The organism is Halosolutus sp. DAT137 (assembly GCF_059736405.1).
The window spans coordinates 1-57671 of sequence record NZ_JCAQID010000002.1 but is presented as its reverse complement, the minus strand read 5'-3'; the positions used below and the strand labels follow the sequence as shown (position 1 = coordinate 57671).

50 protein-coding genes and 1 rRNA gene (1 of these 51 running past the window's edge) are annotated in these 57671 nt (G+C 63.6%); 21 read left to right on the top strand and 30 right to left on the bottom strand.

The window, feature by feature from the left end:
- Window positions 1–120, top strand: partial view of an ABC transporter permease gene (locus AC6I6L_RS06355; RefSeq protein WP_497916896.1) — the 3' portion only. The gene continues 840 nt to the left of window position 1, outside the view; the window shows 120 of its 960 coding nt (coding positions 841–960); the start codon falls outside the window, past its left edge; its stop codon occupies window positions 118–120.
- Between the two features lie 88 nt (window positions 121–208).
- Window positions 209–1237 (top strand): ArsA family ATPase, encoded by a 1029-nt coding sequence (locus AC6I6L_RS06350; RefSeq protein ID WP_497916895.1) that lies wholly within the window; start codon window positions 209–211, stop codon window positions 1235–1237.
- 410 nt (window positions 1238–1647) lie between these two features.
- Here AC6I6L_RS06350 and ligA read toward each other — a convergent pair whose 3' ends face one another.
- The 5 genes from ligA to AC6I6L_RS06325 all read right to left on the bottom strand — a co-directional run bounded on the left by ligA (window position 1648) and on the right by AC6I6L_RS06325 (window position 6723).
- On the bottom strand, window positions 1648–3750 hold the full coding sequence (gene ligA, locus AC6I6L_RS06345) for an NAD-dependent DNA ligase LigA (RefSeq protein ID WP_497916894.1): 2103 nt from the start codon (window positions 3748–3750) through the stop codon (window positions 1648–1650).
- 141 nt (window positions 3751–3891) lie between these two features.
- A complete protein-coding gene (locus tag AC6I6L_RS06340; protein WP_497916893.1) occupies window positions 3892–4221 on the bottom strand; it encodes a DUF5789 family protein in 330 nt (109 codons plus the stop codon).
- Window positions 4222–4322: 101 nt separating this feature from the next.
- Window positions 4323–4706: a 2Fe-2S iron-sulfur cluster-binding protein gene (locus tag AC6I6L_RS06335; protein WP_497917101.1), complete on the bottom strand. Its 384-nt coding sequence runs from the start codon at window positions 4704–4706 to the stop codon at window positions 4323–4325.
- Between the two features lie 8 nt (window positions 4707–4714).
- Complete coding sequence (locus tag AC6I6L_RS06330) at window positions 4715–6163, bottom strand: selenium-binding protein SBP56-related protein (RefSeq protein ID WP_497916892.1); 1449 nt, start codon at window positions 6161–6163, stop codon at window positions 4715–4717.
- Window positions 6164–6297: 134 nt separating this feature from the next.
- Window positions 6298–6723 carry a 2Fe-2S iron-sulfur cluster-binding protein gene (locus AC6I6L_RS06325; RefSeq protein ID WP_497916891.1) on the bottom strand — a complete coding sequence of 142 codons (426 nt, stop codon included), beginning with the start codon at window positions 6721–6723 and terminating at the stop codon, window positions 6298–6300.
- Window positions 6724–6932: 209 nt separating this feature from the next.
- Between AC6I6L_RS06325 and rio1 the strand changes: the two genes are divergently transcribed.
- A complete protein-coding gene (rio1, locus tag AC6I6L_RS06320; RefSeq protein WP_497916890.1) occupies window positions 6933–7802 on the top strand; it encodes a serine/threonine-protein kinase Rio1 in 870 nt (289 codons plus the stop codon).
- Window positions 7803–7936: 134 nt separating this feature from the next.
- On the opposite strand, the gene AC6I6L_RS06315 is transcribed toward rio1, so the two are convergent.
- Together AC6I6L_RS06315 and AC6I6L_RS06310 are read right to left on the bottom strand one after the other, a co-directional pair.
- The gene (locus AC6I6L_RS06315; RefSeq protein ID WP_497916889.1) at window positions 7937–9634 is read right to left on the bottom strand and encodes a sensor histidine kinase; all 1698 of its coding nucleotides are present in this window, start codon (window positions 9632–9634) and stop codon (window positions 7937–7939) included.
- A gap of 111 nt (window positions 9635–9745) precedes the next feature.
- On the bottom strand, window positions 9746–10246 hold the full coding sequence (locus AC6I6L_RS06310; RefSeq protein WP_497916888.1) for a YfcE family phosphodiesterase: 501 nt from the start codon (window positions 10244–10246) through the stop codon (window positions 9746–9748).
- Window positions 10247–10629: 383 nt separating this feature from the next.
- Between AC6I6L_RS06310 and AC6I6L_RS06305 the strand changes: the two genes are divergently transcribed.
- From AC6I6L_RS06305 to AC6I6L_RS06290, 4 genes are all read left to right on the top strand, one after another.
- Entirely contained in the window at window positions 10630–12393 is a 1764-nt protein-coding gene (locus AC6I6L_RS06305) for a hypothetical protein (RefSeq protein WP_497916887.1), read from the top strand.
- 155 nt (window positions 12394–12548) lie between these two features.
- Window positions 12549–13112 carry a KH domain-containing protein gene (locus AC6I6L_RS06300; RefSeq protein ID WP_497916886.1) on the top strand — a complete coding sequence of 188 codons (564 nt, stop codon included), beginning with the start codon at window positions 12549–12551 and terminating at the stop codon, window positions 13110–13112.
- A 294-nt stretch (window positions 13113–13406) separates the two neighbouring features.
- Window positions 13407–15068 carry a thermosome subunit alpha gene (thsA, locus tag AC6I6L_RS06295; protein WP_497917100.1) on the top strand — a complete coding sequence of 554 codons (1662 nt, stop codon included), beginning with the start codon at window positions 13407–13409 and terminating at the stop codon, window positions 15066–15068.
- 524 nt (window positions 15069–15592) lie between these two features.
- On the top strand, window positions 15593–16585 hold the full coding sequence (locus tag AC6I6L_RS06290) for an ornithine cyclodeaminase family protein (RefSeq protein ID WP_497916885.1): 993 nt from the start codon (window positions 15593–15595) through the stop codon (window positions 16583–16585).
- Window positions 16586–16813: 228 nt separating this feature from the next.
- Here the strand turns inward: AC6I6L_RS06290 and AC6I6L_RS06285 are convergent, their stop codons facing one another.
- From AC6I6L_RS06285 to AC6I6L_RS06270, 4 genes are all read right to left on the bottom strand, one after another.
- Window positions 16814–17626, bottom strand: coding sequence for a bacteriorhodopsin (locus tag AC6I6L_RS06285; protein WP_497916884.1), 813 nt, complete (start codon window positions 17624–17626; stop codon window positions 16814–16816).
- Window positions 17623–19866: a methyl-accepting chemotaxis protein gene (locus tag AC6I6L_RS06280; protein ID WP_497916883.1), complete on the bottom strand. Its 2244-nt coding sequence runs from the start codon at window positions 19864–19866 to the stop codon at window positions 17623–17625. The genes AC6I6L_RS06285 and AC6I6L_RS06280 overlap by 4 nt, the downstream gene beginning before the upstream one ends.
- A 287-nt stretch (window positions 19867–20153) precedes the next feature.
- Entirely contained in the window at window positions 20154–22811 is a 2658-nt protein-coding gene (gene leuS / locus AC6I6L_RS06275) for a leucine--tRNA ligase (RefSeq protein ID WP_497916882.1), read from the bottom strand.
- A gap of 41 nt (window positions 22812–22852) precedes the next feature.
- The gene (locus tag AC6I6L_RS06270) at window positions 22853–22987 is read right to left on the bottom strand and encodes a hypothetical protein (RefSeq protein WP_497916881.1); all 135 of its coding nucleotides are present in this window, start codon (window positions 22985–22987) and stop codon (window positions 22853–22855) included.
- On the opposite strand from AC6I6L_RS06270, the gene AC6I6L_RS06265 reads away from it, so the two are divergent.
- Window positions 22988–23413, top strand: coding sequence for a DUF7522 family protein (locus AC6I6L_RS06265; RefSeq protein ID WP_497916880.1), 426 nt, complete (start codon window positions 22988–22990; stop codon window positions 23411–23413).
- A 45-nt stretch (window positions 23414–23458) separates the two neighbouring features.
- Here AC6I6L_RS06265 and AC6I6L_RS06260 read toward each other — a convergent pair whose 3' ends face one another.
- The 8 genes from AC6I6L_RS06260 to AC6I6L_RS06225 all read right to left on the bottom strand — a co-directional run bounded on the left by AC6I6L_RS06260 (window position 23459) and on the right by AC6I6L_RS06225 (window position 29258).
- Window positions 23459–23878 (bottom strand): Hsp20/alpha crystallin family protein, encoded by a 420-nt coding sequence (locus tag AC6I6L_RS06260; RefSeq protein ID WP_497916879.1) that lies wholly within the window; start codon window positions 23876–23878, stop codon window positions 23459–23461.
- A 100-nt stretch (window positions 23879–23978) separates the two neighbouring features.
- On the bottom strand, window positions 23979–24434 hold the full coding sequence (locus tag AC6I6L_RS06255) for a peroxiredoxin (RefSeq protein ID WP_497916878.1): 456 nt from the start codon (window positions 24432–24434) through the stop codon (window positions 23979–23981).
- 105 nt (window positions 24435–24539) lie between these two features.
- On the bottom strand, window positions 24540–24809 hold the full coding sequence (locus tag AC6I6L_RS06250) for a DUF7571 family protein (RefSeq protein WP_497916877.1): 270 nt from the start codon (window positions 24807–24809) through the stop codon (window positions 24540–24542).
- Window positions 24810–24944: 135 nt separating this feature from the next.
- Complete coding sequence (locus AC6I6L_RS06245; protein WP_497916876.1) at window positions 24945–25580, bottom strand: helix-turn-helix domain-containing protein; 636 nt, start codon at window positions 25578–25580, stop codon at window positions 24945–24947.
- Window positions 25581–25743: 163 nt separating this feature from the next.
- Complete coding sequence (locus tag AC6I6L_RS06240) at window positions 25744–25968, bottom strand: hypothetical protein (RefSeq protein WP_497916875.1); 225 nt, start codon at window positions 25966–25968, stop codon at window positions 25744–25746.
- A 144-nt stretch (window positions 25969–26112) separates the two neighbouring features.
- Complete coding sequence (pheA, locus tag AC6I6L_RS06235) at window positions 26113–26931, bottom strand: prephenate dehydratase (protein WP_497916874.1); 819 nt, start codon at window positions 26929–26931, stop codon at window positions 26113–26115.
- Window positions 26932–26993: 62 nt separating this feature from the next.
- Window positions 26994–28331 (bottom strand): MFS transporter, encoded by a 1338-nt coding sequence (locus tag AC6I6L_RS06230; protein WP_497916873.1) that lies wholly within the window; start codon window positions 28329–28331, stop codon window positions 26994–26996.
- 618 nt (window positions 28332–28949) lie between these two features.
- Window positions 28950–29258: a non-histone chromosomal MC1 family protein gene (locus tag AC6I6L_RS06225; RefSeq protein WP_497916872.1), complete on the bottom strand. Its 309-nt coding sequence runs from the start codon at window positions 29256–29258 to the stop codon at window positions 28950–28952.
- 256 nt (window positions 29259–29514) lie between these two features.
- Between AC6I6L_RS06225 and AC6I6L_RS06220 the strand changes: the two genes are divergently transcribed.
- Complete coding sequence (locus AC6I6L_RS06220) at window positions 29515–29712, top strand: SymE family type I addiction module toxin (RefSeq protein ID WP_459887774.1); 198 nt, start codon at window positions 29515–29517, stop codon at window positions 29710–29712.
- Window positions 29713–29894: 182 nt separating this feature from the next.
- Here the strand turns inward: AC6I6L_RS06220 and pheT are convergent, their stop codons facing one another.
- The 3 genes from pheT to AC6I6L_RS06205 are packed head-to-tail and all read right to left on the bottom strand — an operon-like array spanning window position 29895 to window position 33341.
- Window positions 29895–31607, bottom strand: a complete 1713-nt coding sequence (gene pheT, locus AC6I6L_RS06215; RefSeq protein ID WP_497916871.1) for a phenylalanine--tRNA ligase subunit beta — start codon at window positions 31605–31607, stop codon at window positions 29895–29897.
- Window positions 31607–33133, bottom strand: coding sequence for a phenylalanine--tRNA ligase subunit alpha (gene pheS, locus AC6I6L_RS06210; RefSeq protein ID WP_497916870.1), 1527 nt, complete (start codon window positions 33131–33133; stop codon window positions 31607–31609). Before pheS ends, pheT begins: the two co-directional genes overlap by 1 nt.
- A gap of 31 nt (window positions 33134–33164) precedes the next feature.
- A complete protein-coding gene (locus tag AC6I6L_RS06205; protein WP_497916869.1) occupies window positions 33165–33341 on the bottom strand; it encodes a hypothetical protein in 177 nt (58 codons plus the stop codon).
- A gap of 485 nt (window positions 33342–33826) precedes the next feature.
- On the opposite strand from AC6I6L_RS06205, the gene AC6I6L_RS06200 reads away from it, so the two are divergent.
- On the top strand, window positions 33827–34624 hold the full coding sequence (locus AC6I6L_RS06200) for a UbiA family prenyltransferase (protein WP_497916868.1): 798 nt from the start codon (window positions 33827–33829) through the stop codon (window positions 34622–34624).
- 84 nt (window positions 34625–34708) lie between these two features.
- Complete coding sequence (locus AC6I6L_RS06195; protein WP_497916867.1) at window positions 34709–36394, top strand: sensor histidine kinase; 1686 nt, start codon at window positions 34709–34711, stop codon at window positions 36392–36394.
- A gap of 55 nt (window positions 36395–36449) precedes the next feature.
- On the opposite strand, the gene AC6I6L_RS06190 is transcribed toward AC6I6L_RS06195, so the two are convergent.
- From AC6I6L_RS06190 to AC6I6L_RS06175, 4 genes are all read right to left on the bottom strand, one after another.
- Window positions 36450–38090, bottom strand: a complete 1641-nt coding sequence (locus tag AC6I6L_RS06190) for a tryptophan--tRNA ligase (RefSeq protein ID WP_497916866.1) — start codon at window positions 38088–38090, stop codon at window positions 36450–36452.
- Window positions 38091–38213: 123 nt separating this feature from the next.
- Entirely contained in the window at window positions 38214–39761 is a 1548-nt protein-coding gene (locus AC6I6L_RS06185; RefSeq protein WP_497916865.1) for a sensor histidine kinase, read from the bottom strand.
- A gap of 81 nt (window positions 39762–39842) precedes the next feature.
- Window positions 39843–40952 (bottom strand): tRNA-intron lyase, encoded by a 1110-nt coding sequence (endA, locus tag AC6I6L_RS06180; RefSeq protein WP_497916864.1) that lies wholly within the window; start codon window positions 40950–40952, stop codon window positions 39843–39845.
- Window positions 40953–41045: 93 nt separating this feature from the next.
- Window positions 41046–41816, bottom strand: a complete 771-nt coding sequence (locus AC6I6L_RS06175; protein WP_497916863.1) for a DUF91 domain-containing protein — start codon at window positions 41814–41816, stop codon at window positions 41046–41048.
- Window positions 41817–41926: 110 nt separating this feature from the next.
- Between AC6I6L_RS06175 and AC6I6L_RS06170 the strand changes: the two genes are divergently transcribed.
- The 3 genes from AC6I6L_RS06170 to AC6I6L_RS06160 all read left to right on the top strand — a co-directional run bounded on the left by AC6I6L_RS06170 (window position 41927) and on the right by AC6I6L_RS06160 (window position 43900).
- On the top strand, window positions 41927–42523 hold the full coding sequence (locus tag AC6I6L_RS06170) for a DJ-1/PfpI family protein (RefSeq protein WP_497916862.1): 597 nt from the start codon (window positions 41927–41929) through the stop codon (window positions 42521–42523).
- Window positions 42524–42759: 236 nt separating this feature from the next.
- Window positions 42760–43122 (top strand): DUF6141 family protein, encoded by a 363-nt coding sequence (locus tag AC6I6L_RS06165; protein WP_497916861.1) that lies wholly within the window; start codon window positions 42760–42762, stop codon window positions 43120–43122.
- Window positions 43123–43249: 127 nt separating this feature from the next.
- On the top strand, window positions 43250–43900 hold the full coding sequence (locus AC6I6L_RS06160) for an HAD family hydrolase (protein ID WP_497916860.1): 651 nt from the start codon (window positions 43250–43252) through the stop codon (window positions 43898–43900).
- Window positions 43901–43943: 43 nt separating this feature from the next.
- On the opposite strand, the gene AC6I6L_RS06155 is transcribed toward AC6I6L_RS06160, so the two are convergent.
- Complete coding sequence (locus tag AC6I6L_RS06155) at window positions 43944–46820, bottom strand: DUF7978 family protein (RefSeq protein ID WP_497917099.1); 2877 nt, start codon at window positions 46818–46820, stop codon at window positions 43944–43946.
- A 66-nt stretch (window positions 46821–46886) separates the two neighbouring features.
- Window positions 46887–47408, bottom strand: coding sequence for a PH domain-containing protein (locus AC6I6L_RS06150; RefSeq protein ID WP_497916859.1), 522 nt, complete (start codon window positions 47406–47408; stop codon window positions 46887–46889).
- Window positions 47409–47563: 155 nt separating this feature from the next.
- Between AC6I6L_RS06150 and lipA the strand changes: the two genes are divergently transcribed.
- The 6 genes from lipA to AC6I6L_RS06120 all read left to right on the top strand — a co-directional run bounded on the left by lipA (window position 47564) and on the right by AC6I6L_RS06120 (window position 55697).
- A complete protein-coding gene (lipA, locus tag AC6I6L_RS06145) occupies window positions 47564–48523 on the top strand; it encodes a lipoyl synthase (RefSeq protein WP_497916857.1) in 960 nt (319 codons plus the stop codon).
- A 332-nt stretch (window positions 48524–48855) separates the two neighbouring features.
- Window positions 48856–49986, top strand: a complete 1131-nt coding sequence (gene pdhA, locus AC6I6L_RS06140) for a pyruvate dehydrogenase (acetyl-transferring) E1 component subunit alpha (protein WP_497916856.1) — start codon at window positions 48856–48858, stop codon at window positions 49984–49986.
- A gap of 1 nt (window position 49987) precedes the next feature.
- Entirely contained in the window at window positions 49988–50974 is a 987-nt protein-coding gene (locus AC6I6L_RS06135) for an alpha-ketoacid dehydrogenase subunit beta (protein ID WP_497916855.1), read from the top strand.
- Between the two features lies 1 nt (window position 50975).
- On the top strand, window positions 50976–52595 hold the full coding sequence (locus AC6I6L_RS06130; RefSeq protein ID WP_497916854.1) for a dihydrolipoamide acetyltransferase family protein: 1620 nt from the start codon (window positions 50976–50978) through the stop codon (window positions 52593–52595).
- Window positions 52596–52815: 220 nt separating this feature from the next.
- Window positions 52816–54282 carry a dihydrolipoyl dehydrogenase gene (gene lpdA / locus AC6I6L_RS06125; RefSeq protein WP_497916853.1) on the top strand — a complete coding sequence of 489 codons (1467 nt, stop codon included), beginning with the start codon at window positions 52816–52818 and terminating at the stop codon, window positions 54280–54282.
- Between the two features lie 260 nt (window positions 54283–54542).
- A complete protein-coding gene (locus tag AC6I6L_RS06120) occupies window positions 54543–55697 on the top strand; it encodes a multicopper oxidase domain-containing protein (protein ID WP_497916852.1) in 1155 nt (384 codons plus the stop codon).
- 10 nt (window positions 55698–55707) lie between these two features.
- Here AC6I6L_RS06120 and AC6I6L_RS06115 read toward each other — a convergent pair whose 3' ends face one another.
- Together AC6I6L_RS06115 and AC6I6L_RS06110 are read right to left on the bottom strand one after the other, a co-directional pair.
- On the bottom strand, window positions 55708–56004 hold the full coding sequence (locus tag AC6I6L_RS06115) for a DUF7521 family protein (protein ID WP_497916851.1): 297 nt from the start codon (window positions 56002–56004) through the stop codon (window positions 55708–55710).
- A complete protein-coding gene (locus tag AC6I6L_RS06110) occupies window positions 56001–56378 on the bottom strand; it encodes a helix-turn-helix domain-containing protein (RefSeq protein WP_497916850.1) in 378 nt (125 codons plus the stop codon). The genes AC6I6L_RS06115 and AC6I6L_RS06110 overlap by 4 nt, the downstream gene beginning before the upstream one ends.
- 1000 nt (window positions 56379–57378) lie before the next feature.
- Between AC6I6L_RS06110 and AC6I6L_RS06105 the strand changes: the two genes are divergently transcribed.
- Window positions 57379–57671, top strand: a 16S ribosomal RNA gene (locus AC6I6L_RS06105); the annotation flags it as partial.

The following is a 57671-nucleotide window of genomic DNA, read 5'->3' as shown; positions in this document are numbered from 1 at the left end:
ATGTTCGAAGGGGACGTTCCGTTCTTCCTCGAAGGCTGGTTCGGGTTCCTGATCCTCCTGTTCTGGATCGTCATGCCGCTCGCGATCGCGCTCTACCGGTTCGATCGCGTCGATCTCTAGGCCGCGATCGCCGTTGGCGATCCTGATGGCTGTCGATTTCTGTTACGTTTGGCGGGACGCTTAGGTAGCGGTCGCTGGTACTGGTGGTGTGACCGACTGCATCTTTTACGGCGGCAAAGGCGGCGTCGGCAAGACAACCTGTGCGGCGGCGACCGCTGTTCGACTCGCCCGCGACGGTCGGAAGACGCTGGTCGTCTCGACCGACCCCGCGCACTCGCTAGCTGATTCGTTCGGAGCCGCGATCGGTCCCGAGCCGACGCGACTCGACGACGTGGTGGACGGCGCTCGAACGGCCCGAGACGTCGCCGGGGTGGACGAGCCGGAAACGGGCGAGTCGCCGGCGGGAACTGGCGCGGCGGGCGAACTGTGGGCGGTCGAGATTGATCCCGACGTGCGAAAGGAGCGCTACGAGAAACTGGCGCAGGCGCTCGCCGCAGATCTCCGTAGCGCCGGCATCACCCTCAGCGACGCGGAGGTCGAACGGATCTTCGCCGCCGGGGCACCCGCCGGGAGCGACGAACTCGCCGCGCTCGACCTGCTCGTCGAGTACGTCGACGAGGGCGACTGGGACGTGGTCGTCTTCGACACCGCGCCGACGGGCCACACGCTCCGGCTGTTCGACATGCCCGAGGTGATGGGACTCGCCCTCGAGACGACCCGATCGCTGGCCGGCCAGGCGCGACGCATCGGCACCGCGGCCCGCAGCGCCGTCTTCGGGCCGATGTCGATGATGACCGGACGCGATCGCAGTGCGGACGACCTCGAGACGTTCCAGGCCAGACTCGAACGCGCTCGCGAACTCATCGTCGATCCCGATCGAACCGCCTTTCGGGTCGTCACCCACCCCGAGGGGATGGCCATCGCTGAGTCGGAGCGACTGGTCGATCGCCTGCGCGAGGCCGGCGTGTCGATCGATCGACTCGTCGTCAACCGGGTCTTCGAAGACCCAGAGGAAGGGTGTTCGCGCTGTCAGTCCCGTTTCGAGCGCCACGAACGCCGGGTCGCGGAGATCCGAGAGACGTTCCCCGACTTCGAGATCGTGACGTTGCCGGAACTCGAGGGCGAGGTGCAGGGCAGCGAGGCAGTCGCCGCGGTCGCGGATCAGGTGCCGGCGTAGTCACCACTCGGGAGGAGCAGGTGCCATAGAGGGGCGGCTTCGGACGATTTCGGAGACGCCCTCGCCACTGTCACTCGATCGAGAACGTATCACTGTAACGACTGTCTGTTTATCTAGACGTACCACGAAGCTTATACCGATTTCCTCGCTCTATCCCACCGTAGCTGGCACGCTACGCGATCGACGTGAAATCCATCGAGACGTACCTGGGACGGTTGTATCGACTTCGAGAACCCGCCGTATACGAGTGTGCAAACTGTGGGTGTACGGCCGACACGAACGACACCGGTTGTCCGGAGTGCTGGTGCGATCGACTGGTTCGAGTGAAATAGCTCGCGGTCAATTCCGTCGGGTTCTGCGGGCTCGCGTATCGATTCAGAGAGCCATCTGTCGATGTCGATCCCGTGCTCTCATTCGAGGTCGATTCCGTACTCCGCGAGCAGGTCCCGGAACTCGCTCTCGTCGACGATCGGCACGTCGCTATCGGCAGCGTCGTCGCGTTTGGTCTGGCCGGGATTGTCACCGACGACGAGGTAGTCCGTGTTCCCGGAGACGCTTCCCGTCGCGTTCGCGCCGTGGGCTTCGACGATCGCCTGGGCCTCGCTTCGGGTGACGCCCTCGAGCGAGCCGGTGAACACGAACGTCAGGCCATCGAGTTCGTCGCCGCCGGTTTCGATGTCCGCCTCCTGGGGCGAAACGTGATCGAGGATCGCCCTGACCGCGTCGGCGTTTGCCTCGCTCCGAAAGAACTCGTGAATCGTCTCGGCAACGGTTTCGCCGACGTCGTCGACGCCCTCGAGTCGCTCGGGTTCGTTCGCTGCGACCTCGCGAAACGCCTCGAACGTGCCGAACTCGCGGGCGAGTTCGCGGGCTGTGGCGGGTCCGACGTGGGGAATCCCCAGCGCGGAGAGGAAGTCCGAAAGCGGGGGGCTGCGACTCTCTTCCATCTCCGACAGCAGGTTCTCGGCGCTCGTCTTGCCCCACCCGTCGAGTTCGGTTAGCGACTCGCGATCGAGTTCGTAGAGGTCCGCGATCGAGCTGACGAGTCCCGCGTCGACCAGCTGGCTGACGCTCTTTTCGCCCAGCCCCTCCAGATCGAGGCCGTCGTCGCTCGCGTAGTACTCGATCGACCTCCGGAGCTGGGCGTCACAGGCCAACCCGCCCGTACAGAACGCCATCGGGCCGTCGCGTTCGATCGGGCTGTCACAGACGGGGCAGGTATCGGGGAGTTCGTAATGGCCCTCGCTCCCCTTTTCGACGACCTCCTCGACGTAGGGGATCACGTCGCCCGCGCGCTGGACGCGGACGGTGTCGCCGACGTTGACGTTCTTTACGGCGATCTCCTCGGGGTTGTGCAGGCTCGCCCGCGAGACCGTCACGCCGCCGACGTCGACCGGGTCGAGCAGGGCGACGGGCGTCACCCGGCCCGTGCGCCCGATCTGGACCGCCACGTCTGCGATCGTCGTCACCTCCGCGCGGGCGGGGAATTTGTAGGCGAACGCCCACCGATCGTGGCGGGCGGTTCGACCCAGGTGCTCGCGGGCCTCGCGGTCGTCGACCTTGATCACGACGCCGTCGATTTCGTAGGGAAGGTCGTCTCGCTCCTCGAGCAGACGGTCGCGGTAGTCGATTGCGCCGTCGATATCGCCAACCGTCTCGACGCGATCGTTTACCCGCAGGCCGTACGTGGGGAAGGATGCCAGTTCCTCGCGGTGGCTGTCCTCGAGGTCGCTGGCGTCGAGCACGTCGAAAAAGAAGACATCGAGGGGGCGCTCGGCCACGATCTGTGGATCGAGTTGGCGGATCGTCCCCGCAGTCGCGTTACGCGGGTTTGCAAACGGCTCCTCGCCGCGTTCGATGCGCTTGCGGTTGTGCGCCTGGAAGGCGTCTTTTGGCATGTAGGCCTCACCGCGGACGGCGAGGAAGTCGGGATAGTCGCCGTGGAGACGCTGGGGAACGGAGCCGATCGTCCGGGCGTTTCGCGTTACGTCGTCGCCCTCGCGGCCGTCGCCGCGCGTGACCGCCCGCTCGAGGCTGCCGTCTTCGTAGACGAACTCGATCGAGACGCCGTCGAATTTGGGTTCGCAGACGTATTCCACGTCCTCGTCGTGACCGCCGGTCCGCAACTCCCGACGTACGCGATCGTCGAACTCCCGTACGTCCGCGGCCTCGCCGCTCTGGTCGATCGAGAGCAGCGGGGCGACGTGCTCGACGGTCTCGAACTCCTCGATCGGTTCGCCGCCGACGCTCCGCGTGGGGCTGTCGGGGTGGCTCAGGTCGAAGGCGTCTTCGAGTTTTTGCAAGCGATCGAACAGTGCGTCGTAAGTCCGGTCGGCGATGATGGGGTCGTTCTCGACGTAGTAGCGTCGATCGTGTTCGTAGATTGCCTCGCGGAGGAACGCGACCTGTCGCTCGGCCTCGGATTCGGAAAGCGTCTCCACGGGATCGAAGTCGGTCTGTGGCTCGCGGAGATACGGATTCTCGTCGTCCGCGTTCTCGTCGGCGAGAGACATTGCTCATCCGAGTGTATCCCGTCGGTTCGGTTAACCGTACTGATCGAAATGGGTGCTGATGGCCGATCACACGAGTGACGTCCCATCTCCCGATGGGGACGAGATCAGCCCGGTCGCGGGTATCGTGGGTCGAATCGACGCTCAGAAGGATTCGTCCGGTTCTTCGCTTTGCTCGCCGGGTGCCGGCGGCGTTCGATCGCTGTATCCTTTTCGTCCGATCGCGCCTTCGGAGACGTTGCCGAAGATGGCCGAACGAGCATCGTCTGCCGAAGTGAACCGCTCGTCGCGAGCCGTCTGGAGCACCTCTTCGAGCGTCTGTTCGCCGTTCTGGAATTCGAGAACTGCGCCCCCGTAGGCGTCGACCAGTTCCGAACACGTCGCCGGATACTCGTGTTGGTCGAGTTGGTCGGCGAGGGAACCGAATTCGATTCCGAGGGCTCTGTCGTGGCTGCTGTTAGACGGGTCAGTCATTGCGACACATCCTACACTATCGATCGTCATAAACGGCGTTCGTGATTGTCCGACCTATCAGCGTCGGCGGGAATCACCGTTGAGTACCTGGAGCGTCCCCACTACTTCCAGGGGTTTTCGACCAGTTCGGTCTGCACCCGTGAGCCGACGGCGACCCGGCAGTTCGTCCGCGGCGAGGCGATACACAGGAGCACGTAGCCGTCCTCCCGGTGGCGTGGCTTCAGCGCCCTGGGTGCGCGGTGATAGGCGAACGCATCAGCGATGTCGATTTCGTCGTCGTCACCTGCCGCGCGGTGTTCGTCACTGTCGTTACCATCGACGTCGAGTACGCGCCCGACACAGGTGCCACAGGCACCGGTTCGACAGCCGAAGGGGAGCGCGACGCCGGCTCGCTCGGCCCCTTCGAGCACTGTTTCACCCTCCTCGATGGTGACGGTCCGGGTCGGGCCGCCCACTCGATCGAGAGTCACCTCGTAGCTGGGCATTTCGCGACTCACTGCCAGACGTCGCTGGTGCAGTCGCCGTCGGGCCACCGGATCTCGTGAGCGCGGGCCGGTCCTTCAGGCAACTCTCCCCAGTCGACGAGAAAGTCCTCGTCGAGTTCCATGGTTCCCTTCCGCGGGTCGACGTCGGCTTTCAGCATGACCGACCCGCGCTCGCCCTCCTCGGGGTAGAACTGGTCGTCCCACGAGGAAAACAGGGAGGTGGTCCAGTAGAGACGCTCCCCGTCGAGGGAAAGCTGGAGCATCTGCGGGCCGGCAGAAATGTCGCGCCCCTGGACTTCCTGAATCTCGCCAAAGTGGCCGCCAACGGATACCGAGTCGGCTCGCCGGGGGTTCGCGGGGTCCGAGATGTCGTACATCCAGAGTTCGCCGTGGAGCCAGTTCGAGCCGTACAGGTACCGATCGTCCATCGAGATGAGGATATCCGTCGGTAGCGCGGGCACTGGCATGTCCCAGTCGGGATGCTCGCGGGCTTCGAAGTCGATCACTTTCTCGGCGCGATACGGTTCGCTCTGGTCGCTGTCGCCTCCTTCGGCTCCGTCTTCACGCCAGAAGTGGAAGACGTTCGAGGAGAGCGCCGCCCCCACGAACCCGTGGGTCGATTCGGGCGTGTGGAGGAACCGAACTTCGAGGGGGATCAGCCCCTCCTCGCCAAGATCGATCGTCTGCTCGACGGTCCGATCCTCCCAGTTCCAGACGTGGAGTCGCTGGCCGTAGTTGCCCGCCTCGACGTCGTCGAGGTCGAATCCGGGGTAGTACGTCTTCGGTGCAGCCCACTCGCTCGAGACCATGACGTTCTGGCGCGGCTGGTACCAGTAGTCGTAGTTCATCTCGATCTCGCCCGGCGGTTCCCACCGGCCCTCGATCTCGAAGGCGTCGTTGATCTCGAGGAACCCGCCGGGTAACTCGCCGTCAGCATCCCCGAGCATACTGATCAGGATCTGGCCGTCGGGCACGCAGTGGACCGTATGCGGTGCCGAGAGGTCGTACTCGAAGACATCCTCGGGTTCGATTACCTCGACCAGTTCCGGGTTTCGCCGGTCTTTCGCGTCGATGACGTGAATTCGCGACGATCGCTGCCCCGGGACGATCAGGTGTCGCCGCTCGAGTCCCTCCACGTGACACGACGACGAGCAGGCGTTCCACCCGAAATGGTGGAGTTCGTCGCCGCGCTCGGGCATCTCGACGCGATCGACGATCTCGCAGTACGTCTCGGAGTCGGGATCGAGATCGACGACGGCGACGAAATCCGACGCGTCGACGTCGGTGCCGGTGTAGAGGCTCATGACGTAGGCGAGTTCTTCCCGGTCGCCCTCCTCGATCGCGGCCTGTGGCGTCGCGTAGCCGGGACCGTCGTGGTCGTAGTGATCATGGTCGCCGTGGTGATCGTGGTCGTGTGCCGGTCCCGTTTCTGGGCCGCCACTGTCAGCGTCACTCATGGGCCGGCCTACCACGATCGGGTACATAATACCGCACGGGGATGCGGGACGAGTCGACGGGGATGCCGGGCGAGTCGATGATGGCTGGACGGATCGTCGTTTCGCAACCGACGTCGGCGGCGACGGCGTACAGATTACGCCCAGGGACTGTCCCCGACTTCGGCGCGAATCATCGGCCCGACGGCGACCCGGCAGTCCGCCCGCGCCATAGCGACACACAGCAGGACGTACCCGTCCTCCCGCTCGCTCGGCGTAAGCGCTTCGGGCTGGCGTCGGTAGTCGAACGCGAGCGCGGCGTCGATCGACTCGTCGATCCCGTCCGTCCCGTTCACCTCGCCGGTCCCGTCCCTTTCGTCCGTCCCTTCGCGCTCGTCGATCGCGGAGCCGTCGTCGACGGATCGAAGCCGCCCAACGCAGGTTATACAGGTTCCCTTTCGACAGTCCGATGGGAGCCGTATCCCCTCTCGTAGCGCCGCGTCGAGTACCGTCTCCCGGGAGCCAACCGTCACCGTTTCGCGGCGACCGTTCGGCCACTCGAGCGTCACGTCGTGGTCCGTCATTTGAAGACCCCTTTCGAGTGGTGCGTGCTCGCTCTTCTCGTCGTCATACCGTCCCTATGATGGATGGCGAGAAAAGGCTGCCCGTGGCACTCGTCGGGGCTGTGCGAGCGGTTGGCCGACCGTTCGGCAGCCGTCGGGACTGCGCGAGCGACACTCGCGTGTGAACGATACCCAGTACTTTACCCGCCAGAGTTCCTACGACAGAACAGATGGGACAGGGAACGGAGTACGGACTGGTCGACGAGAGCGAGGTCGAGACCCCGGGCGACGAGTGGGAAGAGATCGACGTTTCGGAGACTGAAGCCGATCGCATCGCCCGCAAGCGCGATCGAAAGTTCGAGCAGTTCGAGGAGCGAATCAAGGACGCCGACCAGTTCAAAGTCGAGCAGTCGGTGTTCGACGACGCGACACTGGCGGCGCTGTACAAACTCGTCCAGGACGGCTACGTCGAGGCCTTCGGCGGCCCGCTCTCGACGGGCAAAGAGGCGAACGTCTACCACGCACAGGGTGACGGCCGCGAGGTCGCGGTGAAGGTCTACCGGATCAACGCCTCGAACTTTCGGCAGATGCGTGACTATCTCGAGGGCGACCCGCGCTTCGAGGGGTTAGGCGGCAAAAAGAAAGACGTCGTCCTCGCTTGGACCAAGAAGGAACTCGCGAACCTCGAACGCGCGCGGCAGGCCGGCGTTCGGGTGCCCGAACCGATCGCGACCGAGCGAAACGTCCTCGTCATGGAGTACATCGGCAACGAGGAGGGCCGTGCGAAACGCCTCGGTGAGGTTCACATCGAGAACCCCGAAACCGCCTACGGCGTCATGCGCGAGTACATGCGTCGGCTCTACTCAGCCGGGATTATCCACGGCGACCTGAGCGAGTACAACGTCGTCTTCCACGAAGGGCAACTCGTCATCATCGATGTCGGCCAGGCGGTTACCGTCCACCACCCAAACAGCCGAGGCTTCCTCGAACGCGACTGTCAAAACGTCGCGACGTTTTTCGGCCGGCAAGGCCTCGACACCGACGCCGACGAACTGCTGGAGTTCGTCACCGATCCGGAGCCGGACCCGTCGCGGCCGTAGGTCGCGCCGATCGACAGGCCGATTTTCTCCCAATTCCGTCGGTACTGACCGTCTCATACGGATTATTGTACCGTGTTACCGGTGATCGCACAACCGGGGCGGCGATCACCGGTACCGAATTACAACAGACCGTATCAGGACCGCGGAAGGTCGATCCGAACGCGAGCGCCGCCGAGCGTTTCGTCGGTGTCGATTCGCAGCGAGCCACGGGATTTCCGGACGATGAGATCGACCATCCAGAGGCCGATCCCCGACCCGTGTTGCAGATCGGTTTCTTCGCCGGCGTACAGCGTCTCGATCTCCTGCGGATCGATCTCCGACCCGTTGTCGGCCACGGTGAGCGAGACGCGGTCGTCCGTCACCGTCGATCGGATTTCGATTCGGACTGGACCCATCCCGTCGTGGTGGACGATCGCGTTCTGGACAAGTTCTTCGATCGCCCTGGCGAGGCTCGGGTGGCCGTTGACGGCTAGCTCCGACGGCACCTGAACGTCGATTGTAACGTCCGGGTCCCCGCTGGCGTAGGAGTCGGCGTACCGTCGAGCGACCGTTCCGACCTGTACCGGCGTGTCGGTCGTGTCGGCGTCGATGATCGCCTCGAGTTCTCGCGCCTTCTCGCTGTGTCTGAGGATGCGATCGCTGTGTTCGATGATTTCGTGTGCGTGGTCCTCGTGTCCGTCGTCCGATCGCTCCCGGATGAACGCGGCGTGTCCGCGGAGGACGGTCAGTTCGTTCCTGATGTTGTGCCGGAAGACGCGCGAGAGCACCTGTTTGAGCAAGTCGAGTTCCAGTTCTCGCTCCTTGAGTTCCGTAATGTCGCGCAATACGAGCAGTGAGCCGGTAACGGTCGACCCGTGCTCGACGGGGCGGACGTCCATCGAAAAGTGTCTGACAATACCGCCTGCCTCGACGCTCACTTCGGTTCCGGTCGATCGGTGCTGTTCGTATTCTGCGAGAATCGCCGGACGGTCCCGGCAGACGTCCGCGATGTCCTTGCCGATGCAGTCCCCACCGTCGTTGAAGAGGGTCTGTGCCGCCGGGTTCGCGTCGACGATCGTTCCCCGCGTATCGACGGAGAGTAACGGATCCGTCATCGTTTCGACGGCCTTCCGTCTGCTTACCGGGACGAGGGCAAACAGCTGGTACCTGAACAGGGCGAGCCCCCAGAGCACGGTCGTGACCAGAAACAGGATCGGTGTCAGATCGACGTAGGCGGGGATCGAATCGACGTTTCGGAACAGATGGGTGTTGAGTGCGCCGGGGAAGCCGATCGCCCACCCCCCGAGGAGGAGGAGTAGCTGCCTTCGGTGGTCTCCCACTGCGGAGCGCAAATCCTGTGCGAGTGCCCCTGCGGGAATAATCACGAGCGTCACGGCGAATCCGATGTGGACGAGATACCACGGTCCGAGGACGAACTCACTGATGCCCGACGGGTTGACCGGCGTCTCCGGGCCGAGTACGAGGTAGTGCCACGGGTTCGTCGCGGTGAGTACGACCGTGACCACGGGGACGGCCAGAAGCACAGCGAGGACCGATCGGCTCACGGCGATACGATCCCGTCGAACGTACTCCCAGACGAACAGCGGCCATCCGAAGATCACGAGGTACTGGAAAAAATGTCGAATCGTCGTATTGACGAACACCGGCAGTATCTGTGCGGGCCAGGTGAGTAGTGCGAGCTGTATCGACCAGCCGACCATTCCGATCGTACAGAGCAGGAATCCGCGGGCACCCGGCTTCTCCCGATTGCGATACGCGTACGCGGTAACACCGGCGATCGGAACAGTACAGATCAACAGGAGAAATGCCATCGACTGTTCCGCGCTACTCATTGTCTCTATTCATGTTCGCGTACATATGTATATATTGTATAGAATTATATGACTTTATGACAATACATTAAGGAGATGTGTTCGACCGTCGTAACGGGGCGCCGTCACCGACTATCCGATCTCGTGAAACCAAACGGATTCGGTTTCGGTGTCGAGAACCGCAACCGATCGATCGCGCTCGGAACTCGGCAGAACGTGGGCACCGGGGTTGATCACCGTCGTTCGACCTTCCTCGGAGTGTTCGCGTTCGTGATGGTGGCCGTAGCAGACGAAGTCGTACGTCTCGCCGGCCGCGATCGCTCGTACTTCATCGATCGACTCACCGTGGAGCGCTGCGATCGAGCAGCCGTCGAATTCGAGGCTCGCAAACCGGCCGTGGAGTTCGCTCTCGCCGCCCAGCGCGTCGAATGCTGCCTGAAGATTTCCCGCGTCGCCATCGTTGTTCCCGAGAACGCCGTGGAGTTCGAAGCCGTCGAAATACGGCACCATCAGGGGTGCGATGAAGTCGCCACAGTGAACGACGACCTCGACGCCTGTTTTCTCGAAGTGCGCCGTTGCCGCTTCGATCGCCGCGACGTTGTCGTGCGTGTCCGAAATGATCCCGATCTGCATCGGGTGTTTGGTTCGGTACCCACTCAAATAACGTGTGGGTACTCGGTTCCCGACGAGCGCGCGGTCGTGGTCGTACTGACGGGCGTTTCGCGCTGACGCGAAATCTGCGCTGACGTGCGTTCGCCGGATTCCGCGGCGCACTCTCCGCGTTCCGTGAGCGTGAGCGAGATTTCGCGAAACCCCCTCATTAACCGACGGAACGCCTTCCGGTCCGTGCGCCGGTCTTCCCCGCGTTTCGTCCGCAAACTTCGTTTCAAATACCAGTTTTCATGAGAGTCAGTAAAATCAGTATTTCTTTACAAGCATAACATAATAGCCAGATAAACTTGACCATCTTACAAAAAAGACTTATAGGACTCTGTTTCTTTCATGAGCCTGGACTAATGGCACGCGAACGAAAGTCCGACGCAGACGACAGTATATTGAACGAGAACACGCTCAGCCGTCGTAACTGGCTGAAAGCGACTGGTGCGGGGACCGCCGCGGCGCTCGGCGGCCTTGCACTCGGCACCAGTACCGTTACCGCCGCGGACGGTGACGGTCACAACGGTGCTGCACAGCCGAGTATGATCGATCGGTTCGTCTACGAAAGCGGCGGGACCTTCTACGTCGACGACGGCGAAGGCGGGAGTACCGTCGCGACCGAGAGCCGATTCGAGGACGCGGTCCGAACCGCAATCGACGGGATCAGTTCGGGCAACGTCGTCGTCGCCGACGGCGCCTACGTGATCAACGCGCCCAACGTGATTCACATGCGGGATAACGTGAATCTCTACGGTCGCGGTGGCGCGACGATCGAAGTGAACATGTCCGAAAGCGGCAGTTCGGATCACAACGCCGTCCTCATCGAGAACAGCAACGACTGGACCCTCGACGGATTCGAGTTCGTCGGCACGAGTAACCAGGTCTACTCGACGATGGTCGGCGATCCGCGGAATACTGGGGCGAAGTACAACATCACCGTCTCGAACTGCACGTTCCGCTACTCGACGTACGCGGCGATCAACTTCGACAACGTGATGGGCGGCGGCCGCATCGAAAACTGCGTCTTCGACAGCCCCACCTACTACAACGGGGCCGGCTGGAACGGCATGGCCGTCCGCCAGCACTCGTGTGAGGGCACCGTAATCCGCGACTGCGTCTTCGATTCGCGGAACGTCCCGAGCAGCGCGCCGCTGTTGTCGCTGTTGCTCATCGACGATCGCAACAACCGCCTCGAAAACAGCGAGTTCTACGTCAGCGGCACCGAAACCCACGGGGCGATCGAGTTCGCACCCGACGGCAGCTTCCAGATCTACGGGCAGGAGATCGACAACTGTCTGTTCGAAGGACCGGACGCCGGCCAGGGGATCGACGCTCACTCGAACACGACGACCGATACCAACACGATCAGCGACTGTACGTTCCGATCGCTGTCGGTCGGCTTCGACGACACAGCCAGCGGTGGCGGTCAGGTCGTTACCGGATGCCGATTCGAGGCCTGTTCGACGGACCTTCAGCTCCACTCCGGAAGCAGCGCCTCGAACAACACGAGTACGAACGAGATCTCCGACGACGGGAGTGACGATGGTGAGGAGCCTGAGGAGGAAGCCGAATCCGACGGGAACGACGAAACAGAAGACGACGGGGTCAGCGGCGAATACACCTACGAAGTCGAAAACACGAGCGATACCGACGTCGACTATTTCCTCCAGATCGAGGCGGGCCCCTTCGAGGCAATCGAGTACAACGGGTCGATCGTCGACGAGGACCTGATGTGGACAGAGGGGGACAAAGCGGCGGGCCGAGTCGAGCCTGGCGAGACCCACGCCTGGACCTTCGATCACCTCCTCCTCGACGTGACGATCGAGGACGAGGCCGACGCCGAGGCGCGCGTCGATGACTTCGAATCGAACCTCGACAGGTATCCCCTCGAGGGTGCGGACGGTGACGATTGGAAGGATATCGACGCGTTGCTCGGGCTAGACGAGGACGATGGAACCGACGACGGTGGAACGGACGATGGAACCGACGACGGTGGAACGGACGATGGAACCGACGACGAAACCGATACGGAGAGTGATGGCCCGGGAAATCGGTGGGCAAACGCTACGGCCGACGATGACTGGATAGTGGCTCTGCGACGGCGGATCTGGGGCGAGACGTAACCCCCCAAGAGGGGACGGCCGGCCCGATACCCCGTTGCTGTTTCATTTTTTCGACACCCTGCCTCCCTCGATGAGAGACCGAACGGCGTGTGAGCGATCCCAACTCGTTGCTCGCGGACCAAGCGCTTAACCTCGGGGAGTGACTACCGGGAGATATGCAACACGTGAAGATTCCGCAGGACCGTATCGGCGTTCTCATCGGTGAGGGCGGCGAGACGATGCGCGAAATCGAGTCCGAAGCGGAGGTCCGTCTCGACATCGACTCCGAGAACGGGTCCGTCGCTGTCGAGACGGTTGGCGATCCGGTTCGGGGGCTCAAAGCGCCCGATATCGTCCGCGCGATCGGGCGGGGATTTCCGCCCGAGGACGCGCTTCGGTTGCTCGACGACGACATGGTCTTGTTCGACATCGTCGATATCGACTCCGCCTCGCGCAACACGAACGACATGAAACGTAAGAAGGGCAGACTCATCGGCGAGGGCGGGCGCACCCGCGAACTCATGGAGGAACTCTCGGGCGCATCGGTCGTGATCTACGGCTCGACGCTCGGAATCATCGGCACTCCCCCACAGGTCGACGCCGTCCGCAGCGCCGCAGAGATGTTGCTCGACGGTGCACCCCACGGAGCCGTCTACTCGTTCCTCGAAGAGCGACACAACGAAATGAAACACCAGGGGATGGAGTACCACCGGTTCCCCGGCTCGTCCGGGTCGTCCTGACCGACTTGGAGACCTGCCAGTTGGTACGGCCACCGAGTCGGGAGCGAGCGGACAAAACGGACCGAGCGGACAAAACGACTCGGTCGCGTGCGAGCGGCGGTTGTCTGGATCTGTTCCCGTTTGGACGGGTCCACTCCCGTTCGGATTCGTGCGGATACATATGGATAAATACCCGTCGATCGATTTCAGCTGAAGCGACCGCCCCGGCCGATTCGGTCGCCCTGAGAGTAGTAATACCAAAGCTTTTATATAGAATAACAATCAATCCTTCAGCTGACTATGGCACAACAGCAGATGGGCAACCAGCCCCTTATCGTTCTCTCGGAGGACAGCCAGCGGACATCCGGCAAAGACGCACAGTCGATGAACGTACAGGCCGGCAAAGCCGTTGCCGAGTCCGTGCGCACCACGCTCGGACCGAAGGGGATGGACAAGATGCTCGTCGACTCGACGGGCAACGTCGTCGTCACGAACGACGGCGTCACGCTTCTTTCGGAGATGGAGATCGACCACCCGGCGGCCGACATGATCGTCGAAGTCGCAGAGACCCAGGAGGACGAGGTCGGTGACGGGACGACGAGTGCCGTCGTCATCGCCGGCGAACTCCTCAGCCAGGCCGAGGACCTCCTCGACCAGGACATCCACGCGACCACCCTCGCCCAGGGGTATCGCCAGGCCGCCGAGGAAGCGATCGACGCCCTCGACGAAATCGCGATCGACGTCGACGCGGACGACACCGAGGTTCTCGAACAGATCGCCGCGACCGCGATGACCGGCAAGGGCGCAGAGAGCTCCCGCGACCTGCTGGCCCGACTCGTCGTCGAGGCCGTGCGATCGGTCGCCGACGAGGACGGCGTCGACACGGACAACATCAAAGTCGAGAAGGTCGTCGGCGGCTCGATCGAGAACTCCGAACTCGTCGAAGGCGTCATCGTCGACAAGGAACGCGTCTCCGAGAACATGCCGTACTTCGCAGAGGACGCGAACGTGGCGATCGTCGATAGCGCTCTCGAGATCAAAGAGACCGAGATCGACGCCGAGGTCAACGTCACCGACCCCGATCAGCTCGAGCAGTTCCTCGAACAGGAAGAGCGCCAGCTTCGCGAGATGGTCGACGAACTCGTCGACGTCGGCGCGGACGTCGTCTTCGTCGACGGCGGCATCGACGACATGGCCCAGCACTACCTCGCTCAGGAGGGCATCATCGCTGTCCGCCGCGTCAAATCCAGCGATCAGGGCCAGCTCGCCCGCGCGACGGGCGCTCGCCCCGTCTCGAACGTCGAGGACCTGTCCGAGGACGACCTCGGCTTCGCCGGCAGCGTCGCCCAGAAGGAAATCGCCGGCGACCAGCGCATCTTCGTCGAGGACGTCGACGACGCGAAGGCCGTCACCCTCATCCTCCGCGGTGGCACCGAGCACGTCATCGACGAAGTCGATCGCGCGATCGAAGACAGCCTCGGCGTCGTCCGTACGACCATCGAAGACGGCAAGGTGCTCGCCGGCGGCGGCGCACCCGAAGTCAGCCTCTCGCTGTCCCTGCGCGACTACGCCGACTCCGTCGGTGGCCGCGAACAGCTGGCCGTCGAAGCGTTCGCGGACGCACTCGAAGTCATCCCGCGTACGCTCGCCGAGAACGCCGGGCTCGACCCCATCGACTCGCTGGTCGAACTCCGCGCCGACCACGACGGCGGCAACTCGGCCGCTGGTCTCGATGCCTACACCGGCGACACGATCGATATGGCCGCAGAAGGCGTCTACGAGCCGCTGCGCGTAAAGACGCAGGCGATCGAGTCCGCCACCGAAGCGGCCGTCATGCTGCTTCGCATCGACGACGTCATCGCCGCCGGTGACCTCGCGGTTGCCGACGACGACGATGACGAAGAGATGCCACCGGGCGGCGGTGGCATGGGCGGCGGCATGGGCGGCATGGGCGGTGGCATGGGCGGCATGATGTAAGACGAACTTTTGCTCTGCGTGCGGTCGCTTCGCGACCACACTCGGCAAAACTTCGATGAAAAGCCTCTTGCCTCCGTTCGCTTGAGCGCGACGGAGCCGCGCTCGCCGCTCACATCGGTCGTCGGCCCGCGAGCGACTCAGGGCGCTCGCGGTGAACGGCGTCGCTCGGGTTCTCCGAAGCTCACGGGCGCTCTGCGCCCGTTCGCATTCTCGCGGCGCGTGCCGCTGCGCACCGCTCGCTCGCCAGCACGAAATACAAGACTCGGTTCACCAGGTGACGGCGTCTCTGGCGGGGCATCGCTGCTGGAATCGTTCGCTAACGTCTTGAACCGGTTCATCTTCTCGTTCCGTTTCGTCGTCGCTTCCAACCCAATCTCACTTCCAGCGCCGCGTATCCGATCGATCGCCACCCCAACTTCGAAAGGTTATGTAATACAGTTAGATATTCGAAGCAAAAGCTCTGATGCGGCCCCGTCGACGACGACTCGCCACGTATTTAGTCCTCTCTCGCAATATTCGCCACTATGAACACGCTTCTATTGGACAGCGAGGCCGTCGACGAGCACGCACGACTGGCCGACGTCGTCCCCGCGATCGAGGAAGCCTTCGGAGCCTACGAGCGCGGGAACGCCCAGATGCCGGCCAAATCCTACATCGATCTCCCCCAGTACAACGGCGATTTCCGATCGATGCCCTCGTATCTGGATACCGGCGAGTGGGACGCTGCGGGCGTCAAGTGGGTCAACGTCCACCCGGACAACCCCGAGCAACACGATCTGCCGACCGTGCTGGGGACGATGATCTATTCGGACCCTGAAACGGCGTTTCCCCTCGCGATCATGGACGGGACGATGCTCACACTGAAACGAACCGGAGCCGCGGCCGCGGTCGCGACCGACTACCTCGCGGTCGAGGACGCCGCGAGCCTCGGGATCGTCGGTGCCGGCGTCCAGTCGTACTCCCAACTCGAGGCGATCGCAACCGTTCGCCCGATCGAGACGGTCGTCGTCGCGGACAAAGACGAAGAGCGGGTCCGGCGGTTCGTCGACGCCTTCGGTGACGAGTTCGACGTCCGCGCCGGAACCATCTCCGAAGCGGGCCACTGCGACATACTGTCGACGGTGACGCCGGTCCGAGAGCCGATCGTCGGTCCCGACGACGTGGGCGAGCGCACGCACATCAATGCGATCGGGGCCGACGCGGCGGGGAAACACGAACTCGCCAACGAGGTGTTGCTCGAGGCGACGATCGTGATCGACGACTACGAGCAGTGTACTCACTCCGGCGAGGTCAACGTCCCCTACGGCGAGGGCGTACTGACCGACGACGATATCTACGGCGAGATCGGCCAGTTCGTCGTCGGCGAGCTAGCGGTCCGGACCGACGAGACCGGCGTCACGGTGTTCGATTCGACTGGACTCGCGATCCAGGACGTCGCCGCCGCTCGTATCGCGTACGAAAACGCCCGCGAGCGCGATGCAGGCTACGGGTTCGAGCTGATCGACACCGATCGTTAGGACTGTCACGGTAAGCCACGCGTACCCGTCTGCGTTCGTTGGATGGTCATTTCGAACAGCCGTCGCTGAATCCCGTCGTACCGCGAGCGGCCGTATAACACACTACGGCGACTGTCGGGATTGTCGTCAAACCGGGAACGATCCGACACGATCGTCCGATAGCGCCGACACAGCCCGTTTTGCGGCGACGCGAATGCCGATGCTGTCACCGATGACGAACGACGGCGATCAGTTAGTCGGGTCGACACCGCCTGCGTCGTCACCGGGTGATGAGATGGTAACCTCCTCGGTGGCGTTGGCGACGGGCTCGGGCTCGTCGGTGCCCGTTCCGGCCCGTTCGCCCTCCGAACCGCCCGATTCGATCTGTGTGACGATCTGGTCGGTCGCGTTGGTCGCCCGGAGCAGTATCGCACCGAAGCCGATCCGGAACACGATATCGAGGTAGGACGCGATGGCGACGCCGGTAAACGCGTCCAGAAAGCCCAGCCCCTGTCGCGTAAAGATCGCGAGACAGAGAAAGACCCCCCACATCAACAGCAATACGTTCCGGAGTTTGCCATAGAGGAGGACGCGCTCGCCGGTCTGGGAGCCAGACTGGATCGTAATCGGCCAGACCAGCAGGTAGCTGATGACGAGCAACAACAGGATCGAGGAAGCGGTAAACGCCGTGTCGAGTGGTGGCGTCGTCAGATAGGTTCCGATGATGCCGCCCACCGCCAGAACGACCAGCGTCGCGAGCGCGAACAGTTGGCGTCTGCTCGCGCCGGCGACGATGCCGGCGATGACCGCCATGGCGGACCAGGCGATCATGTACTCGACGTGGCGAGTCAGCGGTGCGGCCGCACCGGTCGACGCCTCGAACCGGAGCAAGCCGATAGACATCCCGAAGTTCGCGAGGGCCAGGGTCCCACAGAGGATCGGAACCGGAAGCAGGTACCGTCGCTTCCCCGAGGGCAGTCGGGCAATCCACAGGAGAAAGAGCCCGGTCACCGCAGCCATCACGTAGAACGTGACCCGGTAGAACTGCAGTTCGGGGATCATCGCCGATCACCCCCGATCTCGGCGATCGGTCTCCCGTCACTGGCCTCGTCGGAGACAGTAAACTCGTCGACGGCGTCGGCGAGCGTATCGGCCCGCTGGTCGAGCCGCGTCGCCTCCTCCGAGACGTCTGCGACCGTCGCCGTCGTCTCCTCGGCGGCCGCCGTCACCCGTTCTGCCTGTGCGGTCGTCTCCGTCGAGACGCTGGCAACCTCCTGGACGATCGTCGCGAGTTCTTCGGCGGACGCTGCCTGTTCGTGAGTCGCCCGGTTGATCTCCTGGACGCCGACCGTCGTCTGGTCGATTCCCGTCGCGATCCGGTCGAGTTTGGTCGACAGCGAATCGACGCGATCGGTCGCCGCGGCGATCGTCGCGTCCGTCTCCTCGATCTCCGTCGCGCTCTCGGTCGCTCGCCGCTGGATCGACTCGATCATCGACTCGACGTCCTCGACCGCCGTCTGGGTCTGTGCCGCCAGTTCCTTGACCTCGTCTGCGACCGCCTGAAAGCCGCCGCCGTCGCCCGCGTTGCTCGCCGACCGAGACGACTCGATCGCCGCGTTCAGCGCGAGCATGTTCGTCTGGCTGGCGATGTCGTCGATCAGTTCGACGATCCGCTGGATCTGCGTGGCCTCCCGCTCGAGTTCGCGGATCGTCTCGACGACCGCCTCGGTTCGATCGCTGGCGTCGTGCATCTCTGCGGTCGTTTCGGCTGCGACCTGCTGACCCGTCGTGACGAGTTCGTCGACCTGTTCGGTCTGGTCTGCGATCGTGCTCGTCGTGGCCGCGACCTCTTCGACCGTCGCGGACAGTTCCTTGACCTCGGTCGTCGCAGTCTCCATATCTTCGGTCTGGGACGCCGAACCGTCGGAAATCTCCTGAATCGAACTGCTAACTTCCGCACTGGCCCGTCGAATCTCGTCGGAGCTGGTCTGCATCTCCGTACTCGCCTCGGCAACCTCGCTCGAGACCCGCTTGACCTGCGCGACGGTCGCTTCGAGGTCGGCGACCATCTCGTTGAACGCGTCGGCGATCTCGATCATCGCCTCGTGGTCACTTTCGGGTTCGAGCCGTCGGTCGAGGTTGCCCTCGGCACACGCGGCCATCACCGTCCTGAACCGCTCTGCTTCCGCCTCGAGTTCGCGGTTTCGACGCTCGGTTTTCGCTTTCGCCTGCCGGGCGCGCTCTCGTTCGACTTCTAGATCCGTCATCGTCTCGTCGAGGTCGTCTCCCATTGCAGCGAACGAATCGTAGAGGATGCCGACCTCGTCTTTCCGATCGGTCTCGAGATCTACGTCGAGGTCGCCCCGTCCCATCTGCTCTGCTTTCCCGGCCAGTCGGCGGAGTTTCAGCGAGATGTTGCCACCGAGGACGATCCCGACGAACCCGAGGTGGATCACGAAGACGAACAGCAGCGCCGTCATCCCCGCGATCGCCGTCTCCTGGGTACCGTACACCGACGTTGACTCACCGTACGTCGTCACTTCGAGCCCGTCACCGATCGTCGCCGTCGTCGCCGCGTACTCCCGGTCTGTGCCGTCGGGGACGCCCGTGACGACGCCCGAACCGTCCGTCGAGAGCGCTGCGAGGACAGCCTCGTCGCCAACGTCAGCCTCGTCGCCGACGGCCGCGATCGGCTCGTCGCCGTCGGTAACGATCGTTCGGTACTCCTCTTCCGTCTCCAGAAGCGTCGCGAACGCATCGAGCGGGACGGAGACGACGACGTACTGTCCGCCGGCCTCGCTGTGGTCGAGTTCGGAGACGAACGAGAGGACGTCCTCGCCGCTTCCGAGCGCCGCGTGTGGGGCGCTTGGCCCGTCGGTGTCGCCGTCGATCCCGGTTTCGTCGAAGAACTCTTCCTCCGTGGCGTCGTCTGCACTGCTCTCGAGAACGGTTCCGTCGCCGTCGAGGTAGTGAATCTCGGCGACCCTATCCGCCCGCTCTTCGCGGGCCTCACCGAGTCGTGTGTCGATCGCCGCCCGATCACCGTCTCTGATCGTCGCGTCCGTCGCGAGGCCGAGTGCCGTTTCGTCGCTCGTTTCGAGCCACGTCGCTGCGATAGCGCTTCGATCCGCCGTCCGGTCGTCGAACTCGTCTTCGGCCGCCGGCCCGAGTGCCCCTGATACGTGCGCGAAAAATACTGCGGAGACACCGATCGTTACGACGACGACCAGCAGAAAGATCACGCCAATCTTGACGCTATACACTTCTCGTAGCCGATCAGGAATGTAGTCCTCGGGTGACATGATATTCACGAACAGGCAGCCGACCCTGCGGTATGCCTTCTCGTGGCACTGCTCTCTCGCCCATGTTGAATATATCGGTTAGATTGACTATTCAGACCAGAAATGTAATTGGTGGAGCTGATTGGATTTAATAACTGAGTTCTGTCGAACAGGTCGCAGGGGGAATCCGAGACGTGTGGCGACTATCGCAGAGCGGCGTTCGACAGGCGACATCCGGATCGGGTGATCGATCCGCGAATCGCGCGTCTCTCGACAGTTGGTCCGTCCGCTTCGCTGCCTGCGGGCGATCAGTCCTCGATTTCGATCGCCGGGCGGCCGGGTTCGGCGTTTTTCAGCACGGAGTCGTCGGCCGCGTCGGCATGGCGGACCCGAACCGCTGCGTCGAACTCGCGTTCGAGCAGCCAGCCGGCGGCTTCGAGCGCCCCGTGCTCGTCCTCAGGTCCGAGGGTCATCGACAGCGCCTCGCGTTCGACCTGCAGGTCCTGGCCGTAGTCGGCCGCGGCATCGCCGTGCTCGCGAATGTGCGGTTCCTGCATGAGTTCGCTGATCAGATTGTCGGCGTCGCTTTCGATCGCGAGTTCGAGGGCGTCGTACTTCCACTCCGGGGCGACGATCACGTCGATCGCCTGTGGATCTTCGATACCGGCGACCTCGACGATGTCGCGGACGTCCTCGCGTGTGTTCTGGACCAGTCTACGGCGTTTTTCGACGTAGTCGCGATCGACCGTCGCGGTCGGCCAGGGGGCGTCGACGACGAACTCGTCGTGGCCGAGGCTCTCGTAGAGTTCCTCCGCGAGGTGTGGAGCGACGGGTGCCAAAAGCCGGACGACCGCCGAGAGGCCGCGCTCGTAGGTTTTCGCGTGGGGTTCCGTGTACTCTGCATACTGGCGCAAGGTTCGCACCAGATCCTGTGTCTCGCGAAGGGCCGTGTTGAACGTCAACTCGTCGTACTCGCCGCCGGCGATCGCGATCGTCGCGTCGATCTCGCTGTCGACGTAGCTGGCGATCGCGTCGTTCTCACCGGCTGGCTCCGTCGTAGCGTACTCCTCGACCATCTCCCGGAGCTGCGTGAGGAAGGCGTAGGTCGACCGGACGCCCTCCTCGCTCCAGTCGAAGTCGCGTTCGGGCTGGGCGGCCTGCATCATGAACAGCCGTGCCGTATCCGCGCCGTACTCCTCGACGATCCGCTGGGGCGAGACGACGTTCCCCTTCGACTTGGACATCTTTTCGCCGTCGAGTTGGACCATCCCCTGGGCGAGCAGGTTCGTGAAGGGTTCGCGGTGATCGAGACCCTCGTGATCGGCCAGCACCTTGGTGAAAAATCGCGAATACAGCAGGTGCATCACGGCGTGTTCGATGCCGCCGACGTACTGGTCGACGGGCATCCAGTCGTTGGCTCGATCGCGATCGAACGGAGCCTCGGTGAGATCTGGTGAGACGTACCGCAGGAAGTACCACGAGGAGTCGACGAAGGTATCCATCGTGTCGGTCTCTCGGGTCGCCTCGCCGCCACAGTCGGGACACGTCGTCGCCTTCCACTCCTCGGCGGCGTCGAGCGGATTCCCGGTCGTGTTGATGAACTCGGGCAGTTCGACCGGCAGGTCGTCCTCGGGGACCGTGACGGGACCACAGTCCTCGCAGTGAACAACCGGAATCGGCGTTCCCCAGTAGCGCTGACGGGAGATTCCCCAGTCGCGAAGCTGGTACTGGGTGGCCTCCTCGGCACCGTCGATCGCTTCGGTAAGTCGCTCGCGAGCCGTCTCGCTGTCCAGTCCCGAGTACTCCCCCGAATTCACGAGGACGCCGTCGTCGGTGAACGCTTCCTCGCTCACGTCGGGCGCGTCGGGGACCGTCTCGCCGTCCCAGTCGTCGGGTTCGGGAGCGATGACGGGAACGATCTCTTCGCCCATCTTTGTCGCGAAGGCGTGGTCGCGATCGTCGTGGCCCGGAACCGCCATCAGCGCGCCGGTCCCGACGTCCGAGAGGACGAAGTCGGCGATGTAGACCGGAATCTCCTCGCCCGTGACGGGGTTTGTCGCGGTGAGATCGGTCTCTACGCCGTTCGGTTCGTCGCCGTCGGGATCGGCTTCGTGGTGGACGAACTCGTGGACCTCGTCGTCCTCGGCGGCCAGTTCCTCGCTGATCGGGTGATCCGGCGCGAGCGCAAAAAAGGTCGCGCCGTGGATGGTGTCGACGCGGGTGGTGAAGGCTCGAACGTCGCCGTGGCCGTCGATACGGAACTCGAGTTCCGTCCCGTACTGTCGTCCGATCCAGTTGCGCTGCATCTGGCGCACCGAGTTCGGCCACCCCTCCAGCTCGTCGATCGCGTCCAGCAACTCGTCGGCGTACTCGGTAATCTGCAGGAACCACTGGTCGAGTTCGCGCTGCTCGACAGGGGTGTCACAGCGCCAGCAGAGTTCGGCCTCGCCTTCGACCTGCTCGTCTGCGAGGACGGTCTCACAGCTCGGACACCAGTTCACGTCGGCGTCGCGACGTTCGACCAGCCCCTCCTCGTGGAAGCGCGTGAACAGCCACTGGTTCCAGCGGTAGTAGTCGGGCTCGCAAGTGGTCACTTCGCGCTCCCAGTCGTAGCCAAAGCCCATCGCGTTCATCTGGTCGCGCATCGTGTCGATGCAGTCGATCGTCCAGTCGCGCGGGTTCGTATCGCGTTCCTTGGCCGCGTTCTCTGCGGGAAGACCGAAGGCGTCCCACCCCATCGGGTGGAGGATGTCGTCGCCGCACATCCGACGGTACCGGGCGTAGGCGTCCGTTATCGTGTAGTTTCGGACGTGGCCCATGTGCAGCTTTCCGGACGGATACGGATACATCCCGAGGACGTACGTCGGGTCGTCGACGTCGTCGGGCGTCCGGTAGACGTTCGCCTCGTCCCACGCCTCCTGCCAGCGTCGTTCGACTGTCGCGTGGTCGTATCCCGCGTCACTCATTTGAATACGTATCGTTGGACTCGTAGCCGCCCTATAGCTTACTATCTATCGACTCCTTCGGTCCGAAACTCCGTCCAGACCGACACTCCGACCGTCCGATTGATCTCGCCCCAGGTGGCGACGGTTCCCCGCATCTCACCGATATCGTTGATACCGTCGGCGTCGTCTTCTCTCACATGGCTTCGTCCACTTTCACCACCGACCTCTCTGAGGAACTTGCCGATGCGCTCGTCAGCGCAACCCGAACGAGCCTCGGTGACACGCTCCGATCGGTCGTCTACTTCACGCCCGCCGAATTCGACGTCCTCTACGTCCGAGAGGACCTGTACGACTCGACTGCCGAAGCCCGCGAGGTCAAATCCCAGCTCGTCGACTTCGAACTGGTCGGCTTCGCGGAAGCGCCCGTTCGGACAACGATTTCCGCCGCGGACGGCGATAGGGGCATCGGTCCCTACGAGTTCACCGTCCGGTTCCACGCGGACGGCTTCGTCGTCAGGAAACTCATCGGAAACGCCGGCGTCCTCCTCACCGCCGACAGCATGGACGTCACCGCCTTCGAGGACGCCGGACACGCGATCGATCGACTCCTTGCCGATCGGTAACTCCCGGCATCGAGTCCTCGACTCGATGTCTCGCCCTCGGCTCGGTCACTCGATGTCGATCGCGCGCGAGGAGCCGCCGCCGCCGACTTTCGGCAGGCGGACCGTCAACACGCCGTCCTCGTAGCCCGCCGAAACCCCCTCCTCGTCGACGGGTTCGGGAAGCCGAATGCGTCGACTGGCCGACGTGCGGGTCCGCTCGCGCCGGAGATATTGGCCCTCCGCGTACTCGACATCGTCCGCGCGGTTGGCTTCGAGTCGCAGCGTCCCCTCTGAGAGCGTCAGGTCGATGTCGTCGGTGTCGTAGCCGGGCAGATCGACCGTCACGACGTACTCGCCGTCCGTATCCGCGACGTCGATCGGGACGGAGCCTGGCACCTGGAGACCACCGCTCGTCATCCCCTCTTCGACCTGTCGGCTGACGCGGTCGAGCATCTCCTCTATTTCGTCGAACGGGTTTCCTCGCATACCCCGCAATACGGACTCGAGCGAGATAAATTCTGCCCGCGAGTCTCCGACAGAAGGGACGCGATCGCTGACAGTGGTCTCGAGGCGACCGTCCACTCGTTCACTCTGGCAGGGTGACGAGGCCCTCCTCGAGTGCGTCCAGCAGCACGTCTCGGGCGTGACCGTCGGGGTCGACGCCCTCGTAGACCGCTCGAACCTCGCCGTTGGCAAGGAAAAAGGTCGTCCGTGCCGCGGCCCCACCTCGGCGTTCGACGTCGAACGCCTCGCAAATCTCGCCATCGGGGTCGGCCAGCAGGTCGAACTCGAGGCCTTCGGAATCGCAGAACGATCGATGCGACTCGACGTCGTCCGTCGAGACGCCGTAGACCGCGACGCCGGCCTCCCGGTAGGTCTCGCGCTCGCGCTGGAACTGGGTCGCTTCAATCGTACAGCCCGGCGTGTCGTCTCTCGGGTAAAAGTACAGGACGGTCGGCTCGTCGAACGCGAGCGTGACCGCCTCGCCGTCCTGGTTGGGTGCGGTCACGGTCGGTGCATCCACACCAGTTTCGAGTGTCATACAGTACCATATTGCTATCGGGCGCAAACGGCTTTCGGTGTCGTCTCGGTATCGCCGTTCGACGACCACGGGACGCAAAAACAGTTCCCGTCGGGAAGGGCCCGTTCAGGGAGACGTGACGCTGCGATTCCAACCGGGGTCGCGACCGGTTCGTTCGATACAATCGGATCGGCACGCTGGGCAGTAATCGGGTGTATCAGTTGCACTCCGCGGAACGTAGACCGCGCCGCTGCACTTCACGCACGCATCGGAAACGATGGTCGCGCAGTCGACACAGATGTTGAAGTCGTCGACCGTAAGCTCACGCAGGGGTTCGAGTTGTTTGTCCAGGGTGTACTCGTCGATGACCGCCTGACAGTTTTGGCACGGTTTCATGTCGATCCGAGTAGTGGCATGTGATAGCAATACAAATGCCTGTCGCTACGTGATAGTCAACGAACAGCTACAGTGGTCGTGTTCGACAGGACGTCTGTCCGACAGGACACCCGTTCGGCTACGGCTTGCCGATCGCTATCGCGTTTCGGGTCCGGAGAGATACCACTTGACCAGTCGGGCTTCGCCGCGGCGCAATACCGTACTCGCCGTCGATTTGTCGACCTTGGCGGTCGCGGCGAGTTCGGCAAGTGTACATTCCCGTGGCACCTCGAAGTACCCCGCTCGCACCGCTGCGTCGAGAATCTCGCGCTGTCGATCGGTCAACAGCGTCTCTTCTTCAGTCGTGTTGACGAGTGATTTCAGTTCGTACGAAAGTGGCGCGGCGTCGAGTCCCGCCCGGAGTCGATCGAGTTCCTCGCGGGTTCCGGTCAGGTCGAACTCGAACCAGCCGTTGCTGACGTCGACCGGGAACTCGATCGGGAGTCCCGACCTCTCGACGAACGCGTAGAGGTCGAGGTCAGTCGTCTCGTACTTGCCGAGAGCCCGTCGGTCGTCGGACTCGAGCAGTTCGTATTCGTGTATCGACGGCTGTTCGCGCATCGCTTCGACGACCGCATCTGGCGTCTCCGTCCGGACCTCTCCGAGTTCGACGGCGCTGTCATCCAGTCTGTATCCCGAGAGGAGCCGAAAGGTGGCGTCGGGATACGCCTGCGAGAGCCCTGCGACCCACACGGTCTCTGGAAGCCGAATGCGAAATTGCGCGCTGATCACGTCCCTCCAACCCCGGCATAGTCGTTCCCGGTCGGCTCCCGGTACGGAGGTCGTGGAACGACGGGTCTCCCACTCGATGGGTTTTCCACCAACATATTGGAGTCCGATCCGAGTTGCGCGCCCGGCATGATGAGTGTACCGCCGCACGCGACGCGGTCTGCGATCATCTGGGGCTGGTTCGACGGACCCGGAACCACTGGCGAACCTGCGCCCCTTTCCACAGGAGCACCCCCGAGAGGGTGAGACCCGGGAAAACGACAGCCTGAACCAGTAGCTCCACCGCGTCCACGCCGGACAGCGGCGAGTAGATGAAGATCCCGAGAACGACGGCAAACACCAGATGGATCGCCCGCTGAATCGATCGCGACCACGCTCTGCTCGCGCTCATCGATTCGTTCCCGTGTATTCGGCTGAGGCTGGTCGTATTGGCAGTTCGACGCGTCGAATCGATCGCGATCCTCGCTGCATGAATTGACGTTCTCCGGCGGCGGGTACGAACGCTTGCCCAAGATGTTGGCCACCCCGGATACGCCTACTCGACAACGTGTTCCGTATCGTAGGAGCCGAGTTTCCTGACCCACCCCTTTTCAGCGATCGCTTCGATGTCCGCGATCGCTTCGTTCGTCCGTGACTCGTAGAGGCCGGCCTCGATGTCGATGTGGAAGATGTAGTCGCCCAACCGCCGGCCGCTCGGCCGCGATTCGACGCGTGTCAGGTTGATATCCCGGTCGGCAAAGGGTTCCAGAAGTTCGAGCAGGAGGCCGGGATAGTTCGCGTTCGGGTAGACGACCAGCGAGGTTTTCCCGCCGCCTTTCGAGCGCGCGTCGGCCGGCGCGATCGCGAAAAAGCGCGTCGCGTTCGAGTCTCGGTCCTGGATGTCTTCGGCCAGGACCTCGAGCGTCGTCCCGTTGTCGGCGTTCGCCGGGTGGCCGATACCCGCGACGGTCGGGTCGTTTCGGGCGCGTTCGACGCCCTGGGCCGTACTCGCGACGGCCTCGAGCGTGGCCGCGGGGTACTCGCGCTCGAGATAGGAGCGACACTGTGCCAGCGCCTGGGAGTGGCTGGCGATCGTCGAGAACTCCGGTCCCTGTGCGAGCAGCGCGTGGCGGATGGGCGTGACGATCTCCCGGACGACGGCGACGTCGTACTCCGCGAGGGCGTCCAGACTCTCCGTGACGCTCCCCTCGATGCTGTTCTCGATCGGGATCACGCCGCGGTCGTACTCCTCGCTGGCGACGGCGTCGACGATCGCAGTCACCGACTGGCGAAAGTCGATGGCGTCTCGGTCGGCGATCGCGGTCGTCGCCCGGTGTGAGTACGTCCCTTCGGGACCAAGCGTAACTGCGGTCATCGGGTACGACTACCAGCGAGAGGGAGAAAAGCGCGTCGGGTCAGTGACGTGTTCGCGACCGGTCAGTCGTCGCTCGCCACGGCGACGTACTGCTGTGGATCGTCGGAGACGACCCAGCCGTCTTCAGTGGCGCGCTCGCCAACGTCGGGCTGGAAGACCCAGGCGGCAAGCACCAGGATCGGGATCATCGTCGCCCCGACGACGGCGTAGCCGGTGTGCAGGTTCGGCAGGTACGGCGAGGCGAACGCGAGCGGGTAAACGACTCCGCCGATCGTCCCGATGCCGCCAACGATCCCGGCGACGGTCCCCGCGTTGTTCGGGAACATCGCCGGGACCTGGGCGAAGATCGCACCCTCGGAGAACGCACAGCCCATCCCGACGAAGAAGCCGGCGACGACGGCGATGTAGATGTTTCCGGTCAGTCCGGCAGCGGTCATTCCGAACATCGAAACCGTGACGAACACGAGCGTCGCAAACGTCCACTGGTCGCGGTAGCGGCCCTCGAACCACGGCAGGATGTTTCTCTCCTTGCGCGCGACGACGTCGCTGACGTAGCCGCCGATCGGTCGGAGCAACCCCGCGGCGATCGAGAACGTGGCCGCGAACGTCGCGGCGATCACGATGTCACCCTGGCCGAACGCCTCGCGGTAGTAGGTGCCAAGCCAGCCGTTCATCGCGAGTTCGAGTCCGAAGGTCATGACGTACGCGACCGAGAGCACGACAGCACCGTACCGGGTGGCGATGAACTTCCACTGGTCCCAGCTGACGCCGGCTTTGGTCGCTTCTCGTTTCGCATCACTCTTTGCAGCCTCCGTGAACAGGTAGTAGAGAACGCCGAGAACGATGGCGAGGACGCCCGTGTAAAAGAACGCTGCGCGCCAGTTGCTCGAAGTTGCCAGGAAGCCGGCCCCGAAAATCGGGTCTGCGTACCCCTCGCCAAAGATCCGCGGTAACGTAAAGTACGCGCCCAGACCGGCACCGGCGTTGCCGAGTCCGGCGAAAATCCCTTCCGCAGTCCCCAGGTTCTCCTCTTCGAACCACTCGGAAACGTGCTGGATACCGATGACGAAGGTAATTCCTGCGAGCGAGGCGACGATTCGCGAGGCCATGAACACCTCGTAGGTCTGGGCGAACGCGCTGATGATCGCGAAGATTCCGACTAGCACGAGCGTCGCGCTCCCGGTGACGTCCGCCCCGTACCGATCGGTGAGCGGTCCGACGAGGATTCGGCCTAGCGGGACGGCCACGATAGCCGCACTCGCGACGACCCCCAGATCGGCCACAGAGAGTCCAAATTCTTCGGCGATGCCGCCGGTGAAGGGGGCGAACGAAAACCAGATAACGAACCCCAGGTTGAACATCGCGGTCGCGAGAATGAGCGTCCGCCACTTGCCTTTCATGCACAGCACCTCCCGGTCGAATCAGTCCTCGTCGGATCCCCGGCTGAATCTGTATTCGCCCGACCTCTCTCCATTCTCTTCCAACATACTGGTCCTATTCTGGCCCGTACACCGACGATCGAGTTCATATCTCGATAAAATCTGGAAATCTCGACACATATAGGTCTACTCATTAGCTGATTCCAACAATACTGTCTCCGGGGCGAACCCCTAATCAATATAATTGCCACTAGGGGATCGATTGTTTGTCCAGTACTGACTCCGTCTCGGACCAACCGTGCTCCTATTCGGTGACAAATCGACGATCGACAACTTTCGGAATTTCGACGACGACCGCCCGTCGTCCCGGTTCCCACCGTCGACCGCCCGTGGTCGCGATTCGATCGATCGACTCGTGGGCCAGTGTCGGTGGTCGTTTCTGACGCGTCAGTGGTAATCCCGGACACCCACGGGTTCGTGTACGTGGAACTGTCGGCAAGTCTCGATCACGTGGAACTGTCGGCAAGTCTCGATCGAACCAGAAGCTACGTCCGGCGACTGGATGTTCGTATACGACTTTCGGCAGCGGGAGCGACGTACAAGCAGTACGCACGAAAACGCCGTCCCGTTCTCACGTCGTTACTCGTCGAGATGCTCGATTCCTTTCTTGGAGACGTTTGCCTCCGTAATTTCGCTCGGCATCCAGTCCGGTTTGTCGTCGGGAGCGGTCTCTTCCCAGGCCCACCCGTCGTAGATGTGGACTTTGTCGGTCCCTTTCTCTCGCAGTCGGAGTTCGACTCGATCGGCGTCCGGCTCGCTGGAGCCGGGATCGAGTCGCCGGGCCGCTTTGAGCGCAGCCTGTCGCGGTGTGTTTCCGGAGAAGACACTCGATTCTTCGCCGGACGACTCGCGCAGTGCAAAGTTTCGTTTACCGTCTTCACGTACCATGGTTTCGCCTCCATGCCAATTCAGCACACGGTTCGACATAAAGATATCCCCGAAAACCGACCGACTGCGCCGGTATCTTTAAGTGAGTACGACCGCCACATACTCACACCAACTCACCTCCGGGATCGTCGACCGGACGTCGTTTTATTAGTAATCGAGTGAACAGTATCAGGAACCGAGTGAACGGAACACAGACGCCGAACCGTCGAAAACACTTAAGTATATCCTACGGCGAAGTTCGTCATAGAATCCCGCGATGGTACGGAAAAAGAAGCTGAGTCCAAGCGGTGCGAAAGACGAAGACGGCAACTACCACAACGTGCACCTGAACCTCCACGAGGATGAACTCGAAGTCGCGGGCATGGATATCGGCGACGAGGTCTTCGTTCGCGTTCGGGACGGCAAAATCATCATCCAAAAGGCAGACGAAGAGGAGGTCGAACACGAGTTCTGAGGAACGAACTTTTCCGCTGCGGGTGCGCCGGTGGCGCACCCTCGGGAAAACTTCGATGAAAAGCACTCCTCCTTCCCCTGCGGGTCAGTCGTCGGCCCGCTCGCTTGTTTCACTCGCTCGCGGTACAGTACGCTTGTCTGCGGTGAAACGTCGGCTTCCGCTGAAAACCGATCGACGACCGATCAGCGCAGGGCGTCGAGATCGAACTCGAACGCCACGACGGGCACCTCGAGGTCGTGTTCGACGAGCACCTTCGGGTGGACCTCCCCGAGTACGCCGACTTCCTCGCCGTCGATGACGATCGTGGCCGTTCGACCCGAAATGAACGTCGGGTGGTCGGCCGGGGGCGTTTCGAGGTCGACGCCGAACTTCCGACAGAGCGCCTGCAGGCGGGCTTTGGCGTCCTCGTAGCCGACCTCGTGGCTGGCGAGGGCGGCGGCGACGTGGCGATTCTCGGCAACGCCCGTATTTTCGCTGTCGTCGACCGCAGCCGTAAAGCCGATCTCCGCGAGGTTCTGGGGGTACGCGCGGTGGGTGTTTCGCTCGAGAACCATCAACAGCGAAGGCGTGACCCACGTCCGCAACATGGTGAAGTCCTCGCTGTAGGGCTCTTTGATCGTCGCCGGCTCACCCGCCCCGTAGACGCCGTCGTCGGGCGAAATCTCGACTCGATCGAAGTTCTCGACCTCGCTGATCATGTGGAAGTTCAGCAGGTCCTCGAAGCCCAGGCCGACGAGCTGTTCGCGAACCGCCTTCTCGAGTCGCGATCGCTCGTGGCGGCCGCCGACGGTGCCCACGTCGGGGTACTTCGGTTCGAGGTCGTTGAAGCCGTAGGCGCGCCCGAGGTCGTCGATGACGTCGAGCGGGTGGAGCACGTCGACGCGGTAGGGCGGGATCGTCACTTCGTAGACGAGGTCTCCCTCGTCGTTCTCTCGCGTTACGGCTTCGAGGCCCGATCGCTCCGCCAGATCGACGACCTCGTCGGGATCGAGATCGATCCCGAGAATGGTCTCGATGCGATCGTGGGCGACCGTTTTCGTCTTCGTCGAGAGGTCCGGCCGCGCCAATTCGCGGTCCGGATACTCGATCCGAACGTCTTCGATCGTCGCGCCGCGGGCCGCGAGCGCGTAGCAGACGATGGTCAGCATCTTGTCGATCGTCCACTGGTCGGTGCCGGTCATCTCGACGAAGAGGTCTCGGGACTCAGTCGACACTTCGGTGCGCCGTCCGTTGATCACGGGCGGGAACGAGAACAGCCCGATATCGTCGTAGATCGCGGGGTAGCGCTCGTACTCGCTGACGAGATCCGCGTAGGTCCGGCCCGTCTGGTGCTCTTCGAGTACTTGCGCTGGCGTCATTTCTCGGTCCGAGTCGAGCGGGACGAACGTGTCGCCCTCTGGTTCGACGCCGACGTACCGGATGGTGGGGTTCCCCTCGGTTGCGGGCGAGCCTCGCAGCATCGTCAGGTCGTGAATCCCGATCGCGCCCTTCGCGCGCTTGCGCCCCATCGTCGCGTGGAGTTTCTCCTGTAGTTGGATCAGCGAGTCGAGACCGTCCTCGTCCAGATTCACGTCGCGGATCACCGCACCCGTCACGTAGGGGCGCTCGTCGGGCACCGACTCGTCGACTTCGATCGTCCAGTCGGCGCTGTTCGTCGAGGGAACGTGGACGCCGCGGGAATCGCCGTAGTGGTAGCGCATCGATCGCGCCACGCCCTCGACGGAGAGCCGATCGAGCCGATCGGGGGCGAACTCGAGTTCGAACGCGCCGTCTTCGGTGCGCCCCTCGAACTCCAGTCCGAGGCCGAACAGATCCGTCTTGAGGTCGTCGTCGCTTTTCTCCTCGCGGCCGGTCAGGCTCCGCAGTTCGTCGGGGTCGATATCGACGGTGGGCATCAGTAGGTCACCTCCGTGTTCCGCAGCAGATCGAGGTCACAGAGCGTTCCGTGGATGTCGCGGATGTCCTCGAAGCCGTACATCAGCATGAGCAGTCGTTCGAGCGCCAGTCCCCAGGCCATCACGTCGCAGTCGACGCCCAGCGGTTCGAGCATCTCCTCGCGGAAGATCCCCGAGTTGCCGATTTCGACGAGTTCCCCCGTCGTGGGATGGGTACCGAACAGTTCGAAGCTCGGTTCCGTATAGGGGTTGTAGTGGGGTTTGAACTCGATATCCGTGATACCGAACTGGGCGTAGAACTCCTCGAAGGTGCCCATCAGGTCCCGAACCGAGAGGTCCTCGGCCATCACCCAGCCTTCGATCTGGAAGAACTCGAGCAAGTGGGTCGGATCGAGCGTGTCGTTCCGGTAGACCTTCTCGACGCTGAAAAAGCGCGCGGGCGGTTCGATTTCCCCAATCTGCTCGCCGGAGAGGTATCGCGTCGAGAGCGAGGTCGTGTGCCCGCGCAGTGCGAGTGCACGCGCGAAGTCCTCGTCCCAGGGCGAGTGATACCCCTCGCCGTCCTTGCCGACGCCCTGCCGGTGGGCGCGCTCGACGCGCTCGACGAGGTCCGCGGGCAACTCGTCGATGTGTGTCGGCTGTTCGAGGGCGAAGCGGTCCCAGTGGGTCCGCGCGGGGTGGTCCTGGGGCATGAACAGGCAGTCGTTGATCCAGAAGTCCGCGTCGACGTGTGGCCCTTCCATCTCCTGAAAGCCCATGCCGACGAGGACGTCAGTGACGCGTTCTGCCGTCTGGCGGAGGATGTGGACCGTGCCGCCGTCGACGCGCTCGGCGTCAGCTTTGACGTTGTACTCGGCAAACTCGACGTCTCGCCACGCTCCGCTCGTCAGCAACTCGGGCGTGACCTGACCGACCGTCTCCGCCGTTTCGATGCCCGCCATCAGTTCGGTCACGCCGCGTTCCGTGAGGGTGACCTCGCGAACCGTCGTTTCCGATCGTTCGAGCAGACCGCGTCGTTCGAGCTGGTCGAGGGTTGTATCGTCGATCTCGACGGCGTCGATCGGCGTTTCGTCGGCGTCGACGAGCTGTTCGAGAGCGTTCGCCTCGGCGTCGGCTGTCGGGTCGGCGTCGACGTCGGCGGTGAGTTCGCCGCTGTCGATCGCGCCGTACCCCTTGCGGGCGTAGTTCGAGAGGGCGATGTCGACGGCACCGCCGTCGAGTCCCGATGCGCCGATGGCCCGCCCCATTGAGACGGGCTCTCCGTCGGCACCCGAATCGAGTGCGGCCTCGTACAGTTCGATCTCTGGAAGCGCCGCCGTAGCGTACTCCGCGCCCTCGTCGGTGAGTGAAATCGTTTCGTCGATCCGCTCGCTGACGGCGACCAGTCCCTCGTCTTCGAGTTCGAAGACCGCGCCGGTGACGGTCTCCGGCGGGAGTTCGGTCGCCGCAGCGAGGGCGTCGACGGATCGTGCCTCGTCTGCGCTTGCGGCCTCTATGACCGCAACCTGTGGTTCGGGAAGTTGCATTCGCTTATCTGAATTGCCGTGGGTCGGTCAGTTAGCGGTTCCGACTCCGATCGGCGCTCGATCCCGGTAGCGGATCGATCGCTCGGGATGTATTCGCCGCCCAGAGCGATCGATCGCCTGGGGACGCCACGTCGTGTGGCTCCGCGCCGACGGGGCTGACGTGGACGGTTTCGCCGGGAACGGCCGGTGTGGCCGTTCCCGGGTTCACCGGCCCGGATCACCGGGCAAAAAAGAAGCCGAATCCCGACCGCTGCTGTACTATCTGGGTATCGACACCGACAGCGTGGGATTCGGACGCCATACCCGTCGGAACACGACGATACCCGAAAAACCTTGCGCTCGCTCCGGGATCGGTAACGAACCGTCGACGACGGTGGGGCGACGGCGGGAGTACTGTGATCAGCCGCGGAATTAATTTTTTTAACCCGGATCGGTATTATTTCTAAACACGAACTCTCTACTGTAACGCAGTACGAAACTCTATCAATCGTGACGATCGATTCGGCAGCGAACGGCCGATCAACGGCCGTTCGTGACATTATCGAACTTATGGTACGAAAAAGACAGACCGTTTCAGACGAAGGTAACGCGTCACCGCAGCAACGCCACGAACTGCACTCTCAGCCCTCCTCGAGGACGAGACGACCCTGGGAGACACTGGTGTATAGCTCGGCGTATCTGTCGCTGATCGCCATGGCAGAGGTCATTATCGTGTCGGTGTTGCTCTCGCTGCAGTTGACGCCAGCGGCGGCGATCGTCGGTCTCGTCGTCTTCGCTGTCTACACGAACGATCGACTCGCAGATGTCGACACCGACGCGGTGTCGAACCCCCGGCAGGCGGCGTTCGTGCGGCGATACCGGGACGTGCTGTACGTTCTGGCATCGATCGCCTACGGCTTCGCAGTTGCACTTTCCGTTCTCGGTGGGCCGTTCGCGCTCGCGATAACCCTGCTGCCGGGAGTCTTCTGGATCGGGTACGCCACGGATTTGTTGCCCAGTCTGGGAACGCGCGTTCGACGGCTGAAAGACGTCTTTCTGTTCAACACCGTCGTGGTCGCACTCGCTTGGGCCATAACGCTCACCTTTCTGCCCCTCGCGTTCGCCAACGGTACCGTGACAGTGCTGGCCCTGATCGTCTTTGCGTACTTCTTTCTCCGGGTCGTCACGAACACGGAACTCTCGAACGTTCCCGACACCGAGGGGGACCGCGCGATCGGCGTCCCGACGATGCCGGTCGTCTTCGGCCGGACGAGGACCCGTCAGCTCCTCCTCGGAATCGATCTCGTGACGCTCGGTCTCATAGCGGGTGCAACCGCGGCGGAGTACCTCTCTCCCGTGATGGCACTGCCACTGGTCGCCGGGATCGCCTACTCGATCGGTGTCACGTCGCTGATTGGGCGGTACGACGACGAACAACTGCTGGCGAAAGCCGCCGAGTGCGAGTATCTCGTCGTTTTCGCCGTTCTTCTGTTCGTTGTGCTACTGTTCTGATCTAACTGGCAATAGAAACACATCTTTTGATAGTAGGGTTTTACCGTACATTTAAGACCCAACGCTGAGATCAATTCAGTATCGGTGCCCTCTCTTACTATTCTGTCGGGGATCTTACTTGCAACCGTCGCAATCGGTACGGCGGCGGCGCTTCTCGCCTGGCGAGAGCGACCCGAACCGGGTGCGGTACCACTTACTGTGATGCTGGCCGGACAGTGTCTGTGGTCGGCGCTGTTGGTCTTCGACCTGGGGGCGTCTACGCTCGAAATGAAAGTCTTCTGGGCGAATGTCAGGTGGCTCGGCGTCGTTGCCATCCCGGTCGGGTGGCTGCTCTTCGCACTGGAGTACACCGGCAGAGATCAGTACATCCGTCCGCGGTACGTCGTTGGCCTCTCGGTCGTGCCAGTCGTTACGATCGTCCTCGCTCTCACCGACAGTTCGTTGCTCTACACCGACTCGGAACTGGTCCAGCGAAACGGTGAGCTGTTGCTCAGCCGAACTCCCGGTCCCTGGTTCTGGATCATCACCGCCTACACGTATCTGCTCGGACTTCTCGGGGCAGTTCCACTTCTCAAACTGATCCGAACGAGCTCGCTCCCGTTTCGAGGACAGAGCACGGCGCTGCTGATCGGGATCATCGCCCCGTGGGCCAGCAACGTGCTCTTTCTGACGGACTCCATTCCGGTGCCGGGTCTCGATCCGACGCCCGTGGCGTTTTTGATCTCCGGCGTCGCCTGCCTCGGGGCGCTCACGCGATTTCAACTCTTCGGGACGAGTCCGTCGCCCAACCCGCGCGCCCGTCGACTCCTCTTCGAGCGGATGCCCGACGGTGCCATCGTCATCGACAGCCACGGAAACGTCGTCGACATCAACGAGGCCGGCGCGTCGATCCTGGGAACGGAACCTTGTGACGTGCTTGGCCGCCCAGTCCCGACGATCACATCCGACGATTCGTCGATTCTGCCGGACAGCTCGACGTCCAGATCGCAGCCGTTTACGAGTCCCCACGACGACCGACTGTACGACGTGACGTCGACCCGACTCACCGATATTCGGGGGCGAACCATCGGACACGTCATCACGTTTCACGACATTAGCGAGCACGTTCGACACCAGCAACGCCACGAAGTTCTGAACCGGGTGTTCAGACACAACATTCGGACCGAAACGAACGTCATCAGCAGCTACGCGGAGTTCCTCGCCGAGGAGGGCCGACAGGGCGCTGCCGACGAAATCACCGCGAGCGCCGAACGAATCGAAGAGCTGGCAGGTAAGGCCCGAGACATCATCGGAATTTTCGAACAGGGTCGCGAATCGATCGAGCCTGCGTCACTCGATTCGCTGCTCGACGACGGAATCGAGACCGTCCGGGAGACCCATCCCGACGCCCGAATCGATCGCGAATCCCGGTGCGAGGATGTTTACGTCGCCAGCGTCCTCGAACCCGTGTTCGCGAATCTCATCGAGAACGGAATCGAGCACAACACCGATCCGTCGCCGTCCGTTCGGATCAGCACGGCCACCGACGGCGACCGGGTCCGCGTCTGTATCGCCGACGACGGCCCTGGCATCGCTACTTACGAGCGCTCGGTTCTCGAGCGCGGAACCGAAACGTCCCTCAAACACGGCAGCGGTCTCGGTCTCTGGCTGGCCAAGTGGGGCACGGAAATCGCCGACGGCTCGATCGCGTTCGCGGAGAACGATCCTTCCGGCGCGGTCGTTACCGTCGAAGTGCCGGTCCTCTCGCCGTCGACCGAAGCCGACGCCTAAGAAGTATCGAGACAGAAACGATCGTCCGGCGACGGGCGAGAGGTTCGTTGACTCCCTACGCCGGCCGGCGCGGCGATTCGAGTTCGATATCCGCGGCCTCGAGCAGGTCTTCGACCTCCTCGCGTTTCTCCTGGTGGTCTTCGAGGAACTCCCGCATGAGCTGTGCGGCTTGCTCCTTGCAGTCTCCACAGAGACGCTGCCCGCCGACGCACTCGTCGTAGACGCGCTTTGCGAACTCGTCGTCGTCGCCGGTCAGCAGGTAGGCGTACAGCTCGTAGACGGGACACTCGTCCGCCTTTCCGCCGAGTTCGCGCTGTTTCTCGGCTGTTTCGCGCCCACCGGTCGTCGCAGATTTCACCTTCTGGTACCCGTCCTCGGGATCGTCGAGCAGGGAGATGTGGCTCGCCGGAATCGAGGAGGACATTTTCCCGCCGGTCAGCCCGGTCATAAAGCGGTGATAGATCGACGACGGCGGCTGAAACCCGTAGCCGCCGGTGTCGACTTCGACCTCGCGGGCGAGTTCCTCGGCCTCGCTCACGTCGAGATCGAACGCGTCGACGTGGCTCTCGTAGACGCGCTTTTCCCCGTCGATCGCGTCGACGAGCGCGTCGAAGGCGTCGTCGGTCGCGCGCCGATCGAAAAATCGGGTTCTGGGGCGAACCGGTTCCATGCCGCCGCCCTCGAGTTTCGTCAGGAGAGAACTGAGCGTGTCGGCGGACACTGCGAGATCCTCCAGAGGGGTCTCTTCGATCGCCTCGGCAACGTGGACACACCGGAGCGAATCGTCGTCGAAGTCGGCGGGGTCGAGTTTCTCGTAGAACTCGGCGACGAGGTCGCGTTCTTCCGAGTCGAGTTCGAAACTCGCGTACGCCTCGGTCACCTTGAAATAGCGCATCCGTTCGGCGAGATCCCGAGCCAGCCGGACGTGGGGATCCTGGTCCGGGCCGACGGGGATGACGGTGGGTTTGGGTTCGTCGAGTTGTGGGTAGAGAATGTCGGCCATCTGGGTGACGACCGACTGCATGTGGGAGACGTCGGTCTCTCCATCGAAGCCGTAGATCGCCTGAAACTCCGAGAAGTTCGCTTCCGCGCCGAGATCGAACGCCAGATCCTGGACCTCGCGGTTCGTCGACTGTCGATAAAGTTCGCCCTCTTCGGGGTCGAACCCGAGTGCGAGCAGGGACAGCAAGTAGTTGCGGGCGTGCTCGTCGATTTCCGTCCAGCTCATCCCGCGCGCCGAGTTCGCTTCGAGGTCGGCAATGAGGGCGTAGGCGTCGGCTCCCTGTTGCTGGTGCCAGATGATCTCGTCGAAGACGAGTTTGTGGCCGATGTGGGGGTCGCCCGTCGGCATGAATCCGGAGAGCACGGCCGCCGGCTCGTCGTTTTGCAGCGCCTCAGCGACGGGACGGTAATCCCGGTGGCCGAAAATGACTCCCCGACGCATCAGGTAATGCGGGTTCGGTACCTCGGGGAGAATCTCGTCGAACTCCTCGATGCCGAACTCCTCGAACAGCGTTCGGTAATCGGAGACGCTCGACGAGCCCCACGGATCGAGCGCGACGTCGTCGACGGCTCCGCCGTCTGTTCGAGGGGTCTTCGATCCCTCGCTGGCTGCACCGTCCGCCCCTCCATCAGCCGGCGGTTCCCCTGACTCTGGCTCCGACTCGGACTCCTCGAGTGGTTCGTCTCCGGTCATTGACACCGCGTTGGCGCTCGGGGACGCAAAAACCTTCGCTTCCGTCGCGCCCCACTGACCCGTCTGGTTTCTCCCGAAATCGCCACCGTGGACCGACTCGGCCCGATCGCCGGTGACGGCTGCTTACGAACCGTCGTGGCCGCCGGTGTAAAATTCGAGCCGCAACCCACCGTCGTCGCTCTCGCCAACGTCGACGGTCCAGCCGTGGGCGGTCGCGATGCGCTCGACGATCGCAAGGCCTAGTCCCGTCCCCGACTCGTCCGTCGAATAGCCGTACTCGAACAGGCGACCGACTTCGTCTTCAGACACGCCCGTCCCGTCGTCTTCGACGAAAAAGCCGTCGGCGGCGAGCGGTCCGAGGCGGACGGTCACATCGTCGCCGCCGTGGGTGGCGGCGTTCGCGAAGACGTTCTCTAAGAGTTCCCGGAGCGGTCCCGGTGCCGCTCGGACCGACCCCAGCTCCGGGGATCGATCGAGCGTCGCCGCATCCGTCTCGACGGTCTCCCAGGCCTGTCCGGCGCGGACGCCGACGGAAACCCACTCGAGTTCATCCGGCTCGATATCGTGCCGAACGAGCGCCAGCACGTCGTCGATAATGTCGTTCATCCGTACGAGCGCGCCGTCGATGCTCGCGAGCGCGGCGACCTCGACCTCCTCGCGCACCAGTTCGAGCTGTCCCATCGCGACCGTGAGCGGATTGCGAAGGTCGTGGGAAACGATCGCGGCGAACGTCTGGAGTTGGCGGTTGCGCTGCTCGAGTTCCCGCTCGCGTTCGGCTCGCTCGAGGGCGGCCGTCGTATTTTCGGCCAGGATGCTGACGAACCGCCGATCGTCGACGGTAAACGCCCCCGGCTCGAGTGCAACGATGCCGAGTGCACCGTAGTCACCGAGCGGATAGACGACTCCCGACGACATCGGATTGGTGGGATCGTCGAGAACGTCGCTTTCCTCGATCGCGCGCACGTCGGTTTCGGCTGCGTCGTCGAGAACTGCGGCGTCGGCGTTCTCGTCGAACCAGATCGGATTTCCACTCCGGAAGACGTCCCCGGCGAACGATCCCTCGAACGGAATCGACGAGGGTGGGCCGCCGTAGGATTCGCGTTCGTCGGTCGTGGCCACGATATCGAACCTGCCCTCGCGCTCGTCGGCCGCGAAGACGGTCGTAAACGGATGTCCGAGAACGCGACTCGCCGTCTCGACGGTCTCTTCGGCGATCGATTCGGCCGTCTGCGCCCGAAACAGCGCGCGCGTCGATCGCTGGAGCGCCTGCAAAATGCTCTCGCGTCGCCGCCGATACAGGAGTTCTTCGACGTGGTCGACCAGCCCGTCGATGGCCGACCGGTGAAACGTCGCCGGTCTGTACGGCGCGTCGTCGAACGCCCAGCCGTCGACGGACTCGTCCGCACGCGTCTCACAGAGAACGATCGCGGATTCGGGTTCGGTTTCTCGCCCGCGATCGATCAGGTTTCCGAGGGTGCCGCCGGCCGCCGGCCGCTCGGCAACGATGCAGCCGACGCTCGACGACGACAGCCGATCGAACGCCTCGTCGACGGTTTGCACCTGCGAGACGGTCGCGCTCGGAATGCGTCGCTCGAGGGCGGCGACGATTTCGTCGGCCGACGCGGTGCCGACCACCAGGACGTCCGGCGCACCGATCGCGCCCGTTCCCATCGATCAGACGTTGGTCCGCTGGGGAATATACTTTATTGCCAAACAGGTCGTCCCGGCTCCGTTGCTCGGTCCGGCGGCCTATCACGGCGTCAGCCGCTCGACCGACCACCAGTCGATCTGTGCGCTCTGGTCCTCCTCGACGCCACCGCCGTCCCGCGCTCCGGTGTCGGTACGATCGCCGTTGGCTCTCTGGCCGACCAGCGCGAACACCATCGTCTTCCGGACGCCGTGGGCCAGGCGCACGTCGAGTGCCAGATCGCGCGGTTCGAAGACGTGGGTCGCGGGGTGGATGCGAACCAGCAGTTCGGAGTGGCCGAGGTCGTCGACCGACTCGACGCTCGCGTAGGTTCGGAAATCCGCGCCGAACTTGTAGCCGGTCTTCGGAACGACCCCGCGATCGCGCAGGTCGGCGTACACCCGCAGGCGGCGATCGAATCGCTCGCCTTCGACTTCGCGACCGCGCTCGCGGACCGCGTCCGGATCGAGATCGATCGCGTCGCGTGCTGCGAGGTAGGTCGCCTCGAGCAGCGAACACTGCAGCGTCGGCTGTTCGTACTCCCGGCCCTCGAGTGGTTGACCGTAGAACGTCTTCTCGTACAGTCCGAGTGGCGGCTCCCAGACGACGACGCGATCGGCCAGCAGGTCCGCCTCGCAGTTCTCGGGGAGCGCCGTCGCGGACGATCCCGACGGATCACGGCGGCTCACCTCGAAGTACGTGATCTCGCTTTCCTCGTCGACGATCGCGATGACGCCCTCCCCGAGCGCGCTCGCGGGCACGTCGGTTCGCTCCCCGATCACCCGGATGGGGTACTCGATCGCGCCGTCTTTCGGTCCCTTTCCGCGGGGGAAGACGGCGAAATCGGCGGCGGGCGGCTCGTCGACCCACGGTTCGGCGGCCGGGGAGAGGTAGAACCCTCGCGACCGAAGGTCGGCGTAGACCAGAAATCGAACGCCGAAGTCGGTTCCCGGCTCGCGAGCGACGAACGATCGAAAGCCGAGTCGGTCGCCGTCCGCGATGACCGCCTCGAGATCACCACGAAAGAGGAGATGGGCCGCTTCGACGGGCGCGAGGTCGATCTCGTTGCCGGTGAGTGGGTAGCCGTAGCCGCGGGAATCGTAGAACTGCTGGCGCGCATTGCCGCCGACGCGGACGACGCCCGCCTCCTCGTCGAACCGCCCCTCGAGTGTCATACCGGTACGTTCGCCGTCGGCCACTAAGGGGCTGCGGATCGATTCTGCACCGACTCGTATCGTGATTCGCTTGTCGGTCAACTCGGTCTGTCGTCAGTCGTCGCCTGCAGCCCCGATCGTCTCCTCGATCGCCCGCTCACACGTGGCGTCGAGACAGCGCCGTCCGCTCGCGGTCTCGAAGGTTGGAAGCCCGCAGGCGCACTGGCCGTCGACGACGCCGGCGGGGACTGCGAAACCGGTGTCGCAGTCGGGATAGTGCTCACAGCCGGCGAGCAGGCCACCGCGACGGAGGATCCGAAGGTCCCCGTCACAGCCGTCTTCGGGACACGCCCATTCGCGATCGAACGCCTCGCGGACGGCTTCGTCCAGTGACTCGCAGTTGCGATCGAGACAGACCGAAAAGGCGAGGCCGCGTTCGACGCGCATCCGGGGAAGGCCGCACTCACAGTGTTGCTGTCCGTTCAGAATCGTCGCGTCCGTCGGGACGCCGTAGCGATCGCCACAGCCAACGCAGTGAACGCCGGAGGAGCGGACGAGCGCGCCGCCACAGCCCGGACAGGTACCGACGGGGGTTCCCGCGGCCGAACTCGGATAGTGGGCGAAGCCGTCCTGGTCGTGGGCCGCGATACGGAGCGTCTGGGTCCCTTTCGTCGCTACGAGGGTGAAGCCGTCGGCCCGATCGCTCGAGAGCGTCTCGGCGCGGGTGAGCCAGGCGACGGGCTGGTAGCCGTCGATGTCGTGGACGAGGACGGTATTGTCGGGCTTGACGATCGTCGTCACCCGACCGCGGTACTCCTCGCGATCGGTGCCGTCCGTAATGACGGTGCAGTCGCCCGCGAGCACGCGAATTGCGTCGTCGATCATGGACGGTCTGGCCGCGGGTTCGTATATAAATCCGCGGATGAGCCTTCGCCGGCCGGCGGGACTCACCGGCGGGCACAAGCGTCTTTGCTCGATCGATCCGTAAACTCACTATGACCGACATCGAGGCGGAAATCGTGCTGTTCGACGGCTTCGACGAACTCGACGCGATTGGACCCTACGAGGTCCTCGACAAGGGGGCGCAGGCGGGTGCCTCGATCGATGTTCGACTCGTCACACTCGAGCCGATCGAAATAGTGACCGCGAGCCACGGACTGCGGGTCGAACCGGACGGAACGCTCGGAGATCCTGATCTGCTGGTGGTCCCGGGCGGCGGCTGGACCACCGACGGCGGCGTCCGGGCCGTCGTCGAGGACGGCGCGTTGCCGGCGGCCGTCGACGAGTGCTACGCGAACGGCGCGACCGTCGCCTCGGTCTGTACCGGCGCGATGGTCCTCGCAGCGGCGGGCCTGTTGGAGGGGCGACCGGCGACGACGCACCAGGTCGCGATCGACGACCTGGCGGCGTACGCGGCGACCGTGGTCGACGAACAGGTGGTCGACGACGGAGACGTCGTGACCGCGGGCGGCGTCACCGCGGGGATCGATCTGGCGTTGTGGCTGCTCGAACGCGAGTTCGGCGCGGACGTGGCGGAGGCGGTCGAGCAAAGACTCGAATACGATCGCCGGGGCGAGGTGTTCGCGCGATAGGAACTGTTTCATACGGAGTAGTGTCCTTAATTATCAGTCTCAGAATACTGCCCGTTTAGCGGAGCGGGATAGATGGCGCGTATCTGGAACGAAGGTCTCTCACTATTCGGAGGATCCATTACCGAGTAGCGCCAATTCCGCACAACTCGCTCATGAGGAGAGACCCAGTATTTCGTGAGGTACAGCGGTTTCGCCAGCCGTGGATCTGGGCGCTTCTCGGTGGTATCGCGCTTCTCATGCTCGTACTAGGGCCCATATCGTGGGGAGGACTCGTCGTCGTCGGTGCGGTCGCTGGACTCGTTTACAGTCTTCGACTCCAGACCGAGGTTAGAGCCGACGGCATCTATCTCAAAATGTGGCCGCTTCACTGGTCGTTCCGTCGAATTTCGTGGTCGGAGATCGAGCGATACGAGTCGAAACAGTACAGTCCACTTCGTGAGTTCGGCGGCTGGGGAATCCGGTGGGTACCCGGAAAACTCGCATACAATGTCAGCGGCACTCAGGGGGTCTGGATCGAACGGACGAACGGCCGTACAGTTCTCGTCGGATCACAACGCGCCGAGGAATTTGTCAGGGCGATCGACGAGACAGTACGGTAGCGTCGCCCCGGTTTTGCGCCTTGACCACTCAACTGTCTGACGGGATCCGTTTTCGTCACGCCGCGATCGATCGCCCCTCGCTCGACGCCCAAACGGCTATCCGGCCCGGACGAATAGCCGCCGCCATATGCGCGCAGTGTTGTTCGACATGGACGGCGTCCTCGTCACGAGCGAAGACTACTGGGTCGACTTTCAACGCGAGGAGGTTCTCCCGGCCGCGGTTCCGGACGGTGACGTGGACGTCTCGGAGACGACCGGGATGAACTACCGCGAAATCTACGACTACCTCGACGCGGAGTACGAGACCGCAATCTCTCGCGAGGAGTGGATCGATCGGTTCGAGACGTTCGCGGAGACGCTCTACACCGATCGCGTCGACGCGCTCGATGGGATTCACGAACTGCTCGCGGCGCTGGACGATCGAGGCATCGAGACGGCGGTCGTCTCCTCGTCGCCCCACGACTGGATCGGGATGGTGATCGAGCGGTTCGACCTCGAAGACGGGTTCGACGAGCGAATCAGCGCCGACGACATCGACGTCGCGGGCAAACCCGAACCCGATATCTTCGAGTACGCGGCCAGCGAGGTCGGCGTCCCGCCCGAGGAGTGTATCGTCGTCGAAGATTCCGAAAACGGCGTCGAAGCCGCCGCGCGGGCGGGGACGACGGTCGTCGCCTACCGGATCGACGCCCACGACGATCTCGATCTCTCCCGGGCGGACGTGGTCGTCGACACGCCGGCACAACTCCGCGAAGAATTGCTCGCGAGCACCGACTGAGCGTCGGCCGTCTCGCCGGACGCTGACCGTCGGCCGTTACTGTTTACTCCACCCTGACCGTCCGCGTCTCCTCGATCGGCAAGAGTGGCTCCTCGGGGAAGGCGACGCTGACGGTAAACTCGAGTTCGTCCGCATCCGCGCCGAAGACGCCGACGGGAACGGTTTCGGTGTCTCGAAGGTAGCTACTCACGCTCGTCATCTCGATTCCGCCGTCGTCGCTCGCTCGATCGCTGACCGTGACGCGAATCCCGGCACGGGCGGGGTCGCCGACGTTCCTGATCGTCACCTCGCAGACCTCGTTCTCTCCTGTCTCGATCGAGTCGGGAAACGACCCCCACTCGAACTCGATCGCGGGGAGTGACTGTGCGTTCTCGTAGACCTGTTCGGCGACGCCGTCGGAGAGTCCAGCGGCGACGAGCCCGTCCACGCCGGCAGCGAGGACGTCTCCTGGTGTCGAAAGCCCCTCGTTCGAGAGTTTGCTCGCTCGTCCCGGCCCGACGCTGTCGATCGCCGTCAACCCGACGGCCTCGGCGGCCACGCCGTTTTCGATCCGGGCTTCGACCTGCCGGGCGGTGTTCGCCGCGTGGGGTCCCGCGAGTCGATCGAGGAAGGCTCCGAGCGCGGAGACGAGTCGCGTCGCGTTGCGCCGGATCACCCACGCGTCGCTCGAGAGTTCGGAGGGAACCCCGCGCCCGTCGGCGGCGGCACTCCGGAGGATCGCGAGCACCTTCCGCTGGCCTGCCTCGAGGTCGCCCGTCTTTTGACCGGTGAGTATCGAATCGATCGCCTCGCGCTCGGACTGCCGGGCTGACACCGAGTCGAACTCCTCGGCGGTCGCGACCGCCTCGAGCACTGCCGCAGTGGTGAGTTCGACACCGTCGTCGGCGACGCGATCGCACAGCGTCGCGAACGTCGCCGCCGTCTCGAGGCGCAGGTAGTACTTCGAGGCGAGCATCCCTCGCGGCGTCGCCTCGATCGAGAGGTCGTCGCCCATCTCGACGAAGCCGCGATCGACCAGCCCCTCGAGACAGTCCCGGACGCGTCTGCGGAGGTTCGGGAAGTCGTAGTCTTCGGGCTTCGACTGGCCGCGGACGTAGTAGAAGGTGGTTTCGAGCCAGTCCATCACGTCGTCTAAGTCGGTGATGGTCCCCATCGCGATTTCGGCGTTGAGGTGCGTCTCGAGGGTTTCCGCCAGCCGGGACTCGATCTCTTTCCCGTCGCGGAGCAGGCGTCGGTACTTGTCGGCTTCGGCGGTGTCACAGACGACCCAGCCATAGCCGACGTCGTCGTAGCCCGGCCGGCCCGCGCGCCCGAGCATCTGGAGCACGTCGAGGGGACTGATGTCGACTTCGCCCTCGAGCGGATCGTGGAGTTTCGTATCCCGGAGGACGACACAGCGCGCCGGGAGGTTGACGCCCCACGCGAGCGTCGACGTCGAGAAGAGGAGTTCGATGTGGCCTGCCTTGAACCACTCCTCGACGAGGTCGCGATCGTTCTTCGAGAGGCCCGCGTGGTGGAACGCGACGCCGTCCAGCACGGAGTTTCGGAGGGTGTCGTTTTCGAGGCGCTCTTTTGACTCTTCGTGAAAGTCGAGGTCGCCGCGGACGCCCATCTCGATGTCGCGCTCTGCGATTTCGTCTCTGGCCTTTTCAGCGGCGCGGACGGTGTCCTGTCGCGAGGAGACGAAGACGAGTGCCTGGCCGTCCTCGCGAATGTGCGGTTCGGCGAGGTCGAGCGCGCGGTAGAGTCGTCGGTATTTGTCGGCAAATGAGTTCTCCCCGTGCGTGTAGGTCTTGACGCCTGACGTGAGTTCTACCGGTCGGTACTCCGCGCCGAACTCGAAGGTGGCCTCCGCGGGGGCGTCCAGCCACGCCGCCACGTCGTCGACGTTCGGCATCGTTGCCGAGAGGGCGACGATACGGGGATCACAGAGCCGGCGCAGGCGGGAAATCGTCACTTCGAGCACCGACCCCCGGCGATCGGCGTCGAGCAGGTGGACCTCGTCGATGACGCAGACGTCGACATCGGTGACGAAGTCGTATCGCCGGGAGTCGTGTTTGCGCGTCGCCGAGTCGAGCTTTTCGGGCGTCATCACGAGGATGTCCGCGCGACGCGCACGACGCGGGTTCAGGTCACGCTCGCCCGTGACGACGTAGACCGAGTAATCCAGCTCCTCGAAGCGGTCCCAGTCGTCTTCTTTCTCGTTGGTCAGCGCTCGCATCGGCGCGATAAAGAGGGCGGTGCCGCCGTCGGCGAGGGCCTTACAGATCGCCAGTTCCGCGAGGGCGGTCTTGCCGGATGCCGTCGGCGCGCTCGCGACCACGTTGTCCGTACTGTCGAGCAACGCGGGCAGGGCCTCGCGTTGCATCCGGTTGAACTCCGCGAAGGCGAAGGCGTCTGCGAACTCGGGGAGAACCTCGGCGACCTCCATCACTCGGACACGGGCGGTGGCAGGGCAAAGGCGTTTCCTTCGAGTCGTGTTCGCTCGTCTATCCGCGACCGGTGCGCCGGCGACGATTGCCCCGCCGATGTCGGTTACCTCCCACCGCGTGGCCAGCACCGCGCCGGCTCCGACGAGCACGAGCGGCGGGATCACGAGCGGCGAGAGCACGTACGACAGAGTCGCGCTCGTGCTCCCCGACTGGGCGATCAGATCGACGGTATTGGTCCCGCCGATCGAGCCAACCGAACCGCTGACCTCGATGTCGACCACGTGCGCGTTGTAGTACCAGGCGACGCCCTTCCAGTCAGCGACGCTGTCGTCGAACTCCGCACGGACCTCGCTTCCGACCAGAACGTACGTGAGGAGGTAGCCAATCGCCGCTGTGAAGACGCCGACTCCGGCACTTACCGAGACGTTCGTTGTACTCGATCGCGACTGCCGCGTCGGTGTCCGAGAGTGCTGGTCATCGTGTCGGATACGGATCGAACTCTCCGTGATGGAGCTTCTGGTTCGGGAACGCAGGCGAGATTCGATCCGAGGCAGTCAAACCGCTCGCTGATCCCTGTCTCGCGAGGACTGCCCCAATTGATCGCTGAGCACGCTCGATGCTCGATCGGGGTTTGGAACCTGTTCGAAGACCAGTTCCGGATCGCCAGAGCCGGCGGTGTACACCGTCAACTCGCCGTAGCCGAGCGCCCGGCCGAGTGCGGACTGCCGGAGGCTGGTGTTCTGGACGCGATCGAGACGAAACTGGGTGACGTCACGGGAGACGACGCCGCGTTTCTTGTACAGTTCCGCCGTGGTGATCACGTAGCGCGTGTTCGTCCAGACGAGATAGCGGGCGAAGACGATCGCGAAGCCGACGAGGGCGACGACGGTCCCGACCACGGTGAGGGCGGCGATGTCGCTGACGATGCCCCATCCGAGGAGGAAGACGCCGACGAGCGCCACGGCGAGACCGATCGGCAGGCCGCTCCCCATCGCGATCGGGTGGGGGCGGCTCTGCCAGACGATGTCCTCGTCGTCGCCAAGGTGGAACCAATCGGGCGTCGAGCCGAGCCTCATTGGACGACGATATTCCACTCGCCGTGGTAAAGCTACCGGGGGTATGGGGTGGTTACCGGGCGGGTAGCGACGACCCGCTGCCCAGGTGGCGTCGATCACTGCCCTCGCGGGCCGGACCACCACGGTTTTTCACTGCGCGGATCTTTGGCAGAGATATGAGTACCGTTCGCAAACCCGACTGGCTGAAGATGCGGCCGCCGTCGGGGCGGGAGTTTACCGACATCCGGGAGACGCTCCGGGAGCGGAACCTCCATACGGTCTGTGAGGAGGCGAACTGTCCGAATCTCGGGGAGTGCTGGTCGGGCGGAGCCGGAACCGGAAATAGCGAGGGTGGGACGGCGACGTTCATGCTGATGGGCGATCGCTGCTCGCGGGGCTGTAACTTCTGTGACGTCGAAACCGGCGGGATGGAGGCTCTCGATCCGAACGAACCCGCGAACGTCGCCGAGGCAATCGCCGAGATCGGACTGGATTACGTCGTCCTGACGAGCGTCGATCGAGACGACCTCCCCGACCAGGGCGCGGGCCACTTCGCGGAGACGATTCGGGAGATCAAAGACCGCCACCCCGGTATTCTCGTCGAGGTCCTCATTCCGGACTTCCAGGGCGAGGAGCGACTCGTCCGCAAGATCATCGATGCCGACCCGGACGTAATCGCCCACAACGTCGAAACCGTCGAGCGTCTTCAGTTCCCCGTCCGCGATCGGCGCGCGGGCTACGAGCAGTCGCTGTCGGTGTTAGAACAGGTCGATCGCGAGTCGGAGACGTACACGAAGACCTCCATCATGCTCGGCCACGGCGAGTACGACCACGAAGTCTACCAGACGCTCGCGGACTGTCGCGAACGCGGGGTCGATATCGTCACGCTGGGCCAGTATCTCCAGCCGTCGCGAAGCCACCTCGACGTCAAGCGCTACGACCACCCCGACAAGTACGAGACGTGGCGTCGGGTCGCGGAAGACGAACTCGACTTTTTGTACTGTGCCAGCGGACCGATGGTCCGATCGTCGTACAAGGCCGGCGAGCTGTTCGTCGACGCTGTCCTCCGCGAAGGAAAAACCGTCGCGGAAGCCAGAGTCCGCGCGCGCGGCGAACAGGCGTCGGCGACGGAGTAACGGCATCGACACCATCCGCGGAGACGAGTTCCCGGATTACTCAGTTCTCCGGATCGCAGGTATCCAGTTTTCCGAATCTCTCGGTTCCCGGTTCCTCGAACCGGGTCACTGCGCCCCCGATCGACTACTCGTCCAGACCCCGAGCGATCGGTGTACAAATACACAGGTGACAAGCGACAGTCGCCCCGAACATTGACGATCGGGGTGTTCAAATCCAGTTCGACGGACGCCTGCCAGTGTCCGTGGCAAGAATCTCTCCGATAGTAAACTATTTACGAAAATCCTTTAACGTGAGCGATAATTCATTATGGTATGCGCAGGTGGGTACACCCGTGAGTACGATACAGCGCGACCCCCGTGAGCGAGTACAGGTCCTCGACGACGCCGGTCGGGTGCTCGAGGGGGCTTCCGTGCCGGATCTCGACGACGACGTGTTCGTCGAGATGTACGAGCAGATGCGCCTGGCCCGCCACTTCGACGAGCGGGCGGTGAGCCTCCAGCGCCAGGGACGGATGGGAACGTACCCGCCGCTGTCGGGCCAGGAGGGGGCGCAGGTGGCCAGCGCCCACGCCCTCGATCGGGACGACTGGGTCTTTCCCAGTTATCGCGAACACGCCGTCTCGATGGTCCGCGGAATGTCGCTCAAGCGGACCTTGCTGTACTGGATGGGCCACGAGATGGGCAATCAGATCCCGCCCGAGGCCAACATTTTCACCGTCGCCGTCCCGATCGCAACGCAGATCCCCCACGCGACCGGCGCGGCGTGGGCCTCGAAACTGCAGGGTGAGGAGAACGCCTTCGTCTGTTACTTTGGCGACGGAGCTACCTCGGAAGGCGACTTCCACGAGGGACTCAACTTCGCTGGCGTTTTCGACACCCCCACCGTCTTCTTCTGTAACAACAACCAGTGGGCCATCTCGGTGCCCAGAAAGCGCCAGACGGCCAGCGCCACGCTGGCCCAGAAGGCCGAGGCCTACGGCTTCGAGGGGGTTCAGGTCGACGGGATGGACCCGCTGGCCGTCTACAACGTCACGAGAGACGCCGTCGAGAAGGCGAAAAACCCGGACGCGATCGAAGACGACTCTCCCGGCAGCGCCACCCGTCCGACGCTGATCGAGGCCGTCCAGTACCGTTTCGGCGCGCACACGACCGCGGACGATCCCTCGGTCTACCGCGACGACGATGAGGTCGAACGCTGGAAACAAAAGGACCCCATCCCGCGGATGGAGACGTTCCTGCGAAATCGCGGGCTGCTCGACGACGAACGGGTCGACGCGATCGAGTCGCGGATTCGCGAGGAGGTCGCCGACGCGATCGACGAAGCGGAGTCGGTTACGCGACCCGAACCCGAGGAAATCTTCGCCCACGTCTACGAGGGGATGCCCAAACGGTTACGGCGCCAGCTCGAGTGGTTGGAAACGATTCGCGATCGACACGGCGACGACGCGGTCCTGGAGGGCTAACATGGCTGCAGAATCGGAACACCTCACCCTGGTACAGGCTGTACGTGACGGATTGCACACCGAAATGGAGCGGGACGACGACGTCATCGTCATGGGCGAAGACGTCGGACGGAACGGCGGCGTCTTTCGTGCGACTGAAGGGCTGTACGACGAGTTCGGCGGGGACCGCGTCGTCGATACACCGCTTGCGGAATCGGGGATCGTCGGGACGGCGATCGGAATGGCCGCCTACGGGATGCGCCCGGTTCCCGAAATTCAGTTTCTGGGCTTCATCTACCCCGCGTTCGACCAGATCGTCTCCCACGCCGCGCGCCTGCGAACGCGCTCTCGCGGCCGGTACACCTGTCCGATGGTCGTCCGTGCGCCCTACGGCGGCGGTATTCGCGCGCCCGAACACCACTCCGAATCCTCCGAGGCGATGTTCGTCCACCAGCCCGGCCTCAAGGTGGTGATTCCCTCCACGCCGTACGATACGAAGGGACTGTTGACGAGCGCGATCCGATCGCCGGACCCGGTCGTCTTCCTCGAACCGAAGCTCATCTACCGAGCGTTCCGCGAGGAGGTTCCGACCGAGTCCTACGAAATCCCGATCGGCGAGGCCGCGGTCCGTCGCGAGGGAAGCGACGTCTCGGTGTTCACGTGGGGGGCGATGACCCGGCCGACGCTCGAGGCCGCGGAGAACCTCGCCGGCGAAATCGATGTCGAAGTGATCGACCTGCGAACGCTCTCACCGCTGGACGAGGACACCATTCTCGAGTCGTTCAAAAAGACCGGCCGCGCCGCCGTCGTCCACGAGGCCCCGAAGACGGGCGGGCTGGCCGGCGAGATCACCGCGACGATCCAGGAGGAGGCCCTGCTCTACCAGGAGGCACCGATCGAGCGCATCACGGGCTTCGACACGCCGTTCCCGCTGTACGCGCTCGAAGACTACTACCTGCCGGAGGCCGCACGGATCGAAGACGGCATTCGGAACGCCGCGGAGTTCTAACATGGTTCGCGAGTTCAAACTGCCCGATGTCGGCGAGGGCGTCGCCGAGGGCGAACTGGTCTCGTGGCTCGTCTCGGCCGGCGATACGGTCAGCGAGGATCAGCCGGTCGCAGAAGTCGAGACGGACAAGGCCCTCGTCGAGGTTCCCGCACCGGTCAACGGGACCGTCCGCGAACTGCGCTACGACGAGGGGGACGTTATTCCGGTCGGCGAGGTGTTCATCACGTTCGACGTCGAGGGCGAAGCGCCTGCTGAGGCCGAAACTGGGTCGGCGGATTCCGGCGAGCACGTCGACGAGAGTGAACCGGCCGGTGATCCCGGCGCGATCGGTTCGGAGGCCGGTGAGATCACAACGCCTGCCGATCGGGTCTTCGCGCCCCCACGCGTGCGCCGGATGGCCCGCAAGGAGGGGATCGACCTCTCGGCGATCGAGGGCAGCGGCCCTGGCGGTCGGATCACTGCCGCTGACGTACAGGCTGCAGCGAGCGCCGGCTCGATCGATTCTGTGGCTGCTGGCGAGCCTTCGGCTGCCGCCGGTGTGACTGCGTCCGAAGCGGTTGCCGATGCGACGGGGTCCGAAACTGGCGCTCCGGACCGAACGAAACCCGATACCGAAACCGGTGGGCAACGGACCCAGCACGTCCGGCCGACGCAGGTTACGTCCGCCGATCGGGACAGAACACTCGCTGCGCCCGCGACTCGTCGACTCGCCGACGAGGAGGGTGTCGACGTCGACGCCGTTCCGACCGAGGAGGAACGCGACGGCGAGGCATTCGTGACGCCCGAGGCAGTTCGGGCGTACGCCGAGGCCCAGCAACGGGCTCAGAAAGCCGACGCCGAAGTGGTCGAAGCTGGCACACCGGTCGCCGACACCGGGGTCGAAACGGATGCTGAGTTCGCTCCCGGCGAGCACGAACGCCGCGAACCGTTCACGGGCGTCCGCAAGCGCATTGCCGAGGCGATGGTGGAGTCGGCGTACACTGCGCCTCACGTCACCCACCACGACGAAGTCGACGTGACCGCTCTCGTCGAGGTCCGCGATCGACTCAAACCGCGGGCCAAAGAGCAGGGTATCCGGCTGACGTACATGCCGTTCATCATGAAAGCCGTCGTGGCAGCGCTGAAAGCGTACCCCGAAATGAACGCGGTCATCGACGACGCGAACGAGGAGATCGTCTTCCGCGATTACTACAACATCGGCGTCGCGACGGCGACCGACGCTGGCCTGATGGTGCCGGTCGTCGAGAACGCCGACGGGACGGGGCTCCTTCAGCTTTCGTCGGAGATGAACGAACTCGTCCAGAAGGCCCGCGACCGCACGATTAGCCCCGGCGAACTACAGGGGTCGACGTTTACGATCACGAACGTCGGCGGCATCGGCGGCGAGTACGCCACGCCCATCATCAACTACCCCGAGGCGGGAATCCTCGCGATCGGCGAGATCAAGCGTAAACCGCGCGTGGTGACTGACGAGGACGGCACGGAGTCGATCGAGCCGCGATCGGTACTGACGCTCTCGCTGTCGTTCGATCATCGGCTGATCGACGGTGCGATCGGCGCGCAGTTTACGAACACCGTGATGGAGCACCTCGAGAATCCCGAACTGCTACTGCTCGAGTGAGCGGCGGTCTCCGACTGGTCTTCTATAGTGGCCACTGAAACGATTTATACACTGATCGAAACGCCGTCTTGCGATCAGGTGCGTATTAATTTCCAGTGGTTACTATCGCTCGAACTGGACTGATGGATCCTGGCGGATACGTTTCTCGAGACGCCCCACCTCGTATAGTTGGTCTGATACATTGCAACAGGTACACCGTCCCCGACATCCAACGATGGGTATGGTCGTTGGAGACGTTACCACCGGGACGGACGTACTGGTTATCGGCGCGGGGCCCGCGGGCTACGTGGCCGCGATCCGTGCCGGACAGCTCGATCTGGATGTCACGCTCGTCGAAAAAGAGGCCTACGGCGGAACCTGTCTGAACCACGGCTGTATCCCCTCGAAGGCGCTGATTACTGCTTCGGACATCGCCCACGAGGCTGGCAACGCCGAGGAGATGGGCATTCACGCCGACCCCGCCGTCGACCTCGCGAAGATGGTCGACTGGAAAGACGGCGTCGTCGACCAGTTGACCGGCGGGGTCGAGAAGCTCTGCAAAGCGAACCAGGTCAACCTCCTCGAGGGGACGGTCACCTTCGCGGGCGAACACACGGCTCGCATCTCTCACAGCGGCGATGGACAGGGCTCAGAGAGCATCGAATTCGAACACGCGATCGTCGCGACCGGCTCCCGACCGATCGAGATTCCCGGCTTCGAGTACGGCGACGGTCCCGTCCTCGACTCGCGGCAGGCGCTCGCACTCGAATCGGTCCCCGACTCGCTGGTGGTCGTCGGCGCCGGCTACATCGGGATGGAACTGGCGACCGTCTTCGCCAAACTCGGCACCGACGTGACTATCATCGAGATGCTCGATTCGATTCTGCCGGGGTACGACGACGATCTCAAACGCCCGGTCAAACAGCGGGCGAAGAGTCTCGGGATCGAGTTCCACTTCGGGTACACCGCCTCGGAGTGGCAGGGCAACGGCGACGGGATTCGGGTCGTCGCGGAGCCGGCGGCGCAGGCTGAAGCAGACGGCGGGCAGACAGATGCGGTGGAAGACGCCGACTCACTCGAACTCGACGCCGAGAAGGTTCTCGTCGCCGTCGGCCGCGAACCGGTTTCTGACACGCTCGATCTCGAGGAAGTCGGTCTCGAGACGGACGATCGCGGATTCGTTAAAACCGACTCGCGCGCACGCACTGCCGTCGACCACGTCTTCGCGGCCGGTGACGTCGCCGGCGAACCGATGCTCGCACACAAGGGCAGCATGGAGGGCAAGGTCGCCGCCGAAGTGATCGCCGGCGAACCCGCGGCGATCGACGCCCAGGCGATCCCGGCCGCGATCTTCACCGACCCCGAGATCGGGACCGTAGGAATGACCGAGTCCGAGGCGGCGGAAGCCGGCTTCGAGACGGCCGTCGGCCAGTTTCCCTTCCGGGCCAGCGGCCGCGCACTGACGGTCGGTGAGACAGACGGCTTCGTCAAGATCGTCGCCGACGAGTCCGAAGGATACGTCCTCGGCGCGCAGATCGTCGGTCCCGAAGCCTCCGAACTGATCGCGGAACTCGGACTGGCGATCGAACTCGGCGCGACGCTCGAAGACGTCGCGGCGACGGTCCACACCCACCCGACGCTTTCCGAGGCGGTGATGGAGGCCGCCGAGAACGCGCTCGGACACGCGATACACACGCTGAACCGCTAACCCGCTGAATGCTGAACCGCTAACCGGCCGAACCGATCGATCGACGGCGGCCGCCGGACCGTCCCGAGGATTCGCGTTGCCCGCACCGAAATTGCCCGATGTCCGTCGACGGTCGCGATCTCTGCACGATCGTTGATGGCTGATTGCGGACCGTGTATTTTCATCTATCGGGAAGAGCCGATCATGTTCACGCGTTTCTCGACCGGCGGGAACCGACTTAATGACCCTTCATCCGTCGGTCCCGAGTGTCGGATAGACCGATGATATCGAATACGTCTCCTGGTGTCCGTCGCCGAACCGTTCTCTCGACCGCCGGTGCGAGCGCACTCGGAAGCCTCGCCGGCTGTCTCTCGGTCCTCTCCGCCGACTCCGACTCGGATCCCGGCGACGAGACCGAGTCGGACGGCGAACCCGACGAACCGCTGACCGACTACGCGTACACGGCACCGCCCCAGGTCGTCGAGCTCGCCGAACAGGATCACCAGTCGACGCTGCGGACCGTTCCGGCCCGTCACCGGGTCGTCACCGCGGAAGCGAAGGGCGGGCCGGTCGAACTCCCCGAAGTCTGGGCCTGGCAGGCCGACGACCTCGAACCGAGCGTTCCGGGACCGGTCTACCGGATGAACGAGGGCGAGACGTTCGAACTCACCTTCGAGAACACCGAGCACGGTCGGCCGCACACCGTCCACGTCCACGCGCTCGACAAGTCGTGGAAAGACGACGGAGCGCCGGTATCTACGCGGATTCAGGTCAACCCCGACGAGAGTCACACGTACGAACTCACCGGCGACGTCCCTGGCACTCACTTCTATCACTGTCACGTCCAGACGCACACCCACCTCGACATGGGGATGTACGGGATCGTCCGGGTCGATCCTGAAGAGTACGCCCTCCCGGACAGGGAGTACTTCCTGACGCTCCGGGAGTGGGATAGCCGACTGCACGAGATGGAAGCCGGCGGCGACGCCGAGTACGACGCTGGCGATCGGAATCCGAACCTGTACACCGTCAACGGGCGGAGCGCCCCCACGTCGTTTCATCCCGAACTCGGCACGCCGCTGCTCGCGTCCGCGGGCGAGACGGTCCGCGTCCACGTCGTCAACGCCGGCTACGAGAGCCACGCGTTCCACACGCACGGCCACCGGTTCACCGTCGTCGAGAAGGACGGCAGTCCGATCCCAGAGGCCGCCCGCTACGAGGAGGACGTGGTCGCCGTCGCGCCCGCCGAACGGGTCACGCTCGAGTTCGAGGCCGACGCAGGTCCCGGGATCTACCCGGCACACTGCCACAAGGTCGATCACGTGACGACCGACGGGAGCTACCCCGGCGGGATGGCGACGGCGATCGTCTACGAAGAGGCGATGGAGACCGAGGAATTCGCCGAGGTCATGGACGACGCCGGGTTCGAGGGCTGACCCGCGTCTCCTACTGTGCGTACATCGAATAAGCGATCACGAGAAAACCGATCAGAACGAGCACGCTCTCCAGTAAGACACCCAGCGCGAGCGGGACGCCCAGAACTTCGGTGAGCATCCCCGCCAGGACCAGTCCGAGGGTCACGATACCGAACCCGGCTGCGAGAAGACCGAGTGCACGCTGGCGAGTACGCCGGTAGGCTTTGAACGCGACGAACGTGATGACGCCGCCGACGACTAAAACGAGCGTCTTGACGACGGCCAGTGCGAGCGCAATTTCTGTCGCCCCTGTCTGAAGTAGGCTCATGTTTCTTTCCGCACCTCCGACCACAGTTCTGCGAGCCGTTCGTCTGCGGTCCGAGACGGCCGTTCGATCTCGACTGCCAGCGATCGATCGTCATCTAATACGAGCGTGATCTCGTCGAATGCGATCGAATATTTACTCGCGTGATGGCCGTCGCGTCTGATCTCGGTCGACTCCTCGAGCAACGTCGCGTCGGTCAGCAACTCGAGCTTTCGGTAGAGCGTCGACTGCGGAATATCACACTGCGTGGTGAGTTCCGAGGCCGTCAGCGGCTCGTCGAGCTTCCGGATAATCTCACGGCAGTCGGGGTCGTCGAGTGCGGCGCAGATCTCTTCTGCGGGTGGCATCGACTCCGAACCGATCGGGTCCCGGACCATTCGTGTTGCTGTTGTAACCCACGTGGTTTATTGGCATCGATGCTGCGTGCCGGGTTCTCGTCGCCCCTTCGAATCGGTTCGGCGTTCTCAGACGATCGTCCCCCGGTTTCGGCCCGCCAGGACAGCGGTGCTGTTCGACACGAAGCCTTCTTGCGCATTCAGTGTCGAGTCAGACGTGCGCGGGTCTCATTCGGTCCGACCGTGTCTGCGAGGACGGGATGATCGGCCGACCTCCGCCCGCGCGATACGGCTACGCTGTGTACAGGTCGTCGCTGTCTACGTTGTGATCGACGGAGATCGTTCTCGACCAGTGTTTAGATTTATCAGTGTCCGTTCGCTGACAACCCGGTGCAAAACCGTCCCATGGTATCGGGTTTCGGAGTGCTACTGGTTCGACGGCCTTATATATGGACCCGGTATTCGGTTTGAATGCAAACGGCGTGGCTCAGATCGCCACGTCCCCTCCGGCTGTGTTCCAGCACGGAGGCAGGACACGTCCACCCTCGTCTTGACCGTCGGACCGATTCGACGGTCTTATTGATATGCGGGCACTCGGTTCGGGTCGTGCTCGTGGCCGACTCGATCGGCCACATCGATCCGGTGCCCTTATATTCGACGGGGCACTTCGATTGGGTCGAAAACACCCTCGCCGGATGCGACTTCCGGCGCGGGTCCGATCCGGTGCCCTTATATGTACGAGGGCATTCGGATGTGATGTGTTCGGCGGCGCGATACACTCGCGCCGTCGATCTGGACACCGTCAGTCCGAAGGGGTTATGTACCCCTGATGGCTTACGACAAAGTCCGGAAGGAAATGAGGATCCTACCCCTGCGGTCCGCCGTACAGATGGGATCTGATGTTAGCTTCGACAGTTCGGTGACGCCCAGTCGGTCGACGACGACGTGTCATCGAACGTGTGGACCCAAATTGTGTGAGTGTGTACAACATTCACCGCCAACAGACCCTCCAGCCCACCTGGGCTGGAGTAATATAGCATTCATTCCGGTTGATCCTGCCGGAGGTCATTGCTAGTGGAGTCCGATTTAGCCATGCTAGTTGTACGAGTTTAGACTCGTAGCAGATAGCTCAGTAACACGTGGCCAAACTACCCTACAGAGCGCGATAACCTCGGGAAACTGAGGCTAATAGCGCATACAGCTCTCCCGCTGGAATTGCAGAGAGCTCGAAACGTTCCGACGCTGTAGGATGTGGCTGCGGCCGATTAGGTAGACGGTGGGGTAACGGCCCACCGTGCCAGTAATCGGTACGGGTTGTGAGAGCAAGAGCCCGGA

Excerpts from the sequence above, each read along its gene's own strand:
- endA (WP_497916864.1), bottom strand. The coding sequence starts at position 40,952 with ATGACACTCGAGGGGCGGTTCGACGAGGAGGCGGGCGTCGTCCGCGTC.
- pheA (WP_497916874.1), bottom strand. The coding sequence starts at position 26,931 with ATGACCGCAGTTACGCTTGGTCCCGAAGGGACGTACTCACACCGGGCG.
- AC6I6L_RS06325 (WP_497916891.1), bottom strand. The coding sequence starts at position 6,723 with ATGACGGACCACGACGTGACGCTCGAGTGGCCGAACGGTCGCCGCGAA.
- AC6I6L_RS06240 (WP_497916875.1), bottom strand. The coding sequence starts at position 25,968 with ATGAGCGCGAGCAGAGCGTGGTCGCGATCGATTCAGCGGGCGATCCAT.
- lipA (WP_497916857.1), top strand. The coding sequence starts at position 47,564 with ATGAGTACCGTTCGCAAACCCGACTGGCTGAAGATGCGGCCGCCGTCG.
- AC6I6L_RS06150 (WP_497916859.1), bottom strand. The coding sequence starts at position 47,408 with ATGAGGCTCGGCTCGACGCCCGATTGGTTCCACCTTGGCGACGACGAG.
- AC6I6L_RS06225 (WP_497916872.1), bottom strand. The coding sequence starts at position 29,258 with ATGGTACGTGAAGACGGTAAACGAAACTTTGCACTGCGCGAGTCGTCC.
- AC6I6L_RS06230 (WP_497916873.1), bottom strand. The coding sequence starts at position 28,331 with ATGAAAGGCAAGTGGCGGACGCTCATTCTCGCGACCGCGATGTTCAAC.
- AC6I6L_RS06285 (WP_497916884.1), bottom strand. The coding sequence starts at position 17,626 with ATGATCCCCGAACTGCAGTTCTACCGGGTCACGTTCTACGTGATGGCT.
- AC6I6L_RS06130 (WP_497916854.1), top strand. The coding sequence starts at position 50,976 with ATGGTTCGCGAGTTCAAACTGCCCGATGTCGGCGAGGGCGTCGCCGAG.
- AC6I6L_RS06330 (WP_497916892.1), bottom strand. The coding sequence starts at position 6,163 with ATGAGTGACGCTGACAGTGGCGGCCCAGAAACGGGACCGGCACACGAC.
- AC6I6L_RS06135 (WP_497916855.1), top strand. The coding sequence starts at position 49,988 with ATGGCTGCAGAATCGGAACACCTCACCCTGGTACAGGCTGTACGTGAC.
- AC6I6L_RS06200 (WP_497916868.1), top strand. The coding sequence starts at position 33,827 with ATGGCAGAGGTCATTATCGTGTCGGTGTTGCTCTCGCTGCAGTTGACG.
- AC6I6L_RS06335 (WP_497917101.1), bottom strand. The coding sequence starts at position 4,706 with ATGCCCAGCTACGAGGTGACTCTCGATCGAGTGGGCGGCCCGACCCGG.
- AC6I6L_RS06220 (WP_459887774.1), top strand. The coding sequence starts at position 29,515 with ATGGTACGGAAAAAGAAGCTGAGTCCAAGCGGTGCGAAAGACGAAGAC.
- AC6I6L_RS06190 (WP_497916866.1), bottom strand. The coding sequence starts at position 38,090 with ATGACCGGAGACGAACCACTCGAGGAGTCCGAGTCGGAGCCAGAGTCA.
- AC6I6L_RS06120 (WP_497916852.1), top strand. The coding sequence starts at position 54,543 with ATGATATCGAATACGTCTCCTGGTGTCCGTCGCCGAACCGTTCTCTCG.
- AC6I6L_RS06340 (WP_497916893.1), bottom strand. The coding sequence starts at position 4,221 with ATGACTGACCCGTCTAACAGCAGCCACGACAGAGCCCTCGGAATCGAA.
- AC6I6L_RS06300 (WP_497916886.1), top strand. The coding sequence starts at position 12,549 with ATGCAACACGTGAAGATTCCGCAGGACCGTATCGGCGTTCTCATCGGT.
- AC6I6L_RS06160 (WP_497916860.1), top strand. The coding sequence starts at position 43,250 with ATGCGCGCAGTGTTGTTCGACATGGACGGCGTCCTCGTCACGAGCGAA.
- pheS (WP_497916870.1), bottom strand. The coding sequence starts at position 33,133 with ATGCAACTTCCCGAACCACAGGTTGCGGTCATAGAGGCCGCAAGCGCA.
- AC6I6L_RS06170 (WP_497916862.1), top strand. The coding sequence starts at position 41,927 with ATGACCGACATCGAGGCGGAAATCGTGCTGTTCGACGGCTTCGACGAA.
- leuS (WP_497916882.1), bottom strand. The coding sequence starts at position 22,811 with ATGAGTGACGCGGGATACGACCACGCGACAGTCGAACGACGCTGGCAG.
- AC6I6L_RS06310 (WP_497916888.1), bottom strand. The coding sequence starts at position 10,246 with ATGCAGATCGGGATCATTTCGGACACGCACGACAACGTCGCGGCGATC.
- thsA (WP_497917100.1), top strand. The coding sequence starts at position 13,407 with ATGGGCAACCAGCCCCTTATCGTTCTCTCGGAGGACAGCCAGCGGACA.
- AC6I6L_RS06315 (WP_497916889.1), bottom strand. The coding sequence starts at position 9,634 with ATGAGTAGCGCGGAACAGTCGATGGCATTTCTCCTGTTGATCTGTACT.
- AC6I6L_RS06260 (WP_497916879.1), bottom strand. The coding sequence starts at position 23,878 with ATGCGAGGAAACCCGTTCGACGAAATAGAGGAGATGCTCGACCGCGTC.
- AC6I6L_RS06185 (WP_497916865.1), bottom strand. The coding sequence starts at position 39,761 with ATGGGAACGGGCGCGATCGGTGCGCCGGACGTCCTGGTGGTCGGCACC.
- AC6I6L_RS06280 (WP_497916883.1), bottom strand. The coding sequence starts at position 19,866 with ATGTCACCCGAGGACTACATTCCTGATCGGCTACGAGAAGTGTATAGC.
- AC6I6L_RS06110 (WP_497916850.1), bottom strand. The coding sequence starts at position 56,378 with ATGGTCCGGGACCCGATCGGTTCGGAGTCGATGCCACCCGCAGAAGAG.
- AC6I6L_RS06265 (WP_497916880.1), top strand. The coding sequence starts at position 22,988 with ATGGCTTCGTCCACTTTCACCACCGACCTCTCTGAGGAACTTGCCGAT.
- AC6I6L_RS06305 (WP_497916887.1), top strand. The coding sequence starts at position 10,630 with ATGGCACGCGAACGAAAGTCCGACGCAGACGACAGTATATTGAACGAG.
- AC6I6L_RS06255 (WP_497916878.1), bottom strand. The coding sequence starts at position 24,434 with ATGACACTCGAAACTGGTGTGGATGCACCGACCGTGACCGCACCCAAC.
- AC6I6L_RS06175 (WP_497916863.1), bottom strand. The coding sequence starts at position 41,816 with ATGATCGACGACGCAATTCGCGTGCTCGCGGGCGACTGCACCGTCATT.
- AC6I6L_RS06115 (WP_497916851.1), bottom strand. The coding sequence starts at position 56,004 with ATGAGCCTACTTCAGACAGGGGCGACAGAAATTGCGCTCGCACTGGCC.
- AC6I6L_RS06250 (WP_497916877.1), bottom strand. The coding sequence starts at position 24,809 with ATGAAACCGTGCCAAAACTGTCAGGCGGTCATCGACGAGTACACCCTG.
- AC6I6L_RS06290 (WP_497916885.1), top strand. The coding sequence starts at position 15,593 with ATGAACACGCTTCTATTGGACAGCGAGGCCGTCGACGAGCACGCACGA.
- ligA (WP_497916894.1), bottom strand. The coding sequence starts at position 3,750 with ATGTCTCTCGCCGACGAGAACGCGGACGACGAGAATCCGTATCTCCGC.
- lpdA (WP_497916853.1), top strand. The coding sequence starts at position 52,816 with ATGGTCGTTGGAGACGTTACCACCGGGACGGACGTACTGGTTATCGGC.
- pheT (WP_497916871.1), bottom strand. The coding sequence starts at position 31,607 with ATGCCCACCGTCGATATCGACCCCGACGAACTGCGGAGCCTGACCGGC.
- AC6I6L_RS06165 (WP_497916861.1), top strand. The coding sequence starts at position 42,760 with ATGCTCGTACTAGGGCCCATATCGTGGGGAGGACTCGTCGTCGTCGGT.
- rio1 (WP_497916890.1), top strand. The coding sequence starts at position 6,933 with ATGGGACAGGGAACGGAGTACGGACTGGTCGACGAGAGCGAGGTCGAG.